This is a genomic window from Facklamia sp. 7083-14-GEN3, assembly GCF_024742075.1.
Classification (GTDB): Bacteria; Bacillota; Bacilli; order Lactobacillales; family Aerococcaceae; genus Facklamia.
Map to the genome: position 1 here is coordinate 173,014 of NZ_JANSGD010000001.1, position 57,455 is coordinate 230,468.

At 34.9% G+C, this 57,455-nt stretch carries 63 protein-coding genes, 1 tRNA gene and 1 riboswitch (2 of these 65 only partly in view); of the genes, 49 read left to right on the top strand and 15 right to left on the bottom strand.

The window, feature by feature from the left end:
- The 3 genes in view from NW240_RS00745 to NW240_RS00755 are tightly spaced (at most 51 nt apart) and all read left to right on the top strand, a layout consistent with a single transcriptional unit that may run on beyond the window.
- Positions 1-766, top strand: the 3' portion of a protein-coding gene (locus tag NW240_RS00745; RefSeq protein ID WP_258435517.1) for an ABC transporter ATP-binding protein. Its footprint begins 89 nt before the window's first position; 766 of the gene's 855 nt are visible here — the last part of the coding sequence; its start codon lies off the left edge, out of view; it ends in the stop codon at positions 764-766.
- Positions 767-777: 11 nt separating this feature from the next.
- Positions 778-1,404 (top strand): ABC-2 transporter permease, encoded by a 627-nt coding sequence (locus NW240_RS00750; protein ID WP_258435518.1) that lies wholly within the window; start codon positions 778-780, stop codon positions 1,402-1,404.
- Between the two features lie 51 nt (positions 1,405-1,455).
- Complete coding sequence (locus NW240_RS00755) at positions 1,456-2,079, top strand: ABC-2 transporter permease (protein WP_258435519.1); 624 nt, start codon at positions 1,456-1,458, stop codon at positions 2,077-2,079.
- Between the two features lie 297 nt (positions 2,080-2,376).
- Here NW240_RS00755 and NW240_RS00760 read toward each other — a convergent pair whose 3' ends face one another.
- Positions 2,377-2,526 (bottom strand): helix-turn-helix domain-containing protein, encoded by a 150-nt coding sequence (locus NW240_RS00760; RefSeq protein WP_258435520.1) that lies wholly within the window; start codon positions 2,524-2,526, stop codon positions 2,377-2,379.
- Positions 2,527-2,720: 194 nt separating this feature from the next.
- Here NW240_RS00760 and NW240_RS00765 point away from each other — a divergent pair, with 194 nt between their 5' ends.
- Positions 2,721-3,047 (top strand): hypothetical protein, encoded by a 327-nt coding sequence (locus tag NW240_RS00765; RefSeq protein ID WP_258435521.1) that lies wholly within the window; start codon positions 2,721-2,723, stop codon positions 3,045-3,047.
- Between the two features lie 88 nt (positions 3,048-3,135).
- On the opposite strand, the gene NW240_RS00770 is transcribed toward NW240_RS00765, so the two are convergent.
- A complete protein-coding gene (locus tag NW240_RS00770) occupies positions 3,136-4,443 on the bottom strand; it encodes a ClC family H(+)/Cl(-) exchange transporter (RefSeq protein WP_258435522.1) in 1,308 nt (435 codons plus the stop codon).
- Positions 4,444-4,664: 221 nt separating this feature from the next.
- Between NW240_RS00770 and NW240_RS00775 the strand changes: the two genes are divergently transcribed.
- Positions 4,665-5,564, top strand: a complete 900-nt coding sequence (locus tag NW240_RS00775; RefSeq protein ID WP_258435523.1) for a magnesium transporter CorA family protein — start codon at positions 4,665-4,667, stop codon at positions 5,562-5,564.
- Between the two features lie 42 nt (positions 5,565-5,606).
- On the opposite strand, the gene NW240_RS00780 is transcribed toward NW240_RS00775, so the two are convergent.
- Positions 5,607-6,089, bottom strand: a complete 483-nt coding sequence (locus tag NW240_RS00780) for a hypothetical protein (RefSeq protein ID WP_258435524.1) — start codon at positions 6,087-6,089, stop codon at positions 5,607-5,609.
- A 221-nt stretch (positions 6,090-6,310) separates the two neighbouring features.
- Here NW240_RS00780 and NW240_RS00785 point away from each other — a divergent pair, with 221 nt between their 5' ends.
- From NW240_RS00785 to NW240_RS00825, 9 genes are all read left to right on the top strand, one after another.
- On the top strand, positions 6,311-6,712 hold the full coding sequence (locus NW240_RS00785) for a GNAT family N-acetyltransferase (RefSeq protein WP_258436255.1): 402 nt from the start codon (positions 6,311-6,313) through the stop codon (positions 6,710-6,712).
- Between the two features lie 122 nt (positions 6,713-6,834).
- Positions 6,835-7,338 (top strand): methylated-DNA--[protein]-cysteine S-methyltransferase, encoded by a 504-nt coding sequence (locus NW240_RS00790; protein ID WP_258435525.1) that lies wholly within the window; start codon positions 6,835-6,837, stop codon positions 7,336-7,338.
- A 14-nt stretch (positions 7,339-7,352) separates the two neighbouring features.
- The gene (gene gloB / locus NW240_RS00795) at positions 7,353-8,057 is read left to right on the top strand and encodes a hydroxyacylglutathione hydrolase (protein WP_258435526.1); all 705 of its coding nucleotides are present in this window, start codon (positions 7,353-7,355) and stop codon (positions 8,055-8,057) included.
- A 14-nt stretch (positions 8,058-8,071) separates the two neighbouring features.
- Positions 8,072-8,401, top strand: a complete 330-nt coding sequence (locus tag NW240_RS00800; RefSeq protein WP_258435527.1) for a response regulator — start codon at positions 8,072-8,074, stop codon at positions 8,399-8,401.
- Between the two features lie 69 nt (positions 8,402-8,470).
- Entirely contained in the window at positions 8,471-8,761 is a 291-nt protein-coding gene (locus NW240_RS00805; protein WP_258435528.1) for a winged helix-turn-helix domain-containing protein, read from the top strand.
- Between the two features lie 104 nt (positions 8,762-8,865).
- A complete protein-coding gene (locus tag NW240_RS00810) occupies positions 8,866-9,654 on the top strand; it encodes a HAMP domain-containing sensor histidine kinase (RefSeq protein WP_258435529.1) in 789 nt (262 codons plus the stop codon).
- A gap of 104 nt (positions 9,655-9,758) precedes the next feature.
- A complete protein-coding gene (locus NW240_RS00815; protein ID WP_258435530.1) occupies positions 9,759-10,517 on the top strand; it encodes an ABC transporter ATP-binding protein in 759 nt (252 codons plus the stop codon).
- Positions 10,511-11,611, top strand: a complete 1,101-nt coding sequence (locus NW240_RS00820; RefSeq protein ID WP_258435532.1) for an FtsX-like permease family protein — start codon at positions 10,511-10,513, stop codon at positions 11,609-11,611. The genes NW240_RS00815 and NW240_RS00820 overlap by 7 nt, the downstream gene beginning before the upstream one ends.
- A gap of 4 nt (positions 11,612-11,615) precedes the next feature.
- On the top strand, positions 11,616-12,497 hold the full coding sequence (locus NW240_RS00825; protein ID WP_258435533.1) for a hypothetical protein: 882 nt from the start codon (positions 11,616-11,618) through the stop codon (positions 12,495-12,497).
- Between the two features lie 53 nt (positions 12,498-12,550).
- On the opposite strand, the gene NW240_RS00830 is transcribed toward NW240_RS00825, so the two are convergent.
- Positions 12,551-14,017, bottom strand: coding sequence for an NCS2 family permease (locus NW240_RS00830; RefSeq protein ID WP_258435534.1), 1,467 nt, complete (start codon positions 14,015-14,017; stop codon positions 12,551-12,553).
- 199 nt (positions 14,018-14,216) lie between these two features.
- On the opposite strand from NW240_RS00830, the gene NW240_RS00835 reads away from it, so the two are divergent.
- The 8 genes from NW240_RS00835 (at position 14,217) to NW240_RS00870 (ending at position 20,652) form a co-directional block, all read left to right on the top strand.
- Positions 14,217-15,548, top strand: a complete 1,332-nt coding sequence (locus tag NW240_RS00835) for an MATE family efflux transporter (RefSeq protein ID WP_258436256.1) — start codon at positions 14,217-14,219, stop codon at positions 15,546-15,548.
- A gap of 65 nt (positions 15,549-15,613) precedes the next feature.
- Positions 15,614-16,441 (top strand): exodeoxyribonuclease III, encoded by an 828-nt coding sequence (locus NW240_RS00840; protein ID WP_258435535.1) that lies wholly within the window; start codon positions 15,614-15,616, stop codon positions 16,439-16,441.
- Positions 16,442-16,463: 22 nt separating this feature from the next.
- Positions 16,464-17,195 carry a YebC/PmpR family DNA-binding transcriptional regulator gene (locus NW240_RS00845; RefSeq protein ID WP_258435536.1) on the top strand — a complete coding sequence of 244 codons (732 nt, stop codon included), beginning with the start codon at positions 16,464-16,466 and terminating at the stop codon, positions 17,193-17,195.
- Between the two features lie 127 nt (positions 17,196-17,322).
- Complete coding sequence (locus NW240_RS00850) at positions 17,323-17,856, top strand: DUF1836 domain-containing protein (RefSeq protein WP_258435537.1); 534 nt, start codon at positions 17,323-17,325, stop codon at positions 17,854-17,856.
- Positions 17,849-18,700: a DegV family protein gene (locus tag NW240_RS00855; protein ID WP_258435538.1), complete on the top strand. Its 852-nt coding sequence runs from the start codon at positions 17,849-17,851 to the stop codon at positions 18,698-18,700. Before NW240_RS00850 ends, NW240_RS00855 begins: the two co-directional genes overlap by 8 nt.
- A 137-nt stretch (positions 18,701-18,837) precedes the next feature.
- The gene (locus NW240_RS00860; protein WP_258435539.1) at positions 18,838-19,683 is read left to right on the top strand and encodes an NAD(P)H-hydrate dehydratase; all 846 of its coding nucleotides are present in this window, start codon (positions 18,838-18,840) and stop codon (positions 19,681-19,683) included.
- On the top strand, positions 19,667-20,188 hold the full coding sequence (locus NW240_RS00865; RefSeq protein ID WP_258435540.1) for a hypothetical protein: 522 nt from the start codon (positions 19,667-19,669) through the stop codon (positions 20,186-20,188). Before NW240_RS00860 ends, NW240_RS00865 begins: the two co-directional genes overlap by 17 nt.
- A gap of 35 nt (positions 20,189-20,223) precedes the next feature.
- Complete coding sequence (locus tag NW240_RS00870; protein WP_258435541.1) at positions 20,224-20,652, top strand: hypothetical protein; 429 nt, start codon at positions 20,224-20,226, stop codon at positions 20,650-20,652.
- A 39-nt stretch (positions 20,653-20,691) separates the two neighbouring features.
- Here the strand turns inward: NW240_RS00870 and sdaAA are convergent, their stop codons facing one another.
- The 4 genes from sdaAA to NW240_RS00890 all read right to left on the bottom strand — a co-directional run bounded on the left by sdaAA (position 20,692) and on the right by NW240_RS00890 (position 24,736).
- Complete coding sequence (gene sdaAA, locus NW240_RS00875; protein ID WP_258435542.1) at positions 20,692-22,308, bottom strand: L-serine ammonia-lyase, iron-sulfur-dependent, subunit alpha; 1,617 nt, start codon at positions 22,306-22,308, stop codon at positions 20,692-20,694.
- Positions 22,309-22,421: 113 nt separating this feature from the next.
- A complete protein-coding gene (locus NW240_RS00880; RefSeq protein ID WP_258435543.1) occupies positions 22,422-23,378 on the bottom strand; it encodes a YcjF family protein in 957 nt (318 codons plus the stop codon).
- An 81-nt stretch (positions 23,379-23,459) separates the two neighbouring features.
- Positions 23,460-23,915, bottom strand: coding sequence for a threonine/serine exporter family protein (locus tag NW240_RS00885; protein WP_258435544.1), 456 nt, complete (start codon positions 23,913-23,915; stop codon positions 23,460-23,462).
- The gene (locus NW240_RS00890) at positions 23,906-24,736 is read right to left on the bottom strand and encodes a threonine/serine exporter ThrE family protein (protein ID WP_258435545.1); all 831 of its coding nucleotides are present in this window, start codon (positions 24,734-24,736) and stop codon (positions 23,906-23,908) included. The genes NW240_RS00885 and NW240_RS00890 overlap by 10 nt, the downstream gene beginning before the upstream one ends.
- A gap of 75 nt (positions 24,737-24,811) precedes the next feature.
- Here NW240_RS00890 and NW240_RS00895 point away from each other — a divergent pair, with 75 nt between their 5' ends.
- Together NW240_RS00895 and mutY are read left to right on the top strand one after the other, a co-directional pair.
- Positions 24,812-25,762, top strand: a complete 951-nt coding sequence (locus tag NW240_RS00895) for a RecX family transcriptional regulator (protein WP_258435546.1) — start codon at positions 24,812-24,814, stop codon at positions 25,760-25,762.
- 4 nt (positions 25,763-25,766) lie between these two features.
- Entirely contained in the window at positions 25,767-26,969 is a 1,203-nt protein-coding gene (gene mutY / locus NW240_RS00900; RefSeq protein WP_258435547.1) for an A/G-specific adenine glycosylase, read from the top strand.
- Between the two features lie 80 nt (positions 26,970-27,049).
- Here the strand turns inward: mutY and NW240_RS00905 are convergent, their stop codons facing one another.
- Positions 27,050-27,616 carry an NADPH-dependent FMN reductase gene (locus NW240_RS00905; RefSeq protein WP_258435548.1) on the bottom strand — a complete coding sequence of 189 codons (567 nt, stop codon included), beginning with the start codon at positions 27,614-27,616 and terminating at the stop codon, positions 27,050-27,052.
- On the bottom strand, positions 27,616-28,749 hold the full coding sequence (locus NW240_RS00910) for an LLM class flavin-dependent oxidoreductase (protein WP_258435549.1): 1,134 nt from the start codon (positions 28,747-28,749) through the stop codon (positions 27,616-27,618). The genes NW240_RS00905 and NW240_RS00910 overlap by 1 nt, the downstream gene beginning before the upstream one ends.
- A 204-nt stretch (positions 28,750-28,953) precedes the next feature.
- Between NW240_RS00910 and NW240_RS00915 the strand changes: the two genes are divergently transcribed.
- The 5 genes from NW240_RS00915 (at position 28,954) to NW240_RS00935 (ending at position 35,126) form a co-directional block, all read left to right on the top strand.
- The gene (locus NW240_RS00915; protein WP_090289229.1) at positions 28,954-29,499 is read left to right on the top strand and encodes a DUF402 domain-containing protein; all 546 of its coding nucleotides are present in this window, start codon (positions 28,954-28,956) and stop codon (positions 29,497-29,499) included.
- A 145-nt stretch (positions 29,500-29,644) separates the two neighbouring features.
- A complete protein-coding gene (gene pulA, locus NW240_RS00920) occupies positions 29,645-31,492 on the top strand; it encodes a type I pullulanase (RefSeq protein ID WP_258435550.1) in 1,848 nt (615 codons plus the stop codon).
- A 305-nt stretch (positions 31,493-31,797) separates the two neighbouring features.
- Positions 31,798-33,588, top strand: a complete 1,791-nt coding sequence (gene glmS / locus NW240_RS00925; protein ID WP_258435551.1) for a glutamine--fructose-6-phosphate transaminase (isomerizing) — start codon at positions 31,798-31,800, stop codon at positions 33,586-33,588.
- 130 nt (positions 33,589-33,718) lie between these two features.
- Positions 33,719-34,624, top strand: coding sequence for a YitT family protein (locus NW240_RS00930; protein ID WP_258435552.1), 906 nt, complete (start codon positions 33,719-33,721; stop codon positions 34,622-34,624).
- A 133-nt stretch (positions 34,625-34,757) separates the two neighbouring features.
- Entirely contained in the window at positions 34,758-35,126 is a 369-nt protein-coding gene (locus tag NW240_RS00935; RefSeq protein WP_258435553.1) for a Spx/MgsR family RNA polymerase-binding regulatory protein, read from the top strand.
- Between the two features lie 42 nt (positions 35,127-35,168).
- Here NW240_RS00935 and NW240_RS00940 read toward each other — a convergent pair whose 3' ends face one another.
- The 3 genes from NW240_RS00940 to NW240_RS00950 all read right to left on the bottom strand — a co-directional run bounded on the left by NW240_RS00940 (position 35,169) and on the right by NW240_RS00950 (position 38,040).
- On the bottom strand, positions 35,169-35,771 hold the full coding sequence (locus tag NW240_RS00940; RefSeq protein WP_258435554.1) for a TVP38/TMEM64 family protein: 603 nt from the start codon (positions 35,769-35,771) through the stop codon (positions 35,169-35,171).
- 89 nt (positions 35,772-35,860) lie between these two features.
- Positions 35,861-36,787: a selenium metabolism-associated LysR family transcriptional regulator gene (locus tag NW240_RS00945; protein ID WP_258435555.1), complete on the bottom strand. Its 927-nt coding sequence runs from the start codon at positions 36,785-36,787 to the stop codon at positions 35,861-35,863.
- Positions 36,788-36,891: 104 nt separating this feature from the next.
- On the bottom strand, positions 36,892-38,040 hold the full coding sequence (locus NW240_RS00950) for an aminotransferase class V-fold PLP-dependent enzyme (protein WP_258435556.1): 1,149 nt from the start codon (positions 38,038-38,040) through the stop codon (positions 36,892-36,894).
- 197 nt (positions 38,041-38,237) lie between these two features.
- Here NW240_RS00950 and NW240_RS00955 point away from each other — a divergent pair, with 197 nt between their 5' ends.
- Genes NW240_RS00955 through NW240_RS00975 form a run of 5 tightly spaced genes read left to right on the top strand, consistent with a single transcriptional unit; the run spans position 38,238 to position 43,331 of the window.
- Entirely contained in the window at positions 38,238-39,314 is a 1,077-nt protein-coding gene (locus tag NW240_RS00955) for a sulfurtransferase (protein WP_258435557.1), read from the top strand.
- Positions 39,315-39,366: 52 nt separating this feature from the next.
- Positions 39,367-40,593, top strand: a complete 1,227-nt coding sequence (locus NW240_RS00960; RefSeq protein WP_258435558.1) for an ABC transporter substrate-binding protein — start codon at positions 39,367-39,369, stop codon at positions 40,591-40,593.
- A gap of 1 nt (position 40,594) precedes the next feature.
- Entirely contained in the window at positions 40,595-41,479 is an 885-nt protein-coding gene (locus NW240_RS00965; protein ID WP_258435559.1) for an ABC transporter permease, read from the top strand.
- A gap of 6 nt (positions 41,480-41,485) precedes the next feature.
- Entirely contained in the window at positions 41,486-42,280 is a 795-nt protein-coding gene (locus NW240_RS00970) for an ABC transporter permease (RefSeq protein ID WP_258435560.1), read from the top strand.
- A gap of 10 nt (positions 42,281-42,290) precedes the next feature.
- Entirely contained in the window at positions 42,291-43,331 is a 1,041-nt protein-coding gene (locus NW240_RS00975) for an ABC transporter ATP-binding protein (protein WP_258435561.1), read from the top strand.
- Between the two features lie 56 nt (positions 43,332-43,387).
- Here NW240_RS00975 and NW240_RS00980 read toward each other — a convergent pair whose 3' ends face one another.
- Positions 43,388-44,107, bottom strand: a complete 720-nt coding sequence (locus tag NW240_RS00980; RefSeq protein WP_258435562.1) for a rhodanese-like domain-containing protein — start codon at positions 44,105-44,107, stop codon at positions 43,388-43,390.
- Between the two features lie 166 nt (positions 44,108-44,273).
- Between NW240_RS00980 and NW240_RS00985 the strand changes: the two genes are divergently transcribed.
- From NW240_RS00985 to NW240_RS01035, 11 genes are all read left to right on the top strand, one after another.
- Positions 44,274-44,732 carry a hypothetical protein gene (locus NW240_RS00985; RefSeq protein WP_258435563.1) on the top strand — a complete coding sequence of 153 codons (459 nt, stop codon included), beginning with the start codon at positions 44,274-44,276 and terminating at the stop codon, positions 44,730-44,732.
- The gene (locus tag NW240_RS00990) at positions 44,732-46,249 is read left to right on the top strand and encodes a TIGR04282 family arsenosugar biosynthesis glycosyltransferase (RefSeq protein ID WP_258435564.1); all 1,518 of its coding nucleotides are present in this window, start codon (positions 44,732-44,734) and stop codon (positions 46,247-46,249) included. The genes NW240_RS00985 and NW240_RS00990 overlap by 1 nt, the downstream gene beginning before the upstream one ends.
- Positions 46,246-46,926: a TIGR04283 family arsenosugar biosynthesis glycosyltransferase gene (locus NW240_RS00995; RefSeq protein ID WP_258435565.1), complete on the top strand. Its 681-nt coding sequence runs from the start codon at positions 46,246-46,248 to the stop codon at positions 46,924-46,926. Before NW240_RS00990 ends, NW240_RS00995 begins: the two co-directional genes overlap by 4 nt.
- Before the next feature lie 12 nt (positions 46,927-46,938).
- Complete coding sequence (locus NW240_RS01000) at positions 46,939-47,661, top strand: glycine/sarcosine/betaine reductase selenoprotein B family protein (protein ID WP_258435566.1); 723 nt, start codon at positions 46,939-46,941, stop codon at positions 47,659-47,661.
- Between the two features lie 124 nt (positions 47,662-47,785).
- Complete coding sequence (locus NW240_RS01005) at positions 47,786-48,439, top strand: cytochrome c biogenesis CcdA family protein (RefSeq protein ID WP_258435567.1); 654 nt, start codon at positions 47,786-47,788, stop codon at positions 48,437-48,439.
- Between the two features lie 10 nt (positions 48,440-48,449).
- Entirely contained in the window at positions 48,450-49,127 is a 678-nt protein-coding gene (locus NW240_RS01010; RefSeq protein WP_258435568.1) for a TlpA disulfide reductase family protein, read from the top strand.
- A gap of 69 nt (positions 49,128-49,196) precedes the next feature.
- Positions 49,197-49,886, top strand: a complete 690-nt coding sequence (locus tag NW240_RS01015; protein ID WP_258435569.1) for a TVP38/TMEM64 family protein — start codon at positions 49,197-49,199, stop codon at positions 49,884-49,886.
- Positions 49,855-50,550, top strand: coding sequence for a TVP38/TMEM64 family protein (locus NW240_RS01020; RefSeq protein WP_258435570.1), 696 nt, complete (start codon positions 49,855-49,857; stop codon positions 50,548-50,550). Before NW240_RS01015 ends, NW240_RS01020 begins: the two co-directional genes overlap by 32 nt.
- 3 nt (positions 50,551-50,553) lie before the next feature.
- A complete protein-coding gene (locus NW240_RS01025; protein WP_258435571.1) occupies positions 50,554-51,459 on the top strand; it encodes a nucleoside hydrolase in 906 nt (301 codons plus the stop codon).
- A gap of 20 nt (positions 51,460-51,479) precedes the next feature.
- Positions 51,480-51,866: a hypothetical protein gene (locus NW240_RS01030; protein ID WP_258435572.1), complete on the top strand. Its 387-nt coding sequence runs from the start codon at positions 51,480-51,482 to the stop codon at positions 51,864-51,866.
- A 19-nt stretch (positions 51,867-51,885) separates the two neighbouring features.
- Complete coding sequence (locus tag NW240_RS01035; protein WP_258435573.1) at positions 51,886-52,614, top strand: YdjY domain-containing protein; 729 nt, start codon at positions 51,886-51,888, stop codon at positions 52,612-52,614.
- A gap of 876 nt (positions 52,615-53,490) precedes the next feature.
- Here NW240_RS01035 and NW240_RS01040 read toward each other — a convergent pair.
- Positions 53,491-54,468, bottom strand: a complete 978-nt coding sequence (locus tag NW240_RS01040) for a hypothetical protein (protein WP_258435574.1) — start codon at positions 54,466-54,468, stop codon at positions 53,491-53,493.
- 234 nt (positions 54,469-54,702) lie between these two features.
- Between NW240_RS01040 and NW240_RS01045 the strand changes: the two genes are divergently transcribed.
- From NW240_RS01045 to nrdE, 4 genes are all read left to right on the top strand, one after another.
- Positions 54,703-54,799: transfer RNA gene (locus tag NW240_RS01045), tRNA-Sec, on the top strand.
- Positions 54,800-54,943: 144 nt separating this feature from the next.
- Positions 54,944-55,084: riboswitch (adenosylcobalamin (AdoCbl) riboswitch) on the top strand.
- Between the two features lie 113 nt (positions 55,085-55,197).
- On the top strand, positions 55,198-55,431 hold the full coding sequence (locus NW240_RS01050; RefSeq protein WP_258435575.1) for a glutaredoxin family protein: 234 nt from the start codon (positions 55,198-55,200) through the stop codon (positions 55,429-55,431).
- Positions 55,425-55,793, top strand: a complete 369-nt coding sequence (gene nrdI / locus NW240_RS01055; protein ID WP_258435577.1) for a class Ib ribonucleoside-diphosphate reductase assembly flavoprotein NrdI — start codon at positions 55,425-55,427, stop codon at positions 55,791-55,793. The genes NW240_RS01050 and nrdI overlap by 7 nt, the downstream gene beginning before the upstream one ends.
- Positions 55,786-57,455, top strand: partial view of a class 1b ribonucleoside-diphosphate reductase subunit alpha gene (gene nrdE / locus NW240_RS01060; RefSeq protein WP_258435578.1) — the 5' portion only. The gene runs 526 nt beyond the window's last position; 1,670 of the gene's 2,196 nt are visible here — the first part of the coding sequence; the start codon lies at positions 55,786-55,788; the stop codon falls past the right edge of the window. The genes nrdI and nrdE overlap by 8 nt, the downstream gene beginning before the upstream one ends.

The window sequence follows — 57,455 nt, forward strand, 5'->3', positions numbered from 1 at the left end:
TTATGTGACTGGATTTGTTGGACCGAATGGGTCTGGAAAAACTACTATCATAAAATTAATCATGGGACTTGTGAAAGCAGAAAGTGGATCCATTAAAGTTTTTGGTAAGGATCTTAAAAAGCATGCGGTGGCTATTAAAGAAGAGATAGGCTTTGTTTATGCGGAGAATTATTTCTATGATCACTTAACAGTGGAAGAAACGGGAAAAATGATCGCGCCTTTTTATAAAAATTGGGATTGGGAAACCTACTGGTCTTACACCAAATCATTTGGGTTATCAAAAACTAAGAAAGTAGAAGAACTTTCAACGGGTATGAAAGTAGCTCTTTCTTTAGCCATTGCTTTATCGCATGATCCTATGTTGATTATTCTTGATGAGCCAACTTCTGGGCTGGATCCTATCGTAAGAAATAAAGTTTTAGATATTTTGTTTGACTATATCCAAGATTCTGAAAAATCTGTTTTTTTCTCTAGTCATATTATGACCGATTTGGAGAAGATTGCTGATGATATTGCAATGATCTATCATGGTAAATTATTCTTTAGCAAAGAAAAAGATAGTATCCTTAATCAATACAAATTGGTCAAAGGGCCTAATGAACTATTAGATGATGAATTAAGAAAACAGTTAATTTCATGTCGTGAAACATCAGTCGGATTTGAAGGCCTATCTTCAAACTATGAGCTTTTTAGAGAATTATTTGGACAGAAAGTGATTATTGATCCGGCCAATCTTGAAGAGATAATGGTTAGTCTGATGGACTGAAAGGAGAACTTATGAAGGGTATATTACATAAAGAGTTTTTAATAAATTATAAGCAAGATAGACTTCTCTTTATTGGTTTACTTTTGGTTGGGTTTCTTTTATCCAATTCAATCCAGATTCCAATTGTGATTCCAATCTCTTTCACACTTTTTTGTCCAGTATTTATAACAATAAATGATGATTTTAAGAGAAACGGCACATTAATAAATAGTCTCCCTGTACGACCTTATAAAATTGTTTTAGCTAAATACATTTATAGTTTTTCAACTGCGATTATTTTTTATGTCTTAGTGATTTTATTAAATTACTTTATTCCTGGCTTTAAAGCCTATACTCTGACTGAGATTTTTGTTTCTTTTATCATCTCAATCGAAATTATGTTAATTGGGTATATGTTTTATCATGTATTTGGAGAAGGGTTTTTAGGTTCTTATAGAATAATTCTATTTTTTCAAATAATTTCACTAATAATGTCCGATGTCAGAGAAGGTTATAATCAAGTGCTTGGAGGGTTTAATGTTTTTGCCAATCAATTTTCGATTCTCAATCTATTAAAACCGCTGAGTATCTTATTAATAGTTTCGCTAGCGATTTCTTTAATTATTGCTATTCGGTCATACGCTAAAAAAGATTTTTAAATAAAATGTTTAGATCGAATTTAGCTTTTAAATAATAAGGAGGGAGTTATTTTGAAAGCAATTTTGAACAAGGAATTTATTGTAAATAAAGAGAATGATTTAGTACAATTCTCAATTTTATTTATAGTCTCAATAATTTTCTTTGAAAAAGTAGAAATCATAAAAGTAATAGTTTTTACGATTCTGATATTAGATACTGTACCTTTACGATCTAATATAGACTATCGAAAAGAAAATTTTTTAATAAATTCATTGGCTATTGAACGCAGAAAGATTGTATTAGCTAAGTATTTTCATTCTATTTGGGTGAAATCGCTTTACCTATTAATAATATCATGTTTATTTAATCTTTATAACGGTTTCGGAAGCTTCACTTTGAATGATATATTATTATTAGAGTTAAGTTGCATTATGTCTTCATGCTTGGGATATCCTTTGAGATTCTATAAAGAAATGTTATTTAACGTTTATATCTATGTTATGATTAGTGTATTATTAGTAATTCAATACTTTTTTGCAAAATCAGGCAAAGAATTTTCGATGCTCAAATTGGAAGAATCTATTAGAGCAATTGAATTATCACACTTAATTATAATAGCGAGTTTTGTTTTTCTTATCATACTACCGGTATCTTATTTTATCTCTGTTAGAATTTATAATAAAAAAGAGTTTTAAAAGTGAGACAGCATTAAGGACTTACCTTTAATGCTGTCTAATTACTTATCTTTATAATTTTATTTAACATAAGTTGAACAATATATCCTATACTTTCTCCTACACTGCCAGCCAATATAGCTATCCAAAAAATCTCAATATAACGAAATCGATTGGCTGAGTAAGTCAAAAGTCCAACTTAGATGAAAAATATAAAGGCAAAAGCCAAAATAAAAGTATCATTTTTACTCTGAAAGGTTGGATTATCTATTAAACTTCCTTTAAGGATATAGTCTGTCGAAGTTTTTAAAACTTCACTCAGAGCCACAATGTTTCTATATCCGGGTTACTTTGATTACTTTCCCATTTAGAGATAGCTTGTCGTGAGACATCAATTTTATTTGCAAGTTCTTCTTGAGATAAGTCTTGCTTCTTTTTTAAAGTCTGAATACGCTCACCAAATGTCATGATAAATTCTCTTATCTGAATCTTTACCTAATTCTATCAAATAGGCTGTTTGCTTAGCTACAAATTACAATTGGCAAAGTGGCAACGTGTGGTTGCATTTATTAAAATACTCGTTTCCTTTTCTTTTAGGTCCTAAGTCTGATTAGATTATGAGTATGAAATAGTATAATTAAACCATAGAAAGGAAGATGAATATGATCCCACTTAATTTATATGTGCAAAGAGCTGAAAAGAGTTTTTGGATTTATAATTTTGTTGCTTCATTTATTTATTTTGCTATCAATGGATTTGAGGCATTAAGTAACTTTATTCTGTTTCCATTGGCCATTATGTTAATTATTTATACTTTAAAAGAGCGTATGCAATCAACAGCAGATACCCAGTATTTAGGGTTTTATCCATTAAATAAAGATTTTGGCAAGTTAGTTATTGCTGGAATTATGAATTATGTTTTATGGCAGGTATCAGGGTTACTCTTCTTTGTTGCTTTTGTTTATTTATTGTGGAAAGAATACCACTAATTAATCAAGCGAACAGTTAGCTTAAATTGAGCAAATACAGTGGGGTCCCATTAAATATACCATGCAATATAAAAAGTCTGTTCTCTCTTTAGAGAGGAACAGACTTTTTTGAATGATTGATTTGAGATAGATTAACCAATATAAGATCAAGAAGGCTCTCACAAATGGGGGGACTTGCTAGTAATTCAGCTACTAAATAGCTGGAATAAGTGACCAAGGTAATAGGAAATAACCAAGGGAGTGAGACCCCAGTCATCTCAAGAATTAAAAAAATACCCGAGAGCGGCGCTCGTACAATTGCGGAAAAATGTCCACTCATTGCAAATAAAGCAAGATAGATTATAAGCTCAGAGGGAATCAGTCCTAAATTATATAGGAGGCTGCCATAGAGATTACCTAATATAGCGCCAATGGATAATAATGGAAAAAAAATGCCTCCAGGTATGCCTGAACAAAAAGCGAATGCTAATAATAATATCTTCATCGAATATAAATAAGTTAGGTAGGGAGGATTAGGGTTCTCGCCGATTGGAAAACTTATTAAATTAGCTCCAGAACCAAATAAATTACGGTCAAAATAGAGTATCATAGCGGTTAAAATAAAAGGTAGGATTGATTTTAGCCATTGAGGAATTGATAATCCTTGATAAAGTTTTTTCCCATTTATCACTACCAAGTTAAACAATACACCTGAAAGACCTGTAATAAGTCCCAAGCCAAGACAGGTTATTAATAAATTGTTTGGAAGTTGTGCTTGTCTAAGCAAAATAATAGATGGTTGATTGCCTAAAATGCTATTGGCTGTTTGATTAGCAAACAGCACGATTATACCAGCATAAACAAATAATGGTCTACTTGTTTTATAGAATAAACCTTCTAAGATAAAAGATAGTCCTGATAAAGGTGCATTAAAAGTAGCCGCCATTCCTCCACCTGCCGCGCCGGCTATTAGGTAACGACTGATAGAGGAATCGCTACGAAAAGACTTACTCATAATTTGCCCGATGGTAGAACCAATTTGAATAGAGGGGCCTCCTCTTCCTAGTGTTAAGCCAGAGCCAATAGCAGTCATTCCACCAAAAAATTTGTAAAATAAAACGGTGAGCCCATTTTGATTTAAACGGTTGTGAAGTAGGCCATTAACTCTTGGAACACCTGATCCTCCGATAGCTGGTTCCTTTTTCAAGCTATAGGCTGTAAAGAATCCTAGACCTAGAATAAACAAACTATAAATGATAAGATTTGTTAAATTTTGATGCGAGAGGGATAATAAAGAGTATGAAAAATTTGCAAGATGATTGATAAGAAGATTAAAACCTGCTATTACACAGCCAGTTATTAATCCGGTGAGGGCGCAAAGTAAGAGCGTTTTGATAGAAGTATAAGTGTTTTTCATAAGAAGCCTCCTAATTTATTTTAGGTTATCTGAATTTTTCTGACAAGACGTATTAATGAAATTTATGCAGTTAGTATTTCATGAAATATTATTTGAAGTCATAGTTTATTTATAATAAATTAAGCTCAAACATTAATTAGGATAAATTTTTAAATGTTTCGTTATGAGGAGCTTACCTAATCAAATGAGAAATTTCATTAGATTAAAAGGAGATCGAGTAAATGGATAAAAATTTTCATTGGCAGCTATATCAAGGACTAGACGATCATGAGTTGGAAAATATTTGTAGAAACTTACACATTCCCAATGACTACTTAAAAGGTGTTAACGACCCCTTCGAAATTGCTCGTATAGAAGGTTGTATAAATAATAAAGAACATTCGTCTTATCTTGTTGTTTTACAGTATTTATTACCGCAATCTAAAAATAGGGAAGATTACGAGTATAAGACCCGAGCTATTTCGCTTGTTCAAGCAGATGAACAATTGTTAGTTACTTTTAAAGAAGATCCTAAATATTTTTCAGATCTTTTTAAACAGTTTGATCAAAATTTTCAGTTAAGCTATGAAGAAATGGTAATGAAAGTTTTTTGGAAAATTCAAAATGAAATCATTAAAGTTTTAGCCTGGGTTCATGAAGAAATTGAAGATATGCAAAAAGATATTGAATATTCCTCTCAAAACAAAGAACTTTATCGTCTTATGAGACTCGATAAAAGCTTGGCATACATTAAAACAGCTGTTCACAATAATCGAATAGTTCTCGAAAAAATTAGTCAAGATGAAAGATTTCAGTCTAAGCCTGCTTTGAAGTCACTAATGCATGATGTCTTGATTGAATCCTATCAAGCAGAATCAATGGTTAATGAGGGAATGCGAATTACTGATCAATTAAGTGATATATTCTCAAATGTAATCTCTAATAATCTGAACAATGTAATGAAAGTTTTGACTTCAATTACGATCATTCTTACTATTCCAACAATTATTGGTGGACTTTGGGGAATGAATGTACCTCTTCCATTTGCAAATAGTGAATCTGGATTTTTTATGACGATTCTTTTAAGTTTATTAATCAGTATTGTGGTTGTATTTTGGCTAAAATCTAAAGATTACTTGTAATAAAGTTTCAAAAAAGCCAGACAATAGCTGTCTGGCATTGATTTAAGGACGTGTGACATCTTGAACATCCACTTCAATATTTGCTTGTTTTAAATGGGCAATTAATTTTCCTTCATCACTTAAAGGAAAGGATTGGGCAAAATACTGATTATTGGCCTTTCCTAAAAGATTAATTCGTTTTTTTTCAAGATCTTTCGTTAGAACAACACGATCGACCTTTGCAAAAGAAATGGGAATCATTATTGATAAAGTTCCACGAAAGACGGAAAAGTCAGACTTTGAAATGCCTCTTGCTAATGGGCCAGAGATAAAATAAAGAATGGCTGAAGCAACCAATAAATAATGCCAGATACTATTAGCAAATTGAAAACCAATCCAGACTAATAATCCTAGAGTAATTAATTGCGTCCAAATCCAGTAACTTTGTGTGACTTCTACAAAAATATTGCGACTCCGTTTATAAAAGTGATAACTACTACCAGCAATTAAAGCGATGGTCAAGAGAATGGATACGATATCTTTCAAAGCGTTCACTCCTCACTATTTCATTAGAAATACTATAACATAAGTGATAAACAATAAGCTATCAAGTTCTAAGAGGATAAGGAGAAAAAATGTTTTTAAAACAAGTTGACAAAAGAGATTTAAACAGAATTTAAGAATTTCTAGACAGCTATCCCAATTCAGATCAATGGATTGCCGGGACCTCAAGTCTTCACCGATATAATGGGAAATTAGATCAGTGGATTGACTTAATGAAGAATTGGTCCCAAGGGAAAGAATTACCTGTTGGTAGAGTGCCATTGATTCAATGGCTATGTATAAATGACAAAGGAAAAATGATCGGTGCCATTAATCTGCGTCCTCAACTGAATGAATATTTACTTCACTCTGGGGGCCAGATTGGCTATGTGGTTCATCCAGACTATCGCTGTAAAGGTGTGGCAAGCTGGATGCTAGGTGAGGTTTTAAAGAAAGCGCATGAACTAGGAAAAGAACGCATTTTAATTACTTGTCGAGCAAACAATATAGCCTCTCAAGCGACCATTGAAAAGTGGGGCGGTTTATTAGAAGATCAACGGTTGGAAAAAGGGGTATGGGTCAAACGCTTTTGGATCGATTTAACCAAAGAAAGTTGGTTTATTTAACATACAAAGTAATAATCTATAAATAAATAAAAATCCTCAATGACCAAAGAAGTAGGTTCATGTTTATTCAACAAAGTTTTTCTGATAGGATTAAGCTAAGACAAAGAGATAAAGGAGGTATCATGTTCTTAACAAGCTATAAGAGTCCAATTGGTGAGATTAAAATTTTGATCGATAATAAGGATTTGGCTGGAATTTGGTTTTCTAATAGTGAGAAAATTGAGCAGAATTTACCAAAGATCATACCAACGTTACCTTCCGATAGTTCTGAATTCGCAGTATTTATTAACTGGTTAGATAAATACTTTAAAGGGGAAAAAGTGGATTTGCTTTCAATACCTATCAATCCTTTATTTCAAACTCCTTTTCGTCTAAAGGTTTGGCACCAATTAATTCAAATTCCTTTCGGACATGTTAAGACATATGGTGAGATTGCCAAAAAGATTGAAGATGAAACTAAACAAAAAGCATCTGCACAAGCTGTAGGAGGGGCAATAGGAGCCAATCCTATTTTGTTGATCATACCTTGTCATCGTGTCATATCTGCTTCTGGAGATTTGACCGGTTATAGTGGCGGTATTGACAAAAAAGCTTGGTTAATTAATCACGAACAAAACAAATTTTAGAAAGGATAATAATCATGCATATAAAAGCAATTCCTGCTCTAGAAGATAATTATATTTGGTTAATTAAAACGGGGGAAGATGTTGTTGTTGTTGATCCAGGAGAAAGTGAACCTTTAATTGATTACTTGCAAACATCAGGTCTAAAAGTCAAAGCAATTCTTTTAACACATTTTCATGAAGACCATGTAGGAGGGTTGAGTGAATTATTAGCTAGTCAAAAGCATGAAGTGACTGTTTATGGACCGATTGAAGTTGAAGATCAAGTCAATCAAGTGGTCAAAGATGGCGACCGATTGGAGATTAATGGATGGGAATTTGAGGTGTTAAAAACACCGGGACACAGTGCAGAACATATTTCTTATTTAATGGATAAGCATCTTTTCTGTGGCGATGTCCTATTTTCAGCTGGTTGCGGACGCGTATTTACCAATGATTATCAAGCACAATATGATAGTCTTCAAAAAATAAAAGCCTTGTCTGATGAAACTCAAATATACGCTGGACACGAATACACTTTAACAAACCTGGCCTTTTCTTTAACAATCGAACCCGACAATCAAGATTTAATGAACCAACAACAAGCCGTCAAAGATAGACGGTCCAAGGGTTTACCGAGTCTTCCGACTAATTTGGCTGTGGTAAAGAAAATTAATCTTTTCTTACAGGCAGAAAGTTTGAAGGATTTCATCCAATTAAGAAAAGTGCGTGATCAATTTTAGAAAGGAAGATGGGGATGCGTATATTTATCGTTGAAGATGACCCCATTATTGCCGAAGGTTTAACCAAGACCCTAATTAACCATCATTTTGAAGTTAGAAAGTGTCAAGACTTTGAAAATGTTGTCGAAGAATGTCTTTCTTGGCAAGCCCATCTGGTCCTCTTAGATATTAATTTGCCTTATCAAAACGGTTATTATTGGTGCAGTCAACTGCGGGCTCAATCACAAATCCCAATTATTTTTATTTCTTCCTTATCTGAAAGTATGGACCAGCTAGTAGCCTTACAGATGGGTGGGGATGATTATATAGTCAAGCCGATTGATCGTCAGTTGACTGTTGCATAGATCCAGGCCCTTTTAAGAAGAAGTTATAACTATCAACCGGACAGCAATCCTAATCTTAGTTTTGATGAGATGACTTTAAATACTCAATCTTTAAGCATTGAATACCAAGAAGAAATGATTGACTTAACCGCTACTGAATATCAAATATTAGCAGTTTTATTTAAAAAAAGTGGTGATTATGCTAGAAGGGATGAAATACTAGATGACTGTTGGCAAGAAAATCAATTTATTGACGATAATACGCTAGCAGTCAATATTTCACGCTTAAGAAAAAAATTAACAGCATTTAATCGCGGACCCGTAATAGGTACTAAAAAAATGGTGGGCTATCGCCTTTTGAGAAAAGAGGCAAAAAAATGAAAGCATTCATAAATAAATACAAGAGTCTGATATTATTTGTTTTATTTATATTAGCTCTTTTTGCCCTTGTTTTTTATTTATTCCGTTTAAATTGGACGTATTATATGATCCCTTCTTTACTGATAGTGCTTGTTTTAATCCTTTATTTAGGCAGGCAATGGTTTTATTTTCAAACAGAAGTAAGTTACCAGCAAAAATACCAAGCTTTATTACAAAGTTCACAAGTTGAAAAGAACATTCAATTAAATAGAGAAAAAGACTTAGAAGATTATTTCTTATTATGGGTCCACCAAATAAAAACGCCGATTGCAGCGACTAAAATGCTGTTAGAAGAAAGTGAAGATCCGTCGAAAGGGCTGCTTAATCAAGAATTAGTCAAAATAGAATCCTATTCCAATTTAGCTTTAAACTATCTCAAAGTGACTAATCCAAATAGAGACATGATCTTTAATCGAATTCCATTGAATGAAATTATTCAACCGCTCTTAAAGCGTTACCGACACCAGTTCATCAATCAGGACATTACTTTGCACTATCAACCGATTCATCAAGAAGTTTTAACAGAGGCCAATCTTTGTCAGATTATGATCGAGCAAATTTTATCCAATGCTTTAAAATATAGTCCCAAAGGGAATATATGGATTAAATGGAGACAAACTAGCTATGAATTGGTCATCGAAGACGATGGCAGAGGCATTCATCCTCAAGACTTACCCAAAATCTTTGATAAGGGCTATTCGGGGCACAATGGTTTATTGAATGAACAATCTTCAGGTATAGGCTTATACATGGTGCGCTTAATTAGTAAACGTCTTAACCAAGCCGTAAGTGTTCAGTCAAAAAAGGGTGAAGGAAGCCGTTTTATCATTCAATTTAATCTAGAATCATCTTAACCTTACAAAATTGTAAGGTTCTTTTTCAATTTGTAAGTTAAGATAAAGGTCGACATCTATATCGTCTTATATACTTGACTTATCAATTCTAGGAGGGCAAGTGAATGTTACTTAGTGTAGAACATATTGAAAAAATATATAGCGGCAGAGGAAATAAGACCATCGCCTTAAGAGATGTAGATTTTGCCATTAATGAGGGCGAATACCTTGCGATTATGGGAGAATCGGGTTCTGGTAAATCAACTCTCTTAAATATTTTAGCGACTTTTGACCAACCGACTGCGGGTCGAGTTTTGTTAAATAATCTTGATTTATCAGAACTTAGGGAAGAGCAAATTGCTAGTTTCCGACGTGAAAAGCTGGGTTTTGTATTTCAAGATTTTAATTTATTAGATGGATTTACTAATCGTGATAATATTCTTTTACCAATGGTTTTATCGCAAAAATCAATTGCGGAAATGGAAGATAAACTCGAAAGGGTAGCTAGTCTGGTTGGAGTTGAAGAACTATTAGATAAGTATCCTTATGAAATATCAGGAGGTCAAGCACAGCGGATTGCAATTTCTCGCGCCTTAATTAATCAACCGGATATTATTCTTGCTGATGAACCGACGGGTGCTTTAGACTCAAAAACCTCTGAGCAAATCATGCAAGTTTTAGTTAAATTAAATCAAGTAGGTAATACGATATTGATGGTAACTCATTCCATAAAGGCAGCGTCCTCTGCTAACCGTGTTTTGTTTATTAAAGATGGGGTCATTTATCATGAAATATATCGTGGTCAACAGTCATCGCTTGATTTTCAAGAAGCGATCGCTAACGCCTTAGCCATGTTGAATGGACGGAGGGAAGCAAGATGTTAAGTATGTCGACAGTTATCCGCAAATCGGCCATCAAGTCGATGAAGTCCAATAAAGAAGTATTTATACCCTTCATCTTAGCTTCGATTATTCTATTTGCTTTAGAATATATTATTTTATCGTTAACTAGCAATCAGTATATTATCGAAAGGTCACCCAGTCTCAGTTCAATTTTAATGATTGGTGTTTTCTTCGCAACACTTTTGAATATAATAATTGTTATCTATGCTTCCAGCTTTATACGAAAGAAACTCACGCAAGAATTTGGGCTCTATTCTATTTTAGGGTTAGCCAAGAAACATGTACGTCGTATTTCATTTACTCAGTTTCTTATTATCCTTTTACTAAACGCTTCATTTAGTATTTTATTGGGTTATTTAAGTGGCAATTTTTTGTTTGTTATATTTAATCGCTTAATGAAGGACACGGGAGCCAATTTTATGGACTATCCGTTTGATTTACCAACAGCCTTTAAAACTTTACTATTAATGGTAGGCACTTATATAGTCATTTATCTATTATCGGCCTTTAAAATCCAACGCTTAAAATCACTTGAATTGATGAAAGAGAGCCGCAAAGGGCAAGGTAAGACTAAAAATCGCTGGGTCCTCTTGGTAATTTGTATTGTCACCACATCAGTGGGGTATTACATTGCGCTGACTACTCAAGGTGTTATAGATTCTTTATCAATGATTTTCATCGCCATATTCTTAGTGATGGCTGGGACCTTTAGCTTTTTTATGGCATTTACGATCTTTGCATTAAAACTAATGCAGAAAAATAAGAAGTATTATTATCAGCCCAGTCACTTTCTAAGTATTTCAGGTATGTTGCAAAGAGTAGTGAAAAATGCCACCTCTTTAGCCAGTATTACCATTTTGGCTTCAGGTGTCATGATAGTTTTGGCTATGACTTTGACCACCTATCGTAATATGGAAGCAGCTGCAGAAGGATCTATGCCTAGAGATTATCAAGTTTTATTAAGAGGAATGGAGGATATTGAAACTTCAACAGATGATCAGCTGGAGCTTTTCACTAGTTTTCAAGCAGAATTAAGCTCTTTAGATTTGATTGAAGAGGATGCGGTGGTAAACTGATGCCATGGATCCTGTGCTATTGAAAGAGAATCATATTTATCCATTATTAGGACCTAATCAAAAGCAAAAAGTAGAAAATGGAAAAAAAGCCTTTGTTCTTATCGGTTTAAAAAGTGATTACTTAGATTTATTCCCTGAGGAGTCGGTTGAAGAAGACCAATGGATCATTGCATCACATTTGATAGATGTATCAAAGATAGAGGAAATATATTGGGGGGATAATGAAAAGCATGCTGTCCATTTAGGCAATCGAAAAATTATTCCTAGCATGCTGATAACAGATTCATTTTATATAGGCGTTAACTCTTTAAAAGAAATGGAAGCTCTCAGAAGTTATTTATCGATTGATGAGACGAAAGAGTTAAAAGCTAGCAGTTCTTTGTATTTTAATTTAATAAATAAAGAATCAGAATCGCTGGTTCAAGAGTTAGCCCAGCAAAAGGGAATGACTTTTGTAAGTAAGTCATCTAGCAAGCGAGATCTTTACCAACTGAATGGTGGTTTGTTATTTATTGGTTTGATTGTTTCATGTGTATTAATTATCGGTATGATTTTAATGCTATATTTCAAACAAATATCAGAAGGTTATGAAGATAAAAAGAATTATCAGATTATGAAACAAGTTGGTTTGCCTATTCAATTAATTAAGAAAACAATCCGTTCACAAGTATTATGGGTCTTCTTTTTACCTTTAATCGTCGCGGTTATTCACAATCTATATGCTAGTCGAATTGTATTTAAGTTACTTGGCATATTAGGAGTGAATGATTTTAAAGATTATTTACTTAATTTTACTTGGGTAGTCATTGGCTTTATCCTTTTCTATCTGATTTTCTACCAGCTAACTTCTCAAGCATATTACCGCATTATTAATCAAGAAGATTAAACAAAAAAACACCTGCTTTCTTTTTAAGAAAGCAGGTGTTTTAACTATTGTTCTTAAATAATGGCTAGCACAATGAAGTTAATGATAAAGAGGACAATGGATACCCAAATAATTGGGTGAACTTCTTTAGCTTGTCCTTTAGCTGTTTTGATGATTCCATAAAGAATGAAACCTGCTGCAATACCATTAGAAATAGAGTAAGTTAAGCCCATGAAAACAGATGCGAAGAATGCTGGAACAGCATCTTCAAAATTCGACCAGTCAATATCAGATAATGAACTAACCATCAAAATTCCAACAATAATCAAGGCTGGAGCCGTTGCTTGTGCAGGAATTAAAGAAATGATTGGTGATAAGAAAGCTGAAAGGATGAAACATAATGCGGTAACCACTGAAGTGAAACCTGTACGTCCTCCAGCACCAATCCCAGCAGATGACTCGACAAAGGTAGTGGTATTGGAAGTACCTAAGATTGCCCCAAAAATAGTGCCGACAGAGTCACCGAATAAAGCTTTATCCATCTTAGAAGTGAATCCTGAGCCAGATTCTAAGGCCAATTGATCAGCTTTTGAGAAAATACCTGAACGTAAACCAGTACCAATAAAGGTTCCAATAGTATCAAAGACATCAGAAAGTGAGAAAGCAAAAATTGTCATTAAAACAATTGGTAAGCGGGTAACATCGCCAAATAACGAAGGAATGCCTGCACTGGTGAAAATAACGCCAAATATTTGTCCAAGGTCAGCAAAGGCAGAAGAAAGAGAGTTATCAGCGAAAGAAACTTGTCCCAAGTCAACCACATTGGTTAGGAAAGCTAGTACAGTTGTAACAGCGATACCAATTAAGATGGCTCCTTTAGATTTTCTCATCATTAGAATAATAGTTACAATGATACCAACAACAGCAATCAAAGCACCCGGCTGGGTGAAATTAACTAATTCAGGGACAATGCCACCATCTGTAACAACGCTGAACACTCCACCTGAGATCGTTTCAGCCATAGGGTCTCCATTATTCACAGAAATAATAGTGCCGGCTCCTGAGGTGAATTGTAAAAGGCCTGCATTTTTTAAACCGATGTAACCGATAAAAATACCGATACCTGCTGAAATAGCGTGTTGTAGGAATGCAGGAATTGAAACGATTAACAATTTACGCACTTTAGTGATAGTAATCAAAACGTTTAAGATTCCACAAATGAATACCATGGATAATGCTTCTTGCCAAGTGAAGCCTAAGGCAAAAACAACCGTATAGGTAAAAAAAGCATTTAATCCCATTCCTGGAGCTAATGCATAGGGAACATTGGCAAACAAACCAATAAATAAGGTTGAAACAGCAGCAGCAAAAATAGTAGCAAGAAAGACGCCTTGAGCAGGCATGCCAGCTTGAGATAATATGGCCGGATTGACGAACATGATATATGACATAGCTAGGAAAGTAGTGATTCCTGCTTGTATCTCTGTCCCTAAATCCGTATTGTTCTCAGAAAACTTAAAATAATTGCGAATAGTATCCATTAATTTCCTCCTCAAATTGATGAAATGATTGTATCAGAGATAATAGTCTTTCGGAAGAGCATCAAAACATATAATCTTTTGTTAAATTTAAATGTTCGTCTTTTTTAGTTAAGAATGTGTTTTCATTTCATTGAAGCAATCTTTAAATTTCCCTATACTGAGTAGGTATTTAAACTTAGGAGGTATGCCATTGAATGACATGACAACCGGATCACCCATTAAAAAGATTATTCGTTTTTCTATTCCTTTAATAATCGGGAATTTATTCCAATTATTTTACAATATGGTGGATACCTTTATAGTGGGACGAAGCATAGGTCTGAATGCTTTAGCAGGAGTAGGATTGGCCGGCTCATTAGGCTTTTTAATTCTAGGATTCGCGCAAGGTTTTACTACAGGTACCTCTATCCCTTTGGCTCAAGCATTTGGAGCCAAAGATTTTAAAAGGGTTAAACGCAGTGTTGCCATAAATATTACCTTGGCATTAGCCGTTACAGTGGTATTAACAATATTATCTATCCTGTATTTAAAAGATATTTTGAATCTCATGCGAACACCCGATGCAATTATTACCTATGCTTATGATTATATGATTATTATTTTTTCAGGAATGATTGTCACTGTTTTGTATAACATGGTGAGCAATATTTTAAGAGCAATAGGTGATAGTCGAACACCTGTTGTAGCTTTAGTCATTACAACTATAGCAAATATTCTTTTCGATATTCTTTTTATTGTTTACTTTAAGCTAGGAGTAGCTGGCGCAGCTTATGCAACGATTTTATCTCAATTAATAGCTGTTTTAATCTGTTACTATGTCATCCATAAAGATATTTACTTTCTACAAGTCAGTCGCAGGGATTTTCAACTGAATGGTAAAGAAGTAATCCACCACTGCCTGTTAGGATTTCCTATGGCTTTCCAAACTTCGATTATTGCCATTGGTGCTATTTCTGTATCAACTGCTCTTAACACACTTGGACCAGAAGCAGTTGGAGGATATGCAGCGGCTTCTAAAATAGATCAGTTAGTCATTCAAGTTTTAATGTCATTTGGCATTGCCATGTCGACTTATAGTGCTCAAAATTATGGGGCTGGTCAATATAGTCGAATTAATCTTGGTGTCAAGCAGGGAATCCTACTATCATTTGGAGTTTCCTTTGTTTTTGCAGTCTTACTTATTTTTACAGGAGGGTATTTTACTTCCTTATTTGGTGATCAATCAGCAGGCCTAACCTTGCATCAATATGGTCAAGAATTTTTCTTATTAACAGCACCTTTTTATTGGTTACTGGCGCTTTTATTTATACTACGCTCAACTTTACAAGGATTAAATGAAAGTTTTATACCAACAGTAGCTGGCATTGCTGAGTTAATCATGAGAGTTATTGCCGCTTTTGTATTAACACCTATTATTGGGTTTTCTGGAACGGTCTTATCAAATCCGATGGCTTGGTTAGGTTCATTAGTTATTTTAATACCAGCTTTCTATCGGAAACATCATGAGTTGAAACTTTTAAAGGATTTATAGTCTATTCGAGAAGCATGGCCGAATATGATAAAATAGGAATGCTAACAATTAAAAAGGAGAATGAAATGAAAATTATATCTTGGAATATTGACTCATTAAACGCTGCCTTAACCAGTGATTCCAATCGAGCAATCATGTCTCGAGAAGTTTTGATTAAAATCAATGATTTGCAAGCAGATGTAATAGCCATTCAAGAGACTAAACTATCTGCGAAGGGACCAACCAAAAAACATAAAAAGGTTATAGAGAAACTATTTCCTAACTATAAAATAGCTTGGCGTTCATCTCAAGAACCAGCTCGTAAAGGATATGCTGGGACAATGTTTATGTTTAAAAAAGAATTAGAGCCGGAAGTTTCTTACCCAGAGATTTCTTGTCCGCATCCAATGGATAGTGAGGGTAGAATTCTAACACTGGAATTTGATAATTTTTACCTTACCAATGTATACACTCCCAATGCTGGAAGTGAGTTAAAGAGACTAGGTGATCGTCAGATTTGGGATGAAAAATATGCTGATTATTTAGTGAGCTTAGATCAAGCGAAGCCAGTGATTGCTGCAGGAGATTTTAATGTAGCACATGAAGAAATCGACTTGGCTCATCCAGACAGAAATCATTTTTCTGCCGGCTTTACAGATGAAGAACGTCAAGGATTCACTAATCTTTTAAACAGAGGCTTTACTGATACTTTTCGTCATGTTCATGGTCCAGTAGAAGGTCTTTATACCTGGTGGGCCCAAAGAGTTCGAACTAGTAAGCAAAATAATTCAGGTTGGAGAATTGATTATTTCTTAGTGAGTGATCGAATTGCTGAAAAAGTCCAAAAATCTGAGATGATTGATTCGGGCGATCGTCAAGATCATACCCCAATCTTATTAGAAATAGATTTATAATAGAAGAAAGGAGTCGATAGCATTGGCAGGACATTCCAAGTGGAATAATATTAAAAATCGTAAGGGTGCCCAGGATGCTAAAAGAGGAAAACTCTTCCAAAAACTATCACGTGAAATCTATATGGCAGCTAAACAAGGAGGAGGAGATCCAGACACTAATCCTTCTTTACGTTTAGCTATGGATAAAGCCAAGGCCAATAATATGCCAAACGACAATGTCGATCGAGCAATCAAAAAGGCAACCACATCAGGTGAAGGAGAGAATTATGATGAAGTAGTTTACGAAGGTTTTGGACCCCAAGGAGTAGCCATTCTGACTGAAGCATTGACTGATAATCGCAACAGAACGATGACTAATGTTAGAATTGCTTATAATAAAAATGGCGGTAATATTGGAGAATCTGGAACGGTGAACTATATGTTTGATCGCAAAGGCTATCTCGTTTTAGAAAGAGACAAGAACAAACTAGATGAAAATGAAATGTTGATGCATGTTTTAGAAGCAGGTGGCGAAGACTTAGAAAGTTCTGAAGAAGTTTTTGAAGTTTATACGGACCCTAGTGAATTAGCAAAGGTAAGAGATGGTTTATTAGAAGAAGGATTAGAGATCCATACAGCTGAATTAACCTTAATTCCTAAAACTTTTGTCAACTTATCAACAGAAGATTACGAAGTGCTGACTTCTATTATTGATGCTTTAGAAGATGATGATGATGTGTCTGAAGTCTATCATAATGGTCAATTAGAAGAATAAAAGAACTCGAGATATTTTCTCGAGTTTTTTTATATAGAGTTATTTCTTAAATTTAATATATAATAGCTTGACAGAAAGCATTTAGATGGTAACATATAGTAGTGATAACTAGATAAAGGGGTGCTAAGTGACAAAAAAAATTGAGAAGATATTAGCTTTCCATTGTCCTTTATGGGATGAATTACCCAAACAATCCATGTTTAACCAAGAAGTGGTAGAATATATACAGGATTGTTTGGATCCAATCATGAATGGCGAAGTAGCAATGACTTCCACAATGATTCAAAATTATTCGAAATGGGGTGTAATCCCTAAAATTAAGGGCAGAAAGTATGGGCGCCAACAGATAGCATTCCTTTTTATCATTGCTATCTACAAACGTATTTTGCCCATTGAAACCGTTCGGCGAGGCATTGAACTCCAAATGAAGAGTGTAACGATTGAAGAAGGTTTTGATATATTTGCAAATTCGATTAATAATGCTGTTCAGCGTATCTTTAAAACGGTTGGTCAAAATCGTCCATTTGCTGTTGAAGGAATTGAAATAAGTAAAAAAACTGAAGGTATTAATGCAGTATCACATGCATTTGCCACTAAATTACTAGCCGAATTGATTATTGAATCAGGTGGCTACGATCAGATAGGAGATTATAATGAATAAACTAGCTATTATTGCAGATACTTCACAAGATTTAAAGGCAGATCTTGCTGAACATTATGGTATTGAACTCATCCACTATATGTTGCAAATGGGAGATAAGCATTACCGTGACCAAATTGACATTGATTCTAGGGATTTCTATAAACAAATGCAAAATCACGATGTCTTATCGACCGGTATTCCTCCCATTCAAGACATTATAGATCTTTTGGATCAGTTAGTAGAGAAGGGGTATACTCAAGCAGTGGTAATTACTGCCTCTTTAAAATTGACCGGTATGCGTCAATTATATGAAGTGGTTAAAGAACAGTATGATAATTTAGAAATATTCATTTATGAATCTGACTATATTGCTTCAATCACTGGTTTACTCTCAATCTATGCTGCTGAACTTAGAGATGCTGGTAAGTCAGCTGAAGAAATTATAGCTGAATTAGATAGAGTGGATGCTGACGCTGGTATTTATGCCTTATTTAGAACCTTAAAGTATGTTGTTAAGGGTGGAAGGTTTAATAAGTATGCTGGTATGATCGGTACATTCTTTAATATTAATCCATTATTAACCATTCAAAAAGGTGAGATTGAAATTATTAACAAGGCAAGAGGTAAGAAAAGATCTTATGCAACCCTTTTAGCAGCAGCTAAAGAAAAATTAAAGGGAGCCAAACGCTACAAAATTGCTCTTTTTGCGGGTAATAATAACGAAGAAATCGCTCAATTACAAAAGGACTTAGCTGAAGAAATTGCTAATGCAGAAACTTCGATTGTAACCGAACTAACTCCTGTTTTAGGAGTACATGCCGGACCTCAATCAGTAGGCATTTCGATCCTTGTGATTGATTAAAAATAAAAAGAAAAAATATAAAACGATGAGGAATTCCTATCCTCATCTTTTTTTACTTTGTAAGCGCATCATTTTGACTTGCTTGTTAATAGATTTCAGCTTAATATATGACTATATCCAAAGAAATGAGGGACGTCATGATCGAATTAAGCTTGACTAAAATTAGATCACTCATAGATCCTCGCCCATCTAATAGTTATAAAGGAAACTATGGTCATAGTTTAATCATAGCAGGTAATGATCAGATGGCTGGGGCTGCAATGTTAGCTACTTCTGCCTGTGTTCATGTGGGTTCTGGCTTAACAAGCTTGCTAACTGCAAAGACTAATATAAATGCTTGTCATTTGCACACGCCTGAAGCAATGGTCGGTGATTGGGCAGATCAAGATTTAAGAAAAGAGTGGATGCTGAGAGCAAATCAACTGTTAATAGGACCAGGTCTTGGCAGAAGCCAACAAAGTATACAATTACTAAAGGAAACCTTATCAAGCATTCAACCTGATCAAGTCTTAATTCTTGACGGAGATGCCATTACCTTGTGGGCTCAAGAAGGCCCTTATTCTTGCAAGGGACAATTAATTTTCACTCCACACCTAGGTGAATGGCAAAAAATGCAAGAAGCGAGTAAAATCAATGACCCCCAGGAGTTTTCAGATTCATATCAAGCCATACTTGTACTAAAATCGCATCAAACAGAGATTTATCAGCCTTCAGGATTAGCTTATAGTAACATTGCTGGCAATGCGGGAATGGCAATAGGAGGAATGGGAGATACCTTAGCTGGAATGATAACTGGTTTGATGGGACAGTGTTCCTCCCATTTAGGTGCTGTATTGATCGCTGCTTATATGCACACAGCTATTGCTAATCAAATTAATCAAAAAGCATACATTGTGCTACCTTCCAGATTAATAAATTTAATTCCTGAATTTATGAAAGACCTATTTCAACTGAAAGGAAATCGATTTGAACGAAGAATTTAAAGCTCAAAAACTAACTTTAAGTCCAAATAGTGATGAAAAAATGTGGGTGGCTGAGATAGTGGGGGATGATCCGGTTTATCGTCTCAAACGCGTATTTTTACCTGAGTTTGAAAAAGGTGTTTATCATATATATGATGGTGTTTATCAAATTCATGGGATTTACCCTGGAATCAGCCCTTTTAATAAAGAATATTGTATTGTTAGGCAGGGTCATATGCAAAGAAAAATTCCACTTAAGAAAATTTATCAACTCCTACCTCAAATACAATTGCAAGAGAGTAGTCGGATGTCTCGCCTCAAACATCAAATTAATGAGAAGTTAGACACGATCGGAAGAGAGTTGGATCATGAATTGGTTTGGCAAGATATATACTATCAGAAGGATCAACTGGATAGTTTAGAGGATTCTCAACAATTAACATTAACTTTAGGACAATTAATTAAACATGAAGAAAAAATGGTTGATTCATATAAAAAAGCAATTGAACGCAGTATTGATTGGTAAATGGTCAGTAAAAAAATTTTGTAGGGAGCGAAAAAATGAAATTTAATATTGATAAATTGAAACACACTCTCGAAGACTATTCGCGGATACTTGAAATGATAATAGTTATGGCTATCACTTTAAGTGTTGCCGTAGGTATGATTGATTTATTTAAATATGGTTATTTAGTCTTACAAGCAGATGTGATAGAGACCTATTCCGTTTTTCAAAACTTTTTAGGCTATGCTTTGTTACTTTTAGTAGGTATTGAGTTAATCTTTATGCTGCTCTTTCACTCTCCTAAGGCAGTCTTAGAATTAATTTTATTTGTAATTGCAAGAAAAATGCTAATTTATGCTCAAACCATGGAAGATTTAGTATTAGGAGCCATAGCTATTTTTATTGTTTTTGCCACAGTTCATTATTTAGTAAAAGATGAGGATGGTCACTTATTGCGGAATGACGAAGAATACGAAGGTCGATAAGAAAAAACCTATTCCCTAATCGGGGAATAGGTTTTTAATTTATTTCACATAAATAGCCTTTAAATCTTCAATAAAGCTAAAGCGAAGGAGTAGCTCATCTGTATCTTCTTGACTAAGTTCTTGGTCCATTTCAAAGATAGTAATAGCTGGGCCATTAATTTTAGCTCTTTCGTGCGTCATGTAAGAAATGTTAATATCATGGTCTTGCAAGAAGGTTGAGAGACGTCCGATGGTTCCAATCTTATCTTTGTGGCGGATAATCAGAGTAGGGCGTTCTCCAGAAAAGCGAACATCATATTCATCATATTTATTAATTTCGATTTTTCCACCACCTACTGATGAACCAATGATGGTGACATGGTTATTTGGACCGAAGATATGAATACGAGCAGTATTAGGATGATAGTTTCCTAAATTACGTTCGAGGAAATTAATCTTTAAGCCACGTTCTTCAGCAATATCACGAATATCAGCAATTTCTGAGTCACGCGTTGTATATCCTAAAACGCCAGCAATTAAAGCTAGGTCTGTACCGTGTCCTTGATAGGTTTTAGCAAAAGAATCCATTAAGGTAAATACCACTTCTTCTGGTTCTTCACCTAAAAGTTGACGCGCCACATTACCGAGACGAACAGCACCTGCTGTATGAGAAGAGGAAGGACCCACCATCACTGGACCTATGATTTCGAAACCAGATTGGTAAGAAGCGCTGACTCCGTCTTCTAAGATCTTTTCACCTGTTCCGGACAACTCAACCTCAACATCAGCTACTAATTCATCGGAGTTACCAAATACTTGTTCTTTAATACGGCGAGCAGTAGGAGTTCCGGCTACACCACCAATACCTGTTTCTCTAAGGGATTCTGGTAGTTCGTTACCGATTGCATCCATGGCATCAATCACTTCATCGGAAGGAATAATCGAAACCACATCAGCCAAGGCCATATCAGCAGCAGCCATTGCCGTCAAGGCGTGAAGTCCATTACGAATGATACAAGGAATTTCTACTAAACCTGCAACGGGATCACAAACAAGACCTAAAGAATTTTTAAGCGCTAATCCCACTGCGTTTCCAACCTGCTCGGGAGTTCCACCTTTTAATTCGACCAAGGCTCCAGCAGCCATAGAAGTCGCAGAACCTACTTCTGCTTGACAACCTCCTTGAGCTCCAGAAATTGAAGCCCGGTTAGCAATGACTAATCCGAGAGCAGAAGCAGTAAACATTGCACGGACTAATTGTTCTTTTTCAAACTTTCCAGTATCAAGCATATGCACTAAACAAGCTGGTAAAATACCGGCAGAACCAGCTGTAGGGGTCGCAACAATTCTTCCCATTGAAGCATTCACTTCGTTAACCGCCATCGCATTGGCGACAACTCTAAGAGTGAAGGAATCGACCAAGGAGTTATCCTTTTGAGTGTATTCGAAGACACGATGACCATCTCCGCCAGTCACACCTGTATGACTCATAACTGACTCCAAGGTACCTTTTCTTACAGAATTGACCATGACATCAAACTGTTCTTCCATAGCAGCTAACATTTCTTCCTCAGAAATTCCTCTTAACTCCATTTCATTTTGAATCATTACTTGAGAAATGGTAAGTTCTCTTTCATTAGCTTCATCGATTAAACCTTTTAAACTTGTAAATGACATAAAATCAACCCCAATCCAGATACTTATTTTTACTTAGTGCATTATAGCACAGAGTCCCTTGTAATTTAACCTTTTTCAGAAAAATATGCTAGCGAAAATCGCTAGCATTGATATTATAACTTTGTAAACGGATTCCATTTCTTGCTATTTTCAATACCTGATTTCTTAATTGATTTAACCATGGTTTGAACAACCTTTAAGCTACCATCTTTAATTATTTGACCTAGCAATTTAGTGCTTTCAATGGTTGCAGAACGCTTGATGACTTGGTTATCAGCATCTTTCAAACTGCCCAAATAATTCATAGTGACAATTCCGACTCTTAAGGTTAATAGAGCATTGATTGAACCTTCTAAAATCGAATTGGCTATTAAATTAGTAATCGAAACAGAACCTGGAATCATGGATAAAAGGCTTCCCCCAAGAATAGATGAAATTAAAGGCTCCATTTGAGCTTCAATTAGATCTAAATCTTCAATACCTCTAGCCATTAAAATGGTAGTGGCGACATTAGTATATATAGAAAGAACTTTTCCGAAACTTGGGCGAGTGTCATACACTTTGATTAGATGCCAGACCATTTTGATTAAGACAACTAGAACCGTAAGTGAATCTAACGAACCATTTTGTGAAATGGCAGTTGTTAAGAAAATCATTTGAGCTTGCTTTTTGATATCCATTAAGCCATGTTCTCTTAAAGTATAATGTGCCAAGTGGATTTGTTCTTCTACTGATAACTTTTCATGAGCATGCCAATCAAATTTTAATTCTTTTAATGTACGGTTTTTGTTTAGTTTTGTTAAAGTATCTTTAACATATTCTTCATATTCCTCAGGACTTGCTCCATCTGCTAGATCTATCTCTTTAGGCAACTTCATTAGTTCTCTCACGGTTAGAAAAGTAAAATAAATTAATATAATAGCTAGTATTAGAATAACTGCGAGTGCTAAGAGAGGATGGATATATGCTAAATTACGATATAATTGCATAAATTGATTAAAAATAAAAATGATAGTTATAATCAAAAAGGCTGAAGCTACTAATTTTAACCATTGGCGCCAATTATTCAAAAAATCACCCCTTTATTTTTTTAGTTTAACATTTTTGATTAGAAAGCAACTCCAACCTTAGACTGACAGATAAAGCATAGATTATTCGGATTGTGTTCGTTTATTAAGGTGATATTTATAAGTATCCATGGCAGAGTCTACTACAAAAACAGCCAATCCAATGGCAAGGGCGGTAACTAAGGCTTGATAGAATGACTGACTAGCTGCAATCAAATTGTTTTCCATGAAATACTCTGCTGTTTCATAAATGGCAATACCTGGTACATAGAGAAAGAAAGCGGGGATGTAAAAAACGTTAACAACGGTTTTAAATTTACGTGACATCCATTGGCCTATAATACTTACAATAAGACTACCGATAAAAGTAGCGATGAAAGTATTTGTGAGACTTAAAACAAATAAATAAACAGCATATGAAATTATTCCTGGTATACCTGACCAATAAATAAATTTTCGTGGAGCATTTACATTGATAGCTGCGGCTACAGTTGCTAGATAACTAGCGATGAGTCTTAGTATTAAATGATTTAATTCCATAAGTTAATCACTCCATATGAGATAGCTAAGCCAATTCCGACCCCTAAAGCAAGGCTTAAACCTTCCTTAAAGGCATCTACTAAACGAGTTATACCAGTAGAGTAATCGCCGCGAAGCAAATCACGGATTCCATTGGTAAAAGCCGTTCCTGGATAAAGTGGCATTAAAGTAGCACCAATAACAATATTAAGGTTAAAGCGGTTAGTTACATATAAATGGATAATGGGCAAAACAAAAGCCAAGGAACTTGTCATTAAGACATTGACAGCGAATCGGTTGAGACCAAAATCATCTTCTGATAGTTTAAAAAATAAAATCATAATGGTTGGGATTAGCGCAATCACTACATCGCCTAAACCGCCTTCTAATAAGATAACAAAGGACATGATTAGAAGAATTGTCCAAACAAATTGATTGTGCGTCGTATATTCTTGGTCATGAATCTGATTTAGTTGCAGATAAGCTTCTTGTGGACTAATTGCTTCATCTAATAATTTATAAACAATGTCATTGACTTGATGAATAATGCGTATATGATTTTTACGGTTTTTGACTCGGACTATAATAGTGCTTCCCATCGGACTTTCTTTTTTTAGCTGACTATCTTGTAAAGTTAAAAATAAGCCGGAAGCGGAGGAGAAGACAGCGGGTTGGTCAAAGTTACTCAATGAAAGAATTTGATTAACTGTCCGCTCAACTCGATAACCTTCAGCCTCCGATTGAATCAAGAGGGTCCCAGCAAGAGTGGCTAGTTTAAGAATTAACTGTTCATTTTTATCTATGAGTACCCCCCCTTTTGTTTTTTGTCTATTATAGCACATTATAAGTGACAGACGATAAGGCTTAATCGGAGAAGTTGGATGAATCATGTTACAATATTAAATAGGGGTGATGATTTGAAAATATCAAAAATTCAGGTTCAAAAAAAGAACAAACAACGTTACTCTATCTTTATTAATAATCAATTTGCTTTTGGAATAGATGAGGCAATCTTAATTAAGTTTGCTATTAGAAAAGGTTTAGAAGTTGATCAAAAGTTAATCGAAAAAGTTTTAGAAGCTGAATTTCATTATCAGTTTTATCAAAAAACTTTAAATTATCTATCTTATGGGTTGAAGTCTGAACAAGAAGTACGTGACTACCTTGCAAAAATGGTTAAAGAGTCACAAAGTGAGAAGCTAGAAGAACGGCATAATCTTTTAAAAGAATCAGAATCTAGTAGCCAAAAATCTTCTCTATCTAATTTCAGCAAAAAAAATAGTCGGTTTGACTACGCATCTTTTGAAGTTTCAGAAAGTTTAATTGAACAAATTATTGACAAACTAAAGACACAAAATTTAATTAATGATCTTATTTATGGCCAGGCTTATGTGCGTACTCAAGCTAATATCAATCGTAAAGGGCCAAGAAATATTTCTTATGAATTGAAAATGAAAGGTCTAAATGATCTGATAATTGAAGATGCTTTAATGGAGTATCCAGAAGATTTAAAAAGAGAAAACTTAGAAATTTTAGCGGATAAATATATTAAAAGTAAAAAACGATTATCATTAGCTATGCTAAAGACAAAGCTATATCAACATCTTAACCAAAAGGGCTATGATCGCATAATCATTCAAACCTTTCTAGATAATTATAAAATTGAAGTCGATCCTGAACTTCAGGAGAATTTGCTGGATCAAGAAGGGCAAAAACTTTTCAGGAAAAGATCCAAAAAATATGGAGGCTATGAACTAAAAAAGCGGTTAATCGTCGATCTTCGACAAAAGGGTTTTAATTACCAAGACATTCAAAATTGGTTAGAGGATAATGAAAACATGATAAAAATGAAAGGGGAGAGTGAGTAATCTGATGATCGATTTTATAAGTAGTTATTTGGATTGGTCTCCTCAAAAAATTCAGAAGTTTCGTCAAACAGTATTAACTTGGTACGATGAAGAAGGGCGAGACTTACCATGGCGTCACAGTAAAGATCCCTATCATATTTGGGTCAGTGAGATTATGCTGCAACAAACGCAAGTAAATACGGTTATCCCATATTATGAGCGATTTATCAGCGAATTACCGACTATTCAAGCTTTAGCACAAAGTTCTGAAGAACAACTGCATCAGCTATGGCAAGGTTTAGGCTATTATTCAAGGGTAAGAAATATGCAAGTTGCCGCTAAACAAATTATGAATGAATATGATGGTATCATGCCAACAACTATGAAGGGGCTATTAAGTTTAAAAGGGATTGGTCCTTATACAGCAGCAGCTATCGGATCGATTGCCTTTGGTTTAGTTGAGCCGGCTATTGATGGCAATTTAATGCGTATTGTTGCTCGCTTATTTGAAGTAGAGGAAGATATTGGTCAAGCAAAGAACCGTAAAGTCTTTAAAGCTATATTGGATCCTCTAATTGACCCCAACCGACCGGGTGACTTTAATCAGGCTTTGATGGATATCGGAGCTACTGTCATGACACCCAATAATTACCGGCCTGAAAACCATATCTTAAAAGAATTTGATCAATCTTATCAAAATGGCACAAGTCATCTTTACCCAGTCAAACGTAAAAAGACTAAGCAGACAAAACAAGAATGGCTTGCTTATAAAATTATAAATAAAGAGGGTAAAGTCTTAATGCGTCAGCATCAAGCGGGAGAATTATTGCTAGGCTTATGGCATTATCCTTTAGTAGAAGTGGATTTGTTAGCTTTAAAAAATGCAAATGAAGCCAAAGAGGCTTTCTTTTATACTTATCTCAAGCCGGATGAAATGGTAGCGGAATCTGTGGTTGAAGAGATTAAGCAAAATTTTAAAGCGGATTTAGATAATCTTACTCCTGCAATAAAACATGTTTTTAGTCACCGCATTTGGCAAGTTGGTATTTTACCGGTTAATTATGAAAATAGTGGTCAGCAATTGCTTGATCAGCTTCAGCTTAGTGATAGTAGCTTTCAATGGGTATCAGAAGATGAGATAAATCAACTAGCCTTATCTTCCTTGCAAATTAAATTATTAGATAAAATGAATAAAACATCATCTAACGATGACTTGCGTCTTTTTTAATTAGATAAGCATATATACTTAAAACCTCTAGCAATATAATGCTAGAGGTCTTTTGATTACAGATTATCGTCATTTATTTATTAAAAGTCGTAGGCGTCTTCTTCTTTTTGGCGTTTTAATTCCATGGCTTGGCTAAATAATAGAGTATCTTTTATTAAACCATCTAAACGGTAATGAATATTTTGGTTAACAATCTCACCTTGGTGATAATCAGCCTCTTCAATAAATACATATGAAGGAATGACCATGGCTTTCATATAAGAAAGAATTGGTTTTAATTGATATTCAGCAATTAAATAGTGCTTAGGACTACCTGCAGTAATAACCATTCCAACCGTTTTATCTCTAAGCGCATTTTGCGGTAAAAGGTCGAAGATATTCTTAAGTGTTGCTGGAATGGAGGCTTGGAAAATTGGACTACCAATTATAATGGCGTCAGCTTCCATGATTGCTTTTGTTACATAAGCACTATCACCAGTAAGTTCAACATAGTGATGACCATCCGCAAATTCAATATCTTTCTCAGCTAGGTCAATTAACTCCACATCAAAGTCTGAATAGTTTGCTTCAATAATCTCTTTAGTGAGATTCATAGCAATACGGGTTTTACTACCTATCTTAGAACCAGAAAGTAAAATTAATTTCATTAGTCCACTTCCTCCGTCAACTCTTGGACAGTCTCTCTAAATTTAGCGTGATCTGTTGGCTCTTTTTGATCAGAAATTTTTTGACCCGTATAACAGCGAACAGCAGGTAGAATTTTAGCTTCTAAAATTTCTAAATTTTTCATTAAGTATTCGAAAGGAATACCGCCAAAATCAATTTGAGCCACATAACGACTAATACCGAAAGTCTCATATTGATAAAGAATCTTATCAATAATTTCTTCAGGACTTCCAACGTTAAGAATATCATTAAGGTTTTCTGATTGAGCAAAGGCTCGTTTAGGAAATTCTTGTCCATTTGAGAAACTAAAGCCTTTAGAAATGAAAGTATAGGCCTCCTGTCTAGCTTTTTGAGAAGTTTCGGCTACATATAACATACCAGCAGTTGCGACAGGGAAATCTTCACTTTGATAGCCATTTTCTTCTAAAGCTTCACGATAGGCTTCAATATTAGCCAAATGAATATCAGCTGGACCTGTTAAATGAGCTAAGAATATAGGAACTCCTTGACGGCCCGCTTGAATAGCGGAAGTACGATGACCTCCAACCGCACGCCAAATTGGTAGTTTACGATTTTGATAAGGTCGAGGTAAAATAGAAGCATTTTTTAAAGGTGCTCTATATTCTCCCTCCCAGTTAATAATTAATTCTTCGTTAATCTGGCGTAAAAGTTCAAACTTTTCTTCATACAATGCTTCATAATCACGCATATTATAGCCTAGTAAATCAAAAAGTCCTACTCGAGAAGCGCGCCCAGCAATAATTTCCATTCGTCCCTTGGAGATAAGATCTAAGGTGGCGAAATCTTCAAAGATGCGAACGGGATCAGAAGTTGAAACAATGGTCGCGGCAGAAGAAAGTTTAATTTTAGAGGTTGCTTGTGCAATAGCCGCTAAAATGACTGTATGCGCTTGACTGGTAAAGTAAGGTTGGTGACTTTCACCAACACTAAAAAGATCTAATCCAGCTGCTTCTGCTTCAATACCATAACGAATAATCTCATTAACTCTCTGTTCTTGCGAAATACGGTCACCAGTAATTGGGTGAGGTACATGGTCACCTAAAGTGTATATACCAATTTCTAAAGGTTTTTTGGGGGAAGTGGTTGAATTCATAGTCAGCTTCCTTTCTTATTTTTAATTGAACTTATTATAGCATAAATCTCGAATTTAAGGAAATAAATCATTATAAAAATCGATAAGCTTTCATTTTTAAAATGAAATTTGCTCCCATAAAGACTTGGGAGTGTGATATACTATTTAAGGAAAAGTTGATAGCCAAACGGCTAATTATTTACACAATAGAAAGTAGGTTCAGTGATGAAGCAGCCCAGAGAAGGTGAATTCATTACTGTTAAAAGTTATAAACACGATGGTTCTTTGCATCGAACTTGGCGCGATACAATGGTTTTAAAAACCAGTGAACAGTCCATTATTGGATGCAATGATCATACTTTAGTGATCGAATCAGATGGTCGTCGATGGGTGACACGAGAAGCTGCAATTGTATATTATCATCAACATTTTTGGTTTAATATTGTAGCGATGATTCGTAAAAGAGGTGTCACTTATTATTGTAACCTGGCCTCTCCATACGTTATGGATAAGGAAGCATTAAAATATATTGATTATGATCTTGATATAAAGATGTTTCCTGATGGTGAGAAGCGATTGTTAGATTTAGATGAGTATGAAGTACATAGTAGACGTTATAATTATCCAGTCGAGATTGACCGTATATTGAAATATAATATTCAAGAGTTGGTCCGTTGGATTGAGGAAAAAAAAGGTCCCTTTAATCCAGCTTTTATCGATATTTGGTATGAACGCTACTGTCAATTGTCACATCGCAAACGTTATAAATAGTTAATAGTAGAATTCACTGAGAGAAATATTTTGTGTAAAATGCAATAGAAGCGATAGTAAGTCGCTATTCTATTGCTTTTTTTAAAATAAAGGATGAGAGAGTGAAGGTATGTATACAGAAGAGAGGCTTAAAGAATTAGATCAAATGGCATATTCAGGTGCATTAGGAGCTATCTATACACCTGAAAAAACACTGTTTAAAATATGGGCACCGACCGCTCGTTCCATCCAATTAATTGTATATGATGGTTACTATGGCCGAGTCAAAGCAGAGTATTCCATGATTAATCAAGGAGCTGTTTTCCAAATAGAGTTAGCAGGAGACCAGCATCAAACAACTTATCGGTATCGCCTTGATTTTAAAGACGGAAGTCAAAAGGAAACGATTGATCCTTATGCTAGAGCATGTACAGTTAATGGCAGAAGATCAGTTGTTGTCGATTCAAATAGAACTAATCCAGAAGGTTGGTCAAAGAGAATGCCAGCTTTTCCTATAGATGACGCTGTAATTATTTATGAAGTAAATGTTCGTGATTTAACGATTCAACGTGAATCTGGTATTACCGATAGAGGAAAGTATCTAGGTTTGGCTCAAGCCAATACCCGCAACCCTGAAGGGGATTCTACAGGATTAGATTATCTGAGTGAGTTAGGAGTAACGCATCTAGAATTTCTGCCTCTATTCGATTTTGATTCGGTTGATGAGACTTTTGAGCAACCTAATGAATACAATTGGGGCTATGATCCTTATAATTACAATATTCCGGAAGGATCCTATGCAACGGATCCTTATGACCCTATTGTTAGAATTAAAGAATTAAAGCAAATGATTCATGCTATCCATCAAAAAGGGATGCGTGTGATTATGGATGTCGTCTACAATCATGTTTATCAAGTTGAGAATCATCCTTTGCAATTAACGGTCCCACATTATTTTTTTCGATATGATCAATCCGGACAGCTAACTAATGGTAGCGGTGTAGGAAATGATACGGCATCAGAACGTTTGATGATGCAGAAGTATATAGTAGATTCCGTTGAATACTGGGCGAAGGAATTTCATATCGATGGATTTCGCTTTGACTTAATGGGACTACATGATTTTTCAACCATGGAAGCTGTTCGAAATACACTTGATGCGATAGATCCCAGTATATTTATCTTAGGAGAAGGTTGGGATATGGCTAGTCCTATCCCAGCAGATCAAAAAGCGAATTTAAACAATGCTTTTAAAATGCCTCGGATTGCGCAATTTAATGATGGGATTCGTGAAGCAATCAAAGGGAATGACTTTAATCCGGAAGCTCGAGGCTTTATTAATGGCGCTTGGTATATGGAAGAACCCCTAGTTAATAATTTTTTAGCGCGTTACGATTCAGAAAAATTTAATAATCCCATGCAAGTCATTCAATATTGCGAAGCACACGATAATTACACCCTACATGATCGATTGATGATGGCCGACCCTTATCATTTACCTGAAATTATAATAAAAAAACAACAATTGGGATTGGCTTTAGTCATACTAGCCCAAGGTATTCCATTTATTCATGCTGGTCAAGAGTTTTTAAGAAGTAAGCAGGGAGTCAGAGATTCTTATAATCGACCAGATACTATCAATCAAATTGATTGGACTTTAATGACTCAGCATCGTAAAACGGTGGAGTTTGTAAAAGGGTTAATTCAGTTAAGAAAAGAAGAACCTCTTTTACGTCAAACTAGTTACGAGACTTTACATCGTTCGACAGAAGTGATCCAGGCTTCTGATCAAATCATGGCAGTTCGATATGCCGGGAAGACCTATGATCTTTTGTTAATGTTTAATGGTGGCGAAGAATACGCACACTTTAATGTTCCTTTGGGTAATTATACGATGCTAGTTTATGATGGTGTTGTGGATAACGAGGAGAAAGAATACCTTAATCAAATTAAATCAATCAATCTGCTTCCTTATTCAACGACTGTAATTAAACGATTAAAAAAACGGACATAATAAAATAATCATCTAAAGAGTAAGGATTAAATTTAATCCTTACTCTTTCTCTTAAGATGAAGTTTTTGACATTTTTCCATGCTTGGTGTAAATTTAATAGGCTTTCAGAAAATAATAAAGGAGATTAAAATGGATAGCGCCAGACCTATTGGAATAGGTGACGAGGATGAGTTTATCGAATTTTCGGCGGATGACTCAAGGCAGTGCAGTCTTTAAGGATAGTTAAAACAAGGTCGCGAGAACTTGGACAGAGCCTATTCTATGCACCGAAAGCATAAAATATAGAAAGAAATGAGGCGTATTTTATGTGCGGAATTGTTGGATTTATTGGTGAAGGAAATGTTCAGAAAATTGTACTTGATGGTTTGGCAAAATTGGAATATCGTGGTTATGATTCGGCTGGACTTTACCTCTTAGATCAAGAAGGAAGAGGACATCTTTTTAAAGAAAAGGGTAGAATTGCGGATCTAGAAAAGGCAGTAGACCAAGAATTTAACTCTAGTATTGGTATTGGACATACACGATGGGCAACCCACGGTCCTGCTAATAGAGAAAATGCCCATCCCCATCAATCACATTCTAATCGTTTTACCTTGGTACATAATGGTGTGATTGAAAATTATTTGGATTTAAAGAAAACTTACTTAAGTGAAGTGATATTAAAGTCACAAACAGATACAGAAGTAATTGTAGCTTTAATTGCTTATTTCTCACAAAAAGGTTTATCTACTAAAGAAGCATTTAAAAAGGTGCTTCTAATGTTAGAAGGCTCTTACGCTATTGGCTTAATTGATAATGAGGATCCAAATACGCTATATGCCGCTAAGAATAAATCTCCCTTATTAGTAGGCGTGGGGGATAAATTTAATGTAATCGCATCAGATGCAATGGCTACCATCGATTTGACCAAAGAGTACATTGAAATTCATGATGGTGAGCTTTTGATTGTTCAATCTGGTGAGATTTTAATCGAAAACTTATCGGGTGAAGTCATTGACCGTTCTTCTTACATTGCGGATATAGATGCCAGTGACCTTGATAAAGGAACTTATCCACACTATATGCTTAAAGAAATGGACGAACAAGCTGCTGTTGTCCGTAAAAATATTCTTTATTATCAGAATCAAGCAGGTGAATTTACTATCGAAGCTGAACTCTTGTCTGAGATTAAGCAAGCTGATCGTCTCTATATTCTAGCTTGTGGGACTTCTTATCACGCTGGATTAGTAGGTAAAGTGATGCTTGAAGAATTAGCCAAGATACCAGTAGAAGTCCATCTGGCATCAGAATTTGCCCATCACTTGCCACTATTAAGTCAGCGACCATTCTTTATCTTTATTTCTCAATCGGGTGAAACGGCTGACAGTCGACAAGCTCTGGTTAAAGTGAATGAATTAAACTTTCCATCTTTAACTATAACTAATGTTAAGGGATCTACTCTTTCAAGAGAATCAAATTATACACTTTTACTAAATGCAGGACCGGAAATTGCTGTGGCTTCTACTAAGGCTTATACGGCTCAGCTAACCGTCTTAGCGATATTAGCAGATATACTTGCAAACCAAAAGGATTTTTCAATGGCCCACGAATTATCATTGGTTTCTCAAGCCATTGAAAGGGTATTTAATCAAAAAGATGTTATAAACTCCTGGGTAAAAAATGGACTAGCAGATAAAGCACATGCATTTTATGTGGGACGATACTTGGACTATTTAGTAGCTATGGAAGCAGCTCTTAAATTAAAAGAAATCTCTTACATTCATACAGAAGCCTTTGCCTCTGGAGAATTAAAGCATGGAACAATTGCTTTGATAGAAGAAAATACTCCCGTCACTGCTCTAATAACTGATTCCGTCACTGCTTCAAATACACGGTCAAATTTAGAAGAAATGAAAGCACGCGGGGCAAAAACCTTTGTAGTAGCGAGTGAGCCTTATGCAATTGAAGGAGATTTTGTACTTCCATCTGTGCATCCGCTTTTAACTCCTATCGTGAGTGTGGTTGTTTGCCAAATGATTGCTTATTTAGCTACAGTTGAGCGTGGACTGGATGTAGATAAACCACGTAATTTAGCTAAATCAGTAACAGTAGAGTAAAATAAAAGCAATGAGAGTTTGCTTAGTTTCTAATCATAGAATTTTAATTTAAACGTCATCTGAATGCACTTTTTTTAAAATCTTATAAACGCTATAATAGGAAATGAAATACTAAATTAGGAGCGAATAAATGAAACCGTCAATTTCTAAACTTCAGCTGAAAGTAAAACCTTGGGCACTTGCTTATTCCATCTTTATGGTCACTTTAGGCTGTCTCGTCTATGCTGTTGGGGTGAACAGTTTTGTTATCCCTAACCATTTTGGAAATGGTGGAGTGGCAGGTATAGCGATTATCTTAAAATATATCAAGGACATTCCTACAGGGACAACAAACCTCGTTATTAATTCCTTTATTCTATTGATTGGTTATCGATTTCTGGAAAAACGCACATTAATTTTTACAATCTATGCTATGTTTGTGACCTCTTGGGCTTTAAATACTATTTTCCCTCCCGTTTTCATATCAGAAAACCGACTGATTTCGGCAATGGCGGGCGGGGTTGTAATGGGTATTGGTTTAGGATTAATTCTCAAAGGACATGGGTCTTCAGCCGGAACAGATATTATCGCTATGATTTTAAAAAAATACCTAGGAATTAATTTTGCTACAGGTACTTTTTTATTAAATATGTCGATTGTTTTGGCTTCTGGATTTGTAATCGGTGCAGAAAATACTATTGTTACTATTTTTATGAAGTTTTTAACTTCAGCAGCTTTAGAATTCGTTACGGATGGTTTTAGTCGACGTAAAGCCATGTTAATTGTTACTAAAGACCCGGGATCTGTTTGTCAGATGATTACTGAAGAAATTTCAAGAGGTATCACTGTCTTCAGAGCTTATGGTTACTATACGCATAAAGAAAAAGAAGTATTATATATTGTTGTATCTAAGCAACAAGTAGTAAAAATAGAACGACATATTGCTGCGATTGATCCAAACGCCTTTGTAACAGTTAGTGATGTGCAAGAAGTGATTGGACAGGGATTCACCTTCTATAATCCTAATAATAAAAACCGTCGCTTTTTCGATGAATAAAAACACCTCGTCTTCTCTTTTAGAAGGCGAGTTTTGTTATTTTAATGGGATATAGATTTTTAGAGTGAAGTGAACATACAATAGTTATCTATACTGTGTTATGCTGTCTATAACGAATGATGGAGGGAAAGCAATGATTAAAGTATATGGTTTAAAACATTGTTCCACTTGTCAAAAGATTATCAATTATATGCAAGAACAGGGCTTCGAATTATCAGAGATAGAAGATATCCGTGACAATCCACCCTCCCTTTCTGAATTAAAATTAGCTTACCAATCGACAGATGGTAATATCCGCAAAATGCTAAATACTTCAGGACAACTATACCGAGATATGAAATTAAAAGAGCGTTTAGATAGCATGTCTTCTGAAGAAGTTTTAAAGCTTATGAGTAAAAACGGTATGTTAATAAAACGGCCATTGTTAATACAAAAAGAAAGGGCAAGTAGCGGCTCCAATTTAAAAATAATTAACCGAGTGTGGAAAATTGAAGAAGCTTAAAATAAAAAAGAGGTTATCAACCCTAGTTGATAGCCTCTTTTTTTATAAGAAGGATGTTAACCAATGTAATATGTAAGTTGTTCCAAAACCATAACATGCTAAGGAAAAAGGCTTGCCGAAAAGCAAGGATAAAATGAAATATTTGCGTGACATAGTAGTGATTCCAGCTCCGTAACAGAGAATATCAGCTGGTGAGAAGGGGAAGAACATAAAAAAAGTAAAAAGCCAGTTTCCCATATTTTTTCTTTCATAAAGTCTGATCATTTTTCGATAAGATTTATCGCCTAGGATGGCCCGGACAGTAGGCTTGCCATATCTTCTGCCAATCCAAAAGTTAACCCAAGATCCAAAATAGATAGGGAATAAATTGAGGATGAACCCCCAAAAAGGACCAAAAGCTAAGATACCAATAGGGATAGTAATCGCTCCCGGCATGATAGGAATGATGGTTTGAGCGATCTGAATAATGATAAAAACCAAGGGTCCCCATAAACCAAAACCTTTGATTAATACTAACATTTTTCGCTCATCCGTAAAAACGCCTGTTTGAATCCCCCATACTACTAATAGGAAAGTAACTATTAGTCCCAAAATATTAAGGAAATGCATCCATTTTTGGGTTAATATTTGCTTTTTTTCATCCATAGGGTCACACTCCTCAAAAATATTTTAACATATACTGATGATATGACAATCTTAGATGAAATTTTAGCAAAAACAGACAGTCTTAAGTCTTAGTTAGTCTCTTGATTGGACCGAAGCGCTTCAACTGTCAATTGGAAATTACGAATATAATTAATAAAGTTTTTAACTGATTCAGGAAGGTGTGTATTTTTACGGTAAACCAAGTAAAAGTTGCGTGTAGAATTCACTCCTTCAATATCGAAGGTTAAAACTTCTTTATGTTTCACATCAGGCTGGACAGCTAGCTCTGATAAAATAGAAATCCCTACACCTAATTTTATGAATTGTTTAATCGTTTCATTATCATTCACTTCAAAAACTTTGTTCAATTTGAGTGGATCAATATCTAACTCTCTTAGTATTAATGCAGATTCTTTAAGTGTTCCTGATCCCTCTTCTCGAGTAATAAAGGGTTTATCTAGAATTTTTTTTATCGAATATCCACTTTCTTTGTATTTTAAATATTCCTCATTATAAGGAGTAACAATAACTAATTTATCTGAAAAGAGCTTTTCAAAGGTTAAGTTACTATTCATCGATTGGGAACCGACAATACCGATATTTAAAGAGCCTAAGGCAATATCATTAATAATATCAATCGTATCGCTTTGATGAAGTGAGACGCGCATTTCTTCATTGTCTTTTGCAAATTCTGAAAGTGCTAATGGAAGCAAATAGGAAGCGGCAATGGAGGAGGCTCCGATTGTTATTTCATGATTGTTTCTTTGGGAAAAAGTGGTCTCAATATTTCGTGACATTTTTAATAAAGATTGTGCATACTTATAAAATTCTTGGCCTTGGCTTGTTAGTTCATGGCTTTTAGTTGTACGTGAAATTAATTCGATGCCTAATTCATTCTCTAATTGTTTAATGTGCAAAGAAACCGTAGGTTGTGAGAGATAGAGTTGGTTAGCAGCTTCTGAAAAACTACCCCATTCTACTATTGTTATAAAGGTTTGAATTTGTTTTAATTCCAAAAAAGTCACTACTTTCTGATATCGATTTAATATTGATTTTTGATTTTAGGCTGAAAGGCATACTTATTATAAAAAATAATAAATAATTGTCTATTAGTTTAAAATTACTCAGATAGATCTTTTTGAATAGTTTTGAGACATTCTACGGCGGTCATGAGATCTTCTTTTTTCGTATAATGCGACAGTGAGAATCGTACAACTCCTTGTTCTCTAGTTCCTAATGCCTCATGCATTAAAGGAGCACAGTGACCTCCCCCGCGTGTCATAATTTCAGCTCGATCAATCAGTTCTTCAACTACGATTGCCGAGTCAAAATCGCCAAGGTTAAGTGAAAGAATACCACAGCGGTCTATAGTAGGATCAAAATGACCGTAAAACTTTATATTAGGGATGGATTGAAGTTCTTGGTAAAAGATGTTTAAGAGACTCCTTTCATAATCTCTTACTTTATCCACCCCATAATCGATTAAATAATTTACACCTGCTCCGAGACCAGCAATTCCATGACTATTTAAAGTGCCGGCTTCTAAGCGTGAAGGATAATCAAGAGGCTGATGATGACTAAAGGTATCAATGCCTGTTCCACCTGATTTTAGAGGGCGGATATCTACACCAGGACGAATATAAATGCCACCAGTTCCTTGAGGACCTAAGAGACTTTTATGTCCAGTAAAACAAAGAACATCAATGTTTAAAGCTTCTATATCTATAGGAATACAGCCGATTGTCTGAGAAGCATCTACAATACATAAAAGATCATATTGGTGAAGCGTTCGACTAATTTCCTTAATTGGATTAATGTCACCAGTAACATTGGAAGCGTGGGTGATGACCATTCCTTTAGTGTTGCTTTGAATGGCATTTTCAACTGTTGCTGGATCAATGGTTCCTTTAGAATTAATATCTAAAATAGTCAATTCAAGACCATTTTCTTCTAGTTCATAGAGGGGTCTTAAAACAGAATTATGTTCCATGACAGTGGTAATAACATGGTCGCCTTTTTTAAACAATCCTTTAATAACTGTATTTAAACTATCTGTAGCATTATGAGTAAAAACTATTTGTCGAGGGTCTTTGCCGTTAATCAATTGATTCAAAGATTGACGTGCTTGAAAAATGTTTCGGGAAGCTTGCATAGCTGAATCTGAAGAACCTCTGCCAGCATTGCCAGAATGTTGTATAGCGTCAATAACCGCGTCAATGACTACTTGAGGTTTATTAAGGGAAGTAGCTGCATTATCTAAATAAATCATAAGATCTTCTCCTCTTTAGAATTAATAATATCATTTCTATTATATCTCAATTGATAAGGGCCTTCATGGTTAATTTGAATTGATATCGCTTTCATCAGTTATTCTGATAAATGTTCAAGGCAGTCCTAACTAAGCTTGTCGGTGAAAATTTGAAGTGATATGATTAGCTAGTAAAAATATATTTAAAGAGGTGTCTTATGAAAAAATTATTTTCATGGTTGATGTTGACTGTGTTATTTGTTGGTCTTATGCATCCATTTGCTAACATTAATGCAGAAGAAGTTGAAGAAAATACTACTGAAGCTTCAAGTGAGAAACAATATCCTATCGATCCGGCTAAACAAGTTTTTGTTGACGCAGAATGGATTAAAAATGTCTTAGATGGTAATTCTGACATTGAAAAATATGTGTTGGCTGAAGTCACTTGGGGCGAAGCTGATGCGAGCCCAGATTATTTGAAGAAACATTTACCAGGGGCGATTCACATTAATACAGACTCGGTTGAAGAGGGGCCTGTATGGAACTTACGATCTGCTGAAGAAATTAAAGAATCTTTATTAAAATATGGTATTGATAAAGATACGACATTGATTTTATACGGACCAGACACTGGTGTAGACCGTGTAGCCTATGCAGCTTTATATACAGGTGTTGAATCTGTTAAAATTTTAGACGGAGGTTTAGCAATTTGGGAAGCTGCTGGTTATGAGATTGAAGAAGGTGAAGTAGAGCCTGAAGCTCTTACGGATTTTGGAGTTGAAGTACCTGTTCATCCTGAATATCTTATATCTTTAGATGATACTGTGGATGCTTTAGCTAATAATGAAAACTTCCGCTTAGTTTCTTTACGTTCCGAAAATGAATGGTTAGGTTTAGAGTCAGGATACTCGTATATTCCAAAAGCAGGGGAACCTAAAGGAGCTGTTTGGGGACGTCCTTTATTAAGAGATTCTGGTGAAGCCAACGTTTCAGACATGGAAGATTTTAAAAATGAAGATGGAACAAATAAAGATTTTGATGAAATTTTAGCTTTTTGGCAAGAGGAAGGTATTGATGTTGACAATGACTTGGCCTTCTATTGTGGAACCGGTTGGAGATCGAGTCTTCCATTCTTGTTAATGTATGAGCGTGATCTAGATGCGACCATGTTTGATGGTGGATGGAATGAATGGCAAATGAATGATGAATTAGAAGTTCAAATAGGTGATCCTCAATCAGACTCGGTACAATTTAAAACAGTTGGAGATTTAGAAAAAGGAAAAGAAACCAACTAGAAAGCATCTTCAAAAATAAATAGAAGCATGCTTTTTATTAAGGAGAGTATTAATGAAAAATTTTCTAAAATTATTGAGTTTAGCTTTTATAATTAGCTTAATAGTCAATACTACATCCGTTTTTGCCGATGAGGGAGCCCCATTAAACAAGCTGCCTTTTGAAGAAATGGTAGAGCAAGCTAGCGGTAATGAAGTTAATTTTTATGGATGGGGCGGCGACGAAAAGCTTAATCAGTGGTTGGATGAAGTTTATGGACCAAGTCTTAAAGAAAAATATGATATTACGCTTAACCGTATACCGATGGATATTGATCAGATTTTGAGCCAGTTGATTAGTGAGAAACAGGCAAAATCTAGTGAAGGTGAAATAGATATGATCTGGCTCAATGGCGAGAATTTTAAATCTGCTCGAGAAAACGATCTTTTATATGGTCCATTCACAGAAAAATTGCCTAATTATCAAGAGTTTCTAGATGTCGAGGATTTGGAAAACAATCAGGATTTTGGCTATCCAATCGATGGGTTTGAAGCGCCTTATTCAAAATCACAACTTGTCTTAATTAAAGATGCAGCAGTCACTGAAGCGACTCCTAATGATGCTGAATCCTTGTTAGCATACGCAAAAGAAAATCCTGGAAGCTTTACTTATCCGGCATTGCCTGATTTTACAGGGTCCGCTTTTGTTCGGAATATTATTTATGAGTTTGTGGATTATCAAGAATTTCAACAGATGGAAGCAGATAAAGAAAAGCTGAAAGAAGTCATTCAACCTGCTTTGGATTACTTAAATGAATTGGCTCCCTATTTGTGGAGTGAGGGCCTAACTTATCCAAGTGATGGTCCTGCTCTGAACAATTTATTTATGGATGGAGAAGTCGCCTTCCACATAACCTATAACGCCTATGAGATTGCTCGAGCAATTGAACAAGGAATGTATCCATCGACTGCCCAATCATTTATTTTTGAAAAGGGTACGATAGGTAACACGAATTTTATAGCTATAGGTAAAAATTCGGCCCATAAAGCAGCCGCTATAGTAGCAATAAATGAAATGCTATCACCAGAAATGCAATTATCAAAATACGAATATCTTGGTTTAATTCCGGTAATCGACAATAATAAATTAAATGATCAATTAAAAGCAGACTTTGCGGAAGTAGAAATTGGCGAGGGTATAATACCACAAGATCAACTCTTATCTAAGCGCCTGCCAGAAATGCCTGCACAATTAGTGCCTTTAATTGAAGAAATTTGGCTAGAGGAAGTGGCAGGAAAATAAAATGGAACTTACGAAGAAGTTTTATGCAGTCCTCTTATTTATGCCCCAGCTTATTTTAAGTTTATTTCTACTGTTAGGTGTAATGATTGGAATAGTACAATCTTTTGGTTACATACCTTCTTTAAATTTAAATGAGTTCAGTCTGGTTTACTATCAAGATTTATTAAGTAATAAACAATTTAGTCAATCAGTATTTTTTTCATTGAAAATTGCCCTCTATTCAGCTTTTATTTCAACGATTATCGGTCTAGCCTGGGCTTACTTTTGGCTTATTCAAGAAAAGTTAAGTAGATGGCAACGGATGATGGTGAAAATCCCTATAATTGTTCCTCATTTAGTGGTCGCGCTGTTTATTTTACAATTGTTCGGACGAACTGGGATATTTGCACGAATTTTATTTGCAGTGGGATTTAAGAATGCCCAAAATTGGTTTGATTCATTAGTGTTTCAACCAAATGGTTGGGGCATTATCTTTTCTTTTATGTGGAAAGAAATTCCTTTTGTTTTATTTTATTGTTATCCTATAATCAGTTCGATTAATCGCAAGCTTGGCGAAGCCGCACAGACTCTTGGAGCTAATCGTATGCAAAGTTTTATTAAAATTGTGCTCCCCTTATCAAAAAGTACAATTCTAGCTGCCTTTTTCATTATATTTATGTATACTTTTGGCTCTTATGAGTTACCAGCTTTATTAGGGCCAACCTTACCTAAGGGATTACCTGTTGCGGCATATCAAGCTTATATCCATCCCGATTTAAGTCAACGTCCTTTAGCTATGGCATATAATGGAATCTTACTACTCGTTAGTTTGTTAGCTGCTGCAATTATTTATCTTATGGCATTCTATTCTCAGTTAAAGAATTATTATCCATTAAAGAAAAGGTAGGTCGCGATGTATCGTAAAGCCGTTAATATCTTGATACTTATAACTATTCTTATCCCCATAGCCATCTTAATGATTTGGGCATTTTCTGCTCGTTGGCCCTGGCCACAAGTATTCCCTCGCAATTTTTCTTTAAGAGGGTTTGAAAATCTAATGCGACAACCTAATCAATTATTAACCCTTATTTTATCTTCGGTATTCATTTCGTCATGTGTAGCCATGCTGTCATGTATGATTGCGTTAATGACGGCTAGAGCGATGGTAATGGCTAAAGGTTTCTTTAAGAACTTTATTCAGTTAACTATCGCTCTACCTTTTTTAATTCCTGTTATCGTTTTTGCTACAGGTATACATCAAAAAATGATTGAATGGGGCTGGGCCAATAAGCTTTGTGGCGTTATTTTCGTCCATTTAATCTATTCCTTACCCTATGCTAGCTATTTAGTGATTGATGCCTACCATGCTGTTGGTCTTCATTTAGAAGAACAGGCATGGATATTAGGGGCAAATAAATGGAAGGCTTTCTGGAAAATAACTTTTCCACTGCTGCTTCCTGTTCTTGCGACCAGTTTGGCTATGTCATTCATTGTTTCTTTTAGTCAGTACTTCCTGACTTTAATGATAGGTGGGGGGAAGATTCAAACCCTATCAGTAATTATTTATCCTTATTTACAAAGAAACGATCGAACAATTGCTAGTATTTATGCTTTATTCTTCTTAATCATCAGCTTTTTAGTTATGGGTCTTTTCTCCTGGTTTTCAAAATATTATCAAAGGAAATATGAAAAAGTCGACTTCTATTAGGAGGTGAACCGTGTCATTAATTATTAATAATTTATCCGTAAAGTTAGATCATACTAAAATCTTAAAAGATCTTAATCTTGAAGTTAAAAGTGGAGAGTATTTGGCTTTGCTCGGACCTTCTGGATCTGGCAAAACTACTTTTTTGAAGACACTCGCTGGACTCATTGAAAAGGCTGAAGGAGATATTTTACTCAATCAAACTTCTATTATGAAAAAACCAAGTCATTCCCGTCCTGTTTCGGTAGTATTTCAAGATTTAAGACTTTTTCCGCATTATAACGTTAAAGAAAATATCGCTTTTCCTATGAAGTTAAAGAAAATGAAAGACAAAGAGATTGATGAGCGGGTAAGCTCATTATTGAATGATGTGCGCTTACAAGGCTTTCAAGCTTCTCCTATTCACAAATTATCAGGTGGTCAACAACAAAGGGTAGCACTCGCCAGAGCCTTAGCCACTGAACCTCAAGTTCTTTTGCTGGATGAGCCTTTTTCTGGACTTGATGAACCGCTTAGAAGAGAGATGGGGCAGTTAGTACATAACCTACATGTTAAAAAAAATCTGGTAACTATCTTAGTGACACATGATAAGCGAGAAGCAGTACAATTTGCTGATCGTATAGCTTTTTTGCATAATGGAGATTTAGTCCAAATAGATTGTCCAAAAAATGTTTTTGACCACCCTGAAAATGAGTATGTGGGTAATTTCTTTGGACAGTTGAACCGCCTAAAGGTTATTGAAGAAAGTCGAAAAGACTGGTTAGATATGGATGCTAATGTGAAAGTAAAGGACTATATTGGTAAGAAAATTTTTGTCAGACCGATTCGTGTGGACGTAAAGAAAGAACGAAAAGAGTCTTCTTCCAATTTGATTTTACCGGCCCAATTAACCCACTTTATTGAGTATCCAGAGTATGTTGATTTAAAATTCCAATTAATCAATTCAAGTGAACAATGGAGTGTTAATATCTTGCACCAGTCATTAAAAGATTATAAAGTAGGCGAAAACTATTGGCTTTACGTTAATCATGAAGATATTGTTAGTTTTGAATGATAGATTATAATAGAAAAAGTCCAACTAAAGGTTGGGCTTTTTTTGGGTTTTAATAATTATGAGGCTTTTTCAATTATTGGAAGTTCTTTATTTTCTTTTGTACCATCTAAAGAATTTTTGACATTAGTATAGCCGTTTTCTGTTAAAAAGTTAGCAATTTGAGCGGATTTATTACCAGAATAACAGAAAGTAATAATTTCAACTTCTTTGTCTTCAGGTAGTTGTTCTAATACAGCTTCTGGCTTATCAACTGAAGCATGAATGGCTCCTTCTACACTTGCTTTTTCAAAGTCCTCAAGATCACGTGCATCAATGAAAATAGTTTCGCCTGCTTCGGCTGCTTCTATGAAGGTATCAGGCAAGATAGATTCATAAGCCACTAAAGTATATTCAAATTCTTTAACCCCTTTAGCATCCTTAACATCTTTAAAACCATTATCGATTAAAAGACTCGCAGCTTCTGCAGACTTCTTACCAGTATTGCAATAAACAATAATGGGCATCTTTTTGTAGTCTTCTAATCGTTCTAATTGTTCCTCTAATTGATCTAAAGGAATATTAATGGCATGTGAAAGATGTCCTTCTTCGTATTCTTCTTCTGGACGCACATCAATTACCAGATATTTTTCCTTTTTCTTCTTGTCTAATTGGATTTTTTCTAGTTCTTCGCCTGGCATTATCTCAGCTTGGGCGTAAACGCTTGAAAGATCTAGAGCGAAAACCGCTACAAAAGTGACAATAACTTTTACAGATTTTAAAAGTGTTTTTTGCATCATATACACTCCTTTATTTTAATGTCTTTATTTTATTAAAACGTTCATTCAATCACAAATAGACTTTTTAAATAAATGTAGGCTATTTATTAGTAATATCAATAAAACATTCACTCAAAAAAATGTAGCTGTATGCTATAATGGGCAAGGTTATAAGAGGAGGTCCAAAATGTTAAGTAAAATATATTGGGTAATTGAAATATTAATCCTTATATCTGGTTTTTTTGTAAATAATTATGCCAGTAAACGGTCAGGATTGTATCGTCATGTGTATTACAGGGAATTTCAATTTAATCAATTTTGGTTTGCTGAAAATTATCGATGGATTTGGTTTGTTGTGGCTATATCTATTCTTTTAATTGCTATCATAGCTATACTTAAAACTAAAAAGTGGATTCAAAGTTGTTATCAATTTTCTTGGAAAATTCATTGGATTATATTGGTGATTATTTCCCTGTTTGAATTAGTTATCATGAGCTTTTTTGCAGATAAGAGTGTTTTCATTATGTATCCATATTTCCTGCTAGGTTTACCACTTTTAGGAGTTGGAAATTTGATTGCTTGTTTATTAATTTTCTTCTTCCATCGTCAAACTAAAGAATGCGAAAGTAAGACAGGAGATTTATAATGTCGACTGCAATTATTTATTTTGTCAAATTACCTATAATTGGCTATAACAAAACGAGATTGCAAGGTTTTTTACCTAAGGAAGATATTCATCACCTATCGATTCATCTTTTGCAAGAAACTTACAAAGAAATTTGTAAGGTAGATGCAGATATCTATCTTTTTGTATCGCCATCTGATCAAAAAAAAGCCATCCAAAAATATCTAGAAATTAAAAGTGATAAAATATTTGGTCAGCTTGATTCAAGTCATTTAGGAGAAAGAATGTCTCGAGCTATGCAGCAAATTTTTAATCGCGGCTATGACAAAGTTCTTTTGTTAGGCTGTGATTTAGTTGATATCAAGCAATCTTTGATTGAACAAGTAATTAAGATGTTAGATCATGAAGACGTTGTTTTAGCTCCTACCTTAGATGGTGGATACGGAATTATAGCAAGTCGCCAATTCTCTAAATCGCTTTTTGATTTAGAGAATTATTCGCACGATGAAGTATGCCAAAGGACAATCAATAAACTTTCTGAAGCAAAACTTTCCTATGCACTGACAGAAACAATTCGTGATTTGGATACGCGAGAAGATGTGGTGCGCTATCTATCGGGAGATCCACACGCAGTTTATTTTAATCAAGGTGAGTATAACGCCAATTTTCTAATTGATAAGGGAAGAAAAATTTTTAGGATTGCTCTAGGCTCTCAAATGAATTTAGATAACCAAATTGAATATGAATACCTAGCGCTAAAGGGTTTAGCCTCATCAGGCGTTGTGCCTAAGGTCTATCAATGCCAACCTCATACTGATTTATTAGGTAAGGGCTATTTGATTGAAGAGTATCTTCCCGGGCATTCTTTAGACTATCATAAGGATTTATCTATCGCTGCTAATATTCTGGCTAGAATTCATAGTGTAGACATTGATACTATCCCTCATCTAATCAAAGCGAAATACCCTTTCCAACTTATGTATCAAGAATTTATTGAGATGTACAATCATTATCAAAATTGGAAGGGGAGGGATCTTGAAGTTATCAATTTAATCGACGCACTGATGATAAGTCTTAAGAAATACTCGCTTAGTAGTGAATTAAGCAATCCCTGCGTCATCAATACAGAACTTAACTCGCATAACTTTTTGATTAACTCCCATGGAGATTCTTATTTAATTGATTGGGAGAAGCCCTTGATTGGAGAAAGAGAACAAGATATCGCTCATTTCTTAGCCCCCACAACCACGCTATGGAAAACAGATTACTTACTTTCATATGATGAAATCTCTTTTTTCATTAAAGAGTATGACAAATCTTCTCAGGTGAAAATTAATAAAGATAAGCTCAAACAGTACCTTCATTTCACTTGTTTAAGAGGAATCACTTGGTGTTCGATGGCTTATGTTCAATACTTAGAATCGCAAAAAGTTAAGGCTAATGACCAATCTTTTCAGACTATTTCCCGATTTATTAGCCCAATATTCTTACAAGAAATTAAGGAATATATTGAAAAGTTGGAGGGTGTTAACTTATGACCTATATAATCAGTGTCATAATTCCAGTTTATAATGAAATGAAAATCTTACCTGAGACCTTAAAAAACCTACAGCATTTGAAGGATGAAGATATCGAAATCTTGTTTGTAGATGGAGGAAGTGAGGATGGAACACAAGATTTTCTAAGAAAAAATCAATACAAAATTCTGCATAGTCCTAAAGGACGTGGTAGCCAGCTAGCTGTTGGCGCTGAAAAGGCGCGAGGAGATTATCTTTTGTTCTTGCATGCAGATAGCTACTTTAATCATTCTCCTAAAAAAGTGATATTGAATAGTTTGTTAAAGGGAAAAATTGGTGCTTTTCCATTGAACTTTCAAACAGATAATTTATGGCTAAGAGCAATTGCAAAAGGATCAAATTGGCGACTGAAACATCGACAGATTGCATTCGGTGATCAAGGAATTTTTATGACGAAAGATTATTACAGGCAACTAGGGGGTTTTCTATCCTTACCCTTAATGGAAGACTATGATCTATCTTTAAGAAACAAGGCTAGGGGTGAGAAATTAATCATAGCGAATCAATTTATCTATACCTCTGACCGTCGTTTTAAAGAAAAGGGTGTCTTTAGGACTCTTTTTAAGATGCAACACTGTCAGTATTTATTTCGCAAGGGTTGTGCTATGAAAGAAATCACTCAAGTCTATTACTCATAAAAGGGGAATAGTATGAAAAAGAGAAGTATCAAGGAAAATATCATTGCAGCCATTGCTAAAAGAATGGTGGTTAATATCGATGAAGCTCCCCACATTGTTGCATTAACTAAGCCACTTTCAGAATGTAAAGTAGCATTTATCACAACTGCGGGAACCCATTTGAAGGGTGATCTTCCTTTTAATATTAAGGGAGATCATACCTTTCGAATGATTCCTGGGGATAGTCAAATGGAAGATATTATGATAACTCACGACCATTATGATCACAGTCAGGCAGATGAAGATTTGAACTGTGTATTTCCTCTGCAGATGCTCCAAGAGATGACGATAAAGAAGATAATCGGTTCTGTTGCTCCACGTCATTTTGGTTTAATGGGGTATATACCTAAAGTAAATTTATTGATCGATGAAACAGCCCCAGCAATTGCTCGACAATTGGTTGAAGATCAAGTGGATTTGACGCTGTTGTCTCCTGGTTGATATATATGTCATCAGTCCGTTGGACTCATCCAAAGAGAAGTTGAAAAGCAGGGAATTCGTACCGCTTCAATCATGCATTTACCTAAGGTAGCAGCAAAGGCCAGACCTCCAAGAATGTTTACCATCGATTTTCCATTAGGTTTAACCTTCGGAGAGGCGAATGATTCTACTATGCACTGGCAAGTTATGGACCAATTTTTAGATTTTGCCGTATCGGGTGGGGCGGAAGAGATAAGGCCTTTTAAAAAAGATTAATGACTTAATCTGATTCGGCTAGTGAGGTTAGATAAAGATAATCAATTTATTGCTAGAAGTGTGATTGTTTTTAGTTGAATGACTCAATGAGCGTGATGAATTTTGTGAGAAAGGAGATGAAGATATGGACTATCTATTATTATTTATTGAAGGACTAATGACTTTTATCTCTCCCTGTTTACTGCCAATGATTCCGCTTTATATTGCTTTTTTTGCAGGCGGTGAAGAAGAAAGTTCTACTAAAAGAACGCTCATTAAAGCGACCTTGTTTATGTTAGGATTTTCTACCATCTTTATCTTATTGAGCCTTTTTATATCAACTGTTGGGTCCTTCTTCCTGATGCATCGACAAGTCGTTAACTTTATCGCAGGAAGCATTATGATTATTATGGGTGTCGATTATCTCAAGGGACAAAAGCTAATGACTAAATTAAGGCCTCAATCGACTGGCGGTCATGTGGCCAATCCTTATTTATTTGGTTTAGTCTTTGCCATTTCTTGGTCGCCATGTGTGGGAACCTTTTTAGCTTCAGCATTAACCTATATAGCTAGTGTCGCTACTAGCTGGACTTCCTTTTTACTAATAATTAGCTATTGTTTAGGGTTAGGTATTCCTTTCATCCTGTCAGCTTTATTAGTAGATGAAAGTAAAAAAGTCCTTACATTTATAAAAAAACATTACCGTTTAGTCAATCTATTTTCAGGCTCGTTATTAATCCTTTTTGGTTTATTAACCATGTCCGGCATTTTAGAAACACTTTTATTAAAACTAGCCTAGGAGGAATAACATGAAAAAATTACTAACTTATGGTTTGCTTTTAATCGCTATTATAGGTTTTGGAAGCTATATTTATAACAAGGTTCAAGATCAGAATTTATCGATTGAACAAACAGAACCTATTCAGGAAACTGTTAGTGAAATAGATTCCACAACCAGCCAACCAAGCGAAAAAGTTTCAGAGGAAAAAGAAATATCCTTTCAATCGTCAAGGGAAGAAAGTAGTCAGTCCAATAGCACAAAAGAAGAAAAGCCAGATCCATATGGCCATCTTAAAGTAGAGAGTGTGTTGATTAAAGATCAAGCAGATAAATCAATGACACTATCTGAAAATTTTGGTCGTCCTATGGTTGTTAATGTTTGGGCAACTTGGTGCCCACCTTGTAAAAAAGAAATGCCTTATTTTCAAACGGCTTGGGAAGATTACCAAGAAGATATTGATTTTTATATGATCAATGCCACCAATTCTCAACCTGGAGAAACTAAAGAAGCAGTGAACGAATTTCTAGAAGACCTTAATTTGACTCTTCCTGTATTCTATGATGTTAATTTTTCAGCCATGATGTCTCTGCAGGCTACTTTTTTACCCTCTACCATTTTTATAAATGAAGAAGGAGAGGTAGTATACCATCATATTGGCTTAATTAGTGAAAAACAATTGCTAGAGCAAATCGAGGAATTATTATAAAAAAATAAAAATTATAAATCATAGTAAAAATTTTGATGGTCTTGGCGTTTTAAAATTTAGGAGGTTCTTATGAAAAAAAATCAATTGGCAGTGATCATTGTGCTTGCATTATCACTCTTAGCTTATCTTTTTATTCCTTCGGTTCAGTCCTTTATTAATGAGTCTATTTCAGCCATGAAATCAGTTAATTTAGAAGATACAATTGCCTATATTCGTTCCTACGGTAATGTTGCCGCTGTTGTTTCTTTTTTCCTGATGATTTTACAGTCTATTCTTTCACCCATTCCCGCTTTCTTAATTACACTATCTAATGCTGCCATTTTTGGTTGGTTTTGGGGAGCAGTATTGTCTTGGACATCTTCAATGGCTGGAGCGGCTTTATGCTTTTACATTGCTAAAATTTTAGGACGCGACGCAGTTGCCAAGATCACCAGTAATACAGCCTTAAAATCTTTAGATGTATTTTTCGAAAAATATGGCAAGTACACCATTGTAGTTTGTCGTTTACTGCCTTTTGTTAGTTTTGACTTAGTTTCTTATGCAGCTGGCTTAACCTCTATGAAATTCTGGCCGTTCTTTTTAGCTACTGGAATTGGTCAATTACCGGCAACCATTGTTTATTCCTATATTGGACAAAACTTCGGTGGTGGCGGTAAACAATTATTTATTGGGTTAATGTCACTATTTGCTGTAACGATTATTATCTATATTGTCAAATCGATTTATAATGAACGCCATGCAAAAAAAGCAGCTAAGTAAATGGTTGAAGGTTTGCCTAGTGATAGCTTTAGTAGCTTTAACTATCTGGTTAACCTTAAATTTTTCAACCGATCGTGTACGAGAAATAATCATGCAATCTGGTTCTTCCGCAAAATGGATATATATATTACTTTGGGTTTTCTTACCCATGGGTTTTTTCCCTGTCCCTTTCCTAGCTTTTGCAGGAGGTATGGGGTTTGGATTATGGTTAGGCTCTTTCTTGACTTTTATAGGGGCAGCTTTAAATCTAACTTTTATGTTTTTAATTTCGCGTTATTTATTTAGACAGCCGGTACAAAAATTTCTATTTGAAAAATATCCTAGTTCTAAAGGGATATTGACCACCGATAATCAGCATTTAAAGTTAGTTCTTGCATTGGCTCGAATTATGCCCGTAATTCCCTATAATGTTGAAAATTATGCTTTTGGCTTAACGGATATCTCATTATGGGACTATCTATGGATTTCTCTCATATGCATTTTGCCAGGCACATTCATTTTCGTAAATGTTGGGGATAAGGCTTTAGAACCTAGTGATGCCTCTTTTTCACTATCAATCATACTAATGGCCTTATTAGTATTCGGGACAGCCTTTTTAGGGAAATTTATTAAGAAGAAAAATCCAAAAGTAGCCCGAAAGCTTGAAGTAGATGAGGGGGAATAATGTTTGAAGAAAGTTTTAATTGACTTTGATAACACTTTTTTCACGCCTAATCGCGATATTGATGATGGTTTAGCTTTGATGTATTTATTGGGTAGTCCAGAGGTTGACATTGTGGGTATTACTTCGACATTTGGTAATTCGACCATTGAGGAAGTAGACCAATCGACTCGTCGTTTAATAAACAAATTTGGCCTTCAATCAATTCCTTATGCAAAAGGGGCCAGTGAAACAGCTGATTATTTAACACCAGCAAGCCAGCTATTGGTAGAATTGGCTAATGAATACAAAGATGAGCTAATTATTATTGCAGTGGGGTCCATGACCAATCTGCAAGGGGCCTATCTAAGGGACAGTCATTTCTTCAAAAAAGTCAGACAACTTGTATTAATGGGTGGGATTACTCAACCATTAATCTTTGACAAGCAAGAAATGCGAGAAATGAACTTTTCCATTGATCCGCAAGCTACTTTTACTGTTTTAACTAAGGGAAAAAATGTTTCTATTTTAACAGCCAATAACTGTTTAGACTTATTGTTTACCCAATCAGAATATGAACAAGCTTTTGATAATCAACAATCGCCAATAGCCAATTTCATTCAAAGCTATGCAGAACCTTGGTTTGTGGATAATGAAGATGAATATGGTATCAAAGGCTTTTATAATTGGGATTCCTTAGCAGCGGTCTATTTAGTAGAGCCTGAGTTATTTGAGGACCAGTGGAGAAATTTCAATGTTTCTATTAATAGTCTTTCAATGGGTTCTTTAATAGCTGAAGATTTTGATCCCAGTCCTTACTCAAGCTCTAGACCTTTTAAAAAAGTTTTAATCAACACACCGATTGTTAAAAAGGGAGATCAAATACGAAAAAGTTTATTCCAGCGCTGGCTAAACGTTAAACTGGAAGATTAAATAGCAAAGGAGGTTTATGGATGTTCAAATGGAATAATTTGCTAATAGCAATTTGTTCAGGTTTTATTTTTGCTCTTCTAGCAGGAGCTTTGATGTCATATTGGGTATGGTTAGAAATGCGTGTTCATACCTGGGTCTTATGTTGGATCGTTTTTGCTTTATTCATAATGGTAAGTTTTTTATTCAAGATAAAACCGATAACTTACTTCGTTGGACTTATTAGTGTGGTTACTTTAATGCTGGTTAAATCACCCAATATTTTTTACTACAATGTTCGTGATATGTTTTTCTTAGATATGAAAATTGGTCAAATTAAAATGATTACCTTAATTTTGATTGTAGTGATGACTCTATTAATGATTTACTTATGGTTGAAAGATCGAAAGTTGACAAGTCAGCAAGTTTAAATTTGAGAGGATGAATAATATGAAAAAAATGATGAAAAAATTAGCGACGGCTGCTTTTACCTTTATAACTGCCTTTTCTTTATCCATTCCAACTCTAGCGGAGGAAGATGCCTCTTCACAATTACCGACAGAAGAAAATCCGATGGTAATTGATAAGGAAGCAGGCACCATTTCTATTTATGCTTACGTAAATGGAAAATACTTAGAAACATCTACGCGTCATGCTGTGGTTTTCGATGATGGTAACTTTGGTGGGAAATCAGTGTTTGGAACTACTGCTAACCAAAATGAATTCTATGAAGCTTTATTAGAAATTGGAGCAGAACCAGGAGACAACATGACAGCTGAAAATGCAGAAGAAACGCATGTTGAAGGCGACTTAATGGATATTAAAGTAAGTTGGGAAGGTGCTGAAAAAGAATACGATCTGAGTGAAACGATTATTGATTCTAATGGTAATGACTTTGAATTCCACTTTGGTGGAAACAAGGGCCGTGCCCATGATAAACATACAGGTTGTATTACTTGTTTAGATTCATGCCCAGTCGGACTTATTTCAAATGCCACTTATACCTATGGGGCCGTTGAAAAAAGAGGGGAAGTAGAGTTTTCAGGAAATAGTGAGATTTTACCAGAAGAGGGGACCCCAGTAATCATTACTTATTCAATCCACAAAGACAAAGAAACAATCGAAAATAAAGTAAGCAACAAGAAAGTGGATAAAAAAATGGACCAAGAAACAGAATAATTTATGACTGTGAGTTAGATAGTCTATATTCATAAGAGATTATAAATTTAGAGGCAGCACTAAAATAAAAGTCCTAACAAAATGTATTCATGAAAAATGCAATTACCAAAATATATGTATGAAAAGAAGTTTTTAATCAATAATCAATGTTTTACTATGAAGGATAGAAAAAATACATATTCTTTGATTTAAAGCATTTTATAACTGGTTATTAAAATAAAACTGGGGTATTTCTCATTAAGGTTTGAGACGAAAAAATCACTAAATCCTAAAAGTAAATAGGCAAGTTTAATCTCGGATCTTCCATTTTTATAAGTCCCAAGATTGTAAAGGACATATTAAATTTTGACACTAGGAACCCTATGCTGTTGTTTAAACCAGAAGAGACAGTAGAGGGGGTTTGGCTATATTAAAAATTTAATCGAAGCTATTCATAAAATGAATTCTAGTCAAGAAAGTATATAGCGTTTGCTACGTCATTCGAACTTTTTCAAGGAGATTTATATTCATTAGTCGAACGATTGCGATAACTATTAAAATCAACACACAAAAACTCCTCACCAAAATTGGCGAGGAGTTTCAAATAATTGAATGGCTAATTTATCCAAATATGGAAACTATTATCTGTCATTTGTTTTTCAAATATAGCAGTATTTTCACTCATATTGTATCCAATCAATTTATTGCCGGCTAGTATGAGTAATGTGTTGTCATTAATTTGCTTGATATCTTTTATGTAATCAGTCTCACTCCCAATTGTTAAACCAAACTGAGATAAATCAATAAAGCTTGTCGTCTTATCGTTTAAATCAAAAAGGCTGAATCCAATTTTTCCGAGATCATTTTGTTCATGTTCTATAGCTAATAAATTTGGGCCTAAATAAAAATATTGTATGCAGCTATTTCAGGTAGGTCGATCAATTCTTTTTGGCCTGTATTCATATCATAATGAAGAATACTTCCTAAAGCTGCTCTTTCTTTGGTGGAGCGTATTCTATAACCAGGTGAAACGAAATATAATTGATTGTCTTTTACAATACTATCCTCGAAGTAATAACTAATTTCAGGATATTGATAATCATATAGAAATTCTTTGTTTTCAAGTTTTAATTTCTTATCTTTAAATGATAATGTATATAGATACGTAGGATAAGTTACATCACCACCATCAATATCTACTCCCAGAAAGTAAATATTATCATCATTGTCAACAGAAAAATCACTGCCTATGATACGGTCATTGAACGTATATCTACTGACCTCTTCTAGATTGGTATCAAAGACGGCAATACCGTTTTCCGGATCAGTAAAGTAATAATCAGTTGATGAACCAGAAGAAGTATAGGCATAATCGGACGTTTGATTATATTTGATTTCTCCATTTTTAAAATCGATCGCTATAATTCTTCCTTCTTCTCCATGAGGCGGTCCTTCTTCAGAAAACACCAAATAACGATTTGACAGTTCAGCACGTAGAACAGCTGGGTTTATTTGCCCTTTGACAATTTCTGTATTCTCTTCAGAGACTTTCTCAGGCTCATTATCTGTCAGTTGGTACCCTTCTATAATACCATAGCTAACAACATAAAAATCTGCATCTGGATTTATAAAACCTGCTTTTGAATTTAACTCCTTATCAGGTTCTACAGGTTTTGATAGTCCTTCTTCTAAATATTTTTGTTCTTGTTCCGGCATATTTTCTAGGATTCTTTTTTGTTCTGGAGTTAGTTTAATATCATTACCAATTGATTCATGTAATTCAATATAAGACTGCACTCTGTCTTCCGGCAATTCTTCTTTGTCCTTCGCATAGATAGTTACTGTTTTAACCATTATTTCGAATCCTAAGAACAATAGTGTGATTAATGCTATAATTTTTTTCATAAGATTCTCCTTTATCTAAAGTTCTATCAGCTTAAATATAGTAACTGACTAGCAATTAATTCAAGTATAAATTAAAACACCCAAATTCACAATGTTATATATAAATTGATAATTCTAGATTCACCTGTCAATAAAAGACAAAAAAACTTGCTTTTTCACATAAATATTGATAATATTGTAAGAGTCTTGTTCAAAGATACTATTGGGAGCGGATGGGTTCTGGTGTGCCCTCTGGTCTTCAAAACCAGTATGAGGCGTTAAGAGCGTCTTGGGTGAGTTCGATTCTCACACGTTCCCGCCAGGAAATTAAACTAGCCTAGCTAATCACAGAGAGACTGTGACTAGCTGGGCTATTATTTTTGTTTTTTTCTAATGACTTGTTTTATTTAGGTGAATTGTCTTGTTTAACCCAACATCTTGTGGTAATCTTATTTCATAACACAAGATATAGACAAAATATAAATAATTCTGGGGAAGCAGGTTAGAATCCTGCACAGTCCCTATGCTACTGTATTTGAGCTCGCTCATAAGTCAGATCGCCAGGTTATTTATCACACTTATCACTTCTCAGGGTTTAGTGATCTTTGGAAATATTCTTTAGTAGCAAGTATGGGTATCCCTATGCTTTGCTTTCTCTTGATTTTACCATCGGCTTTCCTGGGAAGGGAAAGCCGTTTTTTTGTCGAGGAGGAGAATAATATGGAAAAAATCACATTATATAGTAAAACGGGTTGTGGACAGTGCGTTTTCTTAAAAAGATATTTAGATAGCAAAGGTTTTAACTATTTAGAAAAAAATGTTGAAGAACAAAGTTATTTAGATGAAGTAAAAAACCTTAATTGTCAGAGTTTACCAGTTGTTCTTATCGGACAATCCGAACCAATTGTTGGTTTTAAACCCGATTTAATTGAGAAGGCACTTAGTCAATGCTAGCGATTGTCTTTATTAGTTTAACGGGTCAAACCCGTCGTTTTGTGGAAAAACTGTCAGTAGATTACCAACTAGAATTGGACGATATGACTTGTGACACAATAGTCAATCAGCCCTATTTATTGATTGTTCCCACTTATCAAGAGCTGGTAAGAGACTTAGTGGATGATTTTTTTGAAAATGAAGTCAATCGACAAAATTGCCGCGGAGTAGTGGGCGCTGGCAATTTAAATTTTGCCCAATTATTCTGTTTTACGGCTAAAGACATTAGTCGTGACTATCAAATTCCTTTAATTCATAAGCTTGAGTTTCAGGGGAATGAGGCAGATGTTTCATATATTAAGGAGGTAATAGATAATGGCTGAAAAACAATCGTTGAAGAAAAAAAGCTATTTTCAATGGAATAATCAATTAAATATACCGGAAGATGGAGTAATTCCTCTTTATAAAGATCAAAAGGCATTAGATGCCTATTATCAAGAAGAAATCGATACTAACAGTCCAATCTTTTCTTCTTTAGAGGAACGTTTAAATTATTTAATAAAAAATGATTATTTAGAAGAAGACCTCATCAATAAATACTTGGAGCCTGCTGAAAATGATAAAGATTCGTATACTTTTATCAACAAACTGTATGGCTACTTACAAGCCAAGAATTTTAAGTTTAAATCTTTCATGGCTGCTTATAAGTTCTTTAATCAGTATGCTTTGAAATCAAATGATGGTCGTCAATATCTTGAAGGGTTTATCGATCGAGTGGCTATGAATGCCTTGTATTTAGCAGATGGTGATCGACAATTGGCTATGGATATTGCTGAAGAATTAATTTCCCAACGCTATCAACCAGCTACACCCACCTTCTTAAATGCCGGTAAAAAGCGTCGAGGTGAAATGGTATCTTGCTTCTTGTTAGATGTTGATGATTCCATGCTGTCGATTGGTCGAGCCATTAACTCAGCTTTGCAACTTTCAAGAAAGGGAGGCGGAGTTGGCGTTAATCTATCGAATATTCGTGCAGCAGGTGATCCCATTAAAGCGATTGAAAATGCTTCTTCAGGTGTAGTCCCGGTGATGAAATTATTAGAAGACTCTTTTTCTTATTCCAATCAGTTAGGGCAGAGGAATGGGGCAGGTGTAGTTTACCTAAATGTTTTCCATCCAGATATCTTAGCTTTCTTATCGTGTAAAAAAGAAAATGCCGATGAAAAAATTCGTGTCAAAACCCTTTCTTTAGGAATTGTAGTGCCTGATAAGTTTTATGATTTGGTAAAAAATAATCAATCAATGTATCTTTTCAGTCCTTATGATATAGAAAAAGAATATGGCCTCCCTTTTTCTTACTTTGATATAAGTGAGAATTATCAAGCATTAGTAGATAATCCAAAAATCCGTAAAAAGAAAGTTCAAGCACGTGAGTTAGAAACAGAAATCTCTAAACTTCAGCAAGAATCGGGTTATCCTTACATCATTAATATTGATACAGTTAATCGAACTAACCCAGTGGATGGGAAAATCATTATGTCCAACCTCTGTTCAGAGATTTTTCAAGTTCAAGAACCTTCTGTTTTAAATGATGACTTATCTTATCAAACCTTAGGTAGCGATATTTCCTGTAACTTAGCTTCCACCAATATGGAAAAAATGCTGGCAAGTCCTGATTTTGGCAAGTCGGTGGAAATCGCTGTGCGAGCTTTGACCACTGTTTCTGATAAAACTAAAATTGCCGAAGTGCCAACAGTTCAAAACGGCAATGATCTTTATCATACCATTGGTTTGGGAGCGATGGGCTTTCACACTCTATTAGCAAAAAATAAAATTGAGTATGGGTCAAAAGCTTCTATCGAAATTATTGAAGCTTATTTTATAGCTCTCAATTACTACAGCTTGCTTGCTTCGAATAAATTAGCCAAAGAAAAAGGGCAGTCATTCCACAAGTTTGAACAATCGAAATATGCGGACGGATCCTATTTTACTCCTTATATTAAAGAAACTTTTAAGTTTGAAGAAATGGCAGCAGCTGAACTTTT

What these genes read in the sequence shown, in the direction of transcription:
- NW240_RS00750 (WP_258435518.1), top strand. Translation starts at nt 778, where the DNA reads ATGAAGGGTATATTACATAAAGAGTTTTTAATAAATTATAAGCAAGAT.
- NW240_RS00760 (WP_258435520.1), bottom strand. Translation starts at nt 2,526, where the DNA reads ATGACATTTGGTGAGCGTATTCAGACTTTAAAAAAGAAGCAAGACTTA.
- NW240_RS00765 (WP_258435521.1), top strand. Translation starts at nt 2,721, where the DNA reads ATGATCCCACTTAATTTATATGTGCAAAGAGCTGAAAAGAGTTTTTGG.
- NW240_RS00770 (WP_258435522.1), bottom strand. Translation starts at nt 4,443, where the DNA reads ATGAAAAACACTTATACTTCTATCAAAACGCTCTTACTTTGCGCCCTC.
- NW240_RS00775 (WP_258435523.1), top strand. Translation starts at nt 4,665, where the DNA reads ATGGATAAAAATTTTCATTGGCAGCTATATCAAGGACTAGACGATCAT.
- NW240_RS00790 (WP_258435525.1), top strand. Translation starts at nt 6,835, where the DNA reads ATGTTCTTAACAAGCTATAAGAGTCCAATTGGTGAGATTAAAATTTTG.
- gloB (WP_258435526.1), top strand. Translation starts at nt 7,353, where the DNA reads ATGCATATAAAAGCAATTCCTGCTCTAGAAGATAATTATATTTGGTTA.
- NW240_RS00800 (WP_258435527.1), top strand. Translation starts at nt 8,072, where the DNA reads ATGCGTATATTTATCGTTGAAGATGACCCCATTATTGCCGAAGGTTTA.
- NW240_RS00805 (WP_258435528.1), top strand. Translation starts at nt 8,471, where the DNA reads ATGACTTTAAATACTCAATCTTTAAGCATTGAATACCAAGAAGAAATG.
- NW240_RS00810 (WP_258435529.1), top strand. Translation starts at nt 8,866, where the DNA reads ATGATCCCTTCTTTACTGATAGTGCTTGTTTTAATCCTTTATTTAGGC.
- NW240_RS00815 (WP_258435530.1), top strand. Translation starts at nt 9,759, where the DNA reads ATGTTACTTAGTGTAGAACATATTGAAAAAATATATAGCGGCAGAGGA.
- NW240_RS00820 (WP_258435532.1), top strand. Translation starts at nt 10,511, where the DNA reads ATGTTAAGTATGTCGACAGTTATCCGCAAATCGGCCATCAAGTCGATG.
- NW240_RS00825 (WP_258435533.1), top strand. Translation starts at nt 11,616, where the DNA reads ATGGATCCTGTGCTATTGAAAGAGAATCATATTTATCCATTATTAGGA.
- NW240_RS00830 (WP_258435534.1), bottom strand. Translation starts at nt 14,017, where the DNA reads ATGGATACTATTCGCAATTATTTTAAGTTTTCTGAGAACAATACGGAT.
- NW240_RS00835 (WP_258436256.1), top strand. Translation starts at nt 14,217, where the DNA reads ATGACAACCGGATCACCCATTAAAAAGATTATTCGTTTTTCTATTCCT.
- NW240_RS00840 (WP_258435535.1), top strand. Translation starts at nt 15,614, where the DNA reads ATGAAAATTATATCTTGGAATATTGACTCATTAAACGCTGCCTTAACC.
- NW240_RS00855 (WP_258435538.1), top strand. Translation starts at nt 17,849, where the DNA reads ATGAATAAACTAGCTATTATTGCAGATACTTCACAAGATTTAAAGGCA.
- NW240_RS00860 (WP_258435539.1), top strand. Translation starts at nt 18,838, where the DNA reads ATGATCGAATTAAGCTTGACTAAAATTAGATCACTCATAGATCCTCGC.
- NW240_RS00870 (WP_258435541.1), top strand. Translation starts at nt 20,224, where the DNA reads ATGAAATTTAATATTGATAAATTGAAACACACTCTCGAAGACTATTCG.
- sdaAA (WP_258435542.1), bottom strand. Translation starts at nt 22,308, where the DNA reads ATGTCATTTACAAGTTTAAAAGGTTTAATCGATGAAGCTAATGAAAGA.
- NW240_RS00885 (WP_258435544.1), bottom strand. Translation starts at nt 23,915, where the DNA reads ATGGAATTAAATCATTTAATACTAAGACTCATCGCTAGTTATCTAGCA.
- NW240_RS00890 (WP_258435545.1), bottom strand. Translation starts at nt 24,736, where the DNA reads ATGTGCTATAATAGACAAAAAACAAAAGGGGGGGTACTCATAGATAAA.
- mutY (WP_258435547.1), top strand. Translation starts at nt 25,767, where the DNA reads ATGATCGATTTTATAAGTAGTTATTTGGATTGGTCTCCTCAAAAAATT.
- NW240_RS00905 (WP_258435548.1), bottom strand. Translation starts at nt 27,616, where the DNA reads ATGAAATTAATTTTACTTTCTGGTTCTAAGATAGGTAGTAAAACCCGT.
- NW240_RS00910 (WP_258435549.1), bottom strand. Translation starts at nt 28,749, where the DNA reads ATGAATTCAACCACTTCCCCCAAAAAACCTTTAGAAATTGGTATATAC.
- NW240_RS00915 (WP_090289229.1), top strand. Translation starts at nt 28,954, where the DNA reads ATGAAGCAGCCCAGAGAAGGTGAATTCATTACTGTTAAAAGTTATAAA.
- pulA (WP_258435550.1), top strand. Translation starts at nt 29,645, where the DNA reads ATGGCATATTCAGGTGCATTAGGAGCTATCTATACACCTGAAAAAACA.
- glmS (WP_258435551.1), top strand. Translation starts at nt 31,798, where the DNA reads ATGTGCGGAATTGTTGGATTTATTGGTGAAGGAAATGTTCAGAAAATT.
- NW240_RS00930 (WP_258435552.1), top strand. Translation starts at nt 33,719, where the DNA reads ATGAAACCGTCAATTTCTAAACTTCAGCTGAAAGTAAAACCTTGGGCA.
- NW240_RS00935 (WP_258435553.1), top strand. Translation starts at nt 34,758, where the DNA reads ATGATTAAAGTATATGGTTTAAAACATTGTTCCACTTGTCAAAAGATT.
- NW240_RS00940 (WP_258435554.1), bottom strand. Translation starts at nt 35,771, where the DNA reads ATGGATGAAAAAAAGCAAATATTAACCCAAAAATGGATGCATTTCCTT.
- NW240_RS00950 (WP_258435556.1), bottom strand. Translation starts at nt 38,040, where the DNA reads ATGATTTATTTAGATAATGCAGCTACTTCCCTTAATAAACCTCAAGTA.
- NW240_RS00955 (WP_258435557.1), top strand. Translation starts at nt 38,238, where the DNA reads ATGAAAAAATTATTTTCATGGTTGATGTTGACTGTGTTATTTGTTGGT.
- NW240_RS00960 (WP_258435558.1), top strand. Translation starts at nt 39,367, where the DNA reads ATGAAAAATTTTCTAAAATTATTGAGTTTAGCTTTTATAATTAGCTTA.
- NW240_RS00965 (WP_258435559.1), top strand. Translation starts at nt 40,595, where the DNA reads ATGGAACTTACGAAGAAGTTTTATGCAGTCCTCTTATTTATGCCCCAG.
- NW240_RS00970 (WP_258435560.1), top strand. Translation starts at nt 41,486, where the DNA reads ATGTATCGTAAAGCCGTTAATATCTTGATACTTATAACTATTCTTATC.
- NW240_RS00980 (WP_258435562.1), bottom strand. Translation starts at nt 44,107, where the DNA reads ATGATGCAAAAAACACTTTTAAAATCTGTAAAAGTTATTGTCACTTTT.
- NW240_RS00985 (WP_258435563.1), top strand. Translation starts at nt 44,274, where the DNA reads ATGTTAAGTAAAATATATTGGGTAATTGAAATATTAATCCTTATATCT.
- NW240_RS00990 (WP_258435564.1), top strand. Translation starts at nt 44,732, where the DNA reads ATGTCGACTGCAATTATTTATTTTGTCAAATTACCTATAATTGGCTAT.
- NW240_RS00995 (WP_258435565.1), top strand. Translation starts at nt 46,246, where the DNA reads ATGACCTATATAATCAGTGTCATAATTCCAGTTTATAATGAAATGAAA.
- NW240_RS01005 (WP_258435567.1), top strand. Translation starts at nt 47,786, where the DNA reads ATGGACTATCTATTATTATTTATTGAAGGACTAATGACTTTTATCTCT.
- NW240_RS01010 (WP_258435568.1), top strand. Translation starts at nt 48,450, where the DNA reads ATGAAAAAATTACTAACTTATGGTTTGCTTTTAATCGCTATTATAGGT.
- NW240_RS01015 (WP_258435569.1), top strand. Translation starts at nt 49,197, where the DNA reads ATGAAAAAAAATCAATTGGCAGTGATCATTGTGCTTGCATTATCACTC.
- NW240_RS01020 (WP_258435570.1), top strand. Translation starts at nt 49,855, where the DNA reads ATGAACGCCATGCAAAAAAAGCAGCTAAGTAAATGGTTGAAGGTTTGC.
- NW240_RS01030 (WP_258435572.1), top strand. Translation starts at nt 51,480, where the DNA reads ATGTTCAAATGGAATAATTTGCTAATAGCAATTTGTTCAGGTTTTATT.
- NW240_RS01035 (WP_258435573.1), top strand. Translation starts at nt 51,886, where the DNA reads ATGAAAAAAATGATGAAAAAATTAGCGACGGCTGCTTTTACCTTTATA.
- NW240_RS01050 (WP_258435575.1), top strand. Translation starts at nt 55,198, where the DNA reads ATGGAAAAAATCACATTATATAGTAAAACGGGTTGTGGACAGTGCGTT.
- nrdI (WP_258435577.1), top strand. Translation starts at nt 55,425, where the DNA reads ATGCTAGCGATTGTCTTTATTAGTTTAACGGGTCAAACCCGTCGTTTT.